The organism is Leisingera sp. UBA4491, from assembly GCF_002388965.1.
GTDB lineage: Bacteria > Pseudomonadota > Alphaproteobacteria > Rhodobacterales > Rhodobacteraceae > Leisingera > Leisingera aquaemixtae.
The window spans coordinates 218,218-274,462 of the sequence record NZ_DGNN01000016.1 but is presented as its reverse complement, the minus strand read 5'-3'; the positions used below and the strand labels follow the sequence as shown (position 1 = coordinate 274,462).

General features: G+C 65.4%; 52 protein-coding genes (2 of these 52 running past the window's edge). 32 read left to right on the top strand and 20 right to left on the bottom strand.

Going from position 1 to position 56,245, the window contains the following annotated elements; all coding sequences use genetic code 11:
• From B2P87_RS09190 to B2P87_RS09165, 6 genes are all read left to right on the top strand, one after another.
• On the top strand, positions 1–1,196 hold the 3' portion of the coding sequence (locus B2P87_RS09190; protein ID WP_141890997.1) for a TRAP transporter large permease. The gene continues 307 nt to the left of window position 1, outside the view; 1,196 of the gene's 1,503 nt are visible here — the last part of the coding sequence; its start codon lies off the left edge, out of view; it ends in the stop codon at positions 1,194–1,196.
• Positions 1,186–1,920 carry a DUF4336 domain-containing protein gene (locus B2P87_RS09185; RefSeq protein WP_244940729.1) on the top strand — a complete coding sequence of 245 codons (735 nt, stop codon included), beginning with the start codon at positions 1,186–1,188 and terminating at the stop codon, positions 1,918–1,920. The genes B2P87_RS09190 and B2P87_RS09185 overlap by 11 nt, the downstream gene beginning before the upstream one ends.
• Before the next feature lie 27 nt (positions 1,921–1,947).
• Positions 1,948–2,982: a TRAP transporter substrate-binding protein gene (locus B2P87_RS09180; RefSeq protein ID WP_141890999.1), complete on the top strand. Its 1,035-nt coding sequence runs from the start codon at positions 1,948–1,950 to the stop codon at positions 2,980–2,982.
• Positions 2,983–3,098: 116 nt separating this feature from the next.
• Positions 3,099–4,451 carry a glutamine synthetase family protein gene (locus tag B2P87_RS09175; protein WP_141891000.1) on the top strand — a complete coding sequence of 451 codons (1,353 nt, stop codon included), beginning with the start codon at positions 3,099–3,101 and terminating at the stop codon, positions 4,449–4,451.
• 94 nt (positions 4,452–4,545) lie between these two features.
• On the top strand, positions 4,546–5,928 hold the full coding sequence (locus tag B2P87_RS09170; RefSeq protein ID WP_141892099.1) for an aldehyde dehydrogenase family protein: 1,383 nt from the start codon (positions 4,546–4,548) through the stop codon (positions 5,926–5,928).
• Between the two features lie 64 nt (positions 5,929–5,992).
• On the top strand, positions 5,993–7,138 hold the full coding sequence (locus B2P87_RS09165; protein WP_141891001.1) for an iron-containing alcohol dehydrogenase: 1,146 nt from the start codon (positions 5,993–5,995) through the stop codon (positions 7,136–7,138).
• 84 nt (positions 7,139–7,222) lie between these two features.
• Here B2P87_RS09165 and B2P87_RS09160 read toward each other — a convergent pair whose 3' ends face one another.
• Together B2P87_RS09160 and B2P87_RS09155 are read right to left on the bottom strand one after the other, a co-directional pair.
• A complete protein-coding gene (locus B2P87_RS09160; protein WP_058285538.1) occupies positions 7,223–7,438 on the bottom strand; it encodes a hypothetical protein in 216 nt (71 codons plus the stop codon).
• A gap of 148 nt (positions 7,439–7,586) precedes the next feature.
• On the bottom strand, positions 7,587–8,591 hold the full coding sequence (locus B2P87_RS09155; protein ID WP_141891002.1) for a LacI family DNA-binding transcriptional regulator: 1,005 nt from the start codon (positions 8,589–8,591) through the stop codon (positions 7,587–7,589).
• A 143-nt stretch (positions 8,592–8,734) separates the two neighbouring features.
• On the opposite strand from B2P87_RS09155, the gene gap reads away from it, so the two are divergent.
• The gene (gene gap, locus B2P87_RS09150; RefSeq protein ID WP_141891003.1) at positions 8,735–9,763 is read left to right on the top strand and encodes a type I glyceraldehyde-3-phosphate dehydrogenase; all 1,029 of its coding nucleotides are present in this window, start codon (positions 8,735–8,737) and stop codon (positions 9,761–9,763) included.
• Between the two features lie 227 nt (positions 9,764–9,990).
• Positions 9,991–11,061: an Mrp/NBP35 family ATP-binding protein gene (locus B2P87_RS09145; protein ID WP_141891004.1), complete on the top strand. Its 1,071-nt coding sequence runs from the start codon at positions 9,991–9,993 to the stop codon at positions 11,059–11,061.
• Positions 11,062–11,285: 224 nt separating this feature from the next.
• Here the strand turns inward: B2P87_RS09145 and B2P87_RS09140 are convergent, their stop codons facing one another.
• The 5 genes from B2P87_RS09140 to phnC form a co-directional block, all read right to left on the bottom strand.
• Entirely contained in the window at positions 11,286–11,900 is a 615-nt protein-coding gene (locus B2P87_RS09140) for a chloramphenicol acetyltransferase (RefSeq protein WP_141891005.1), read from the bottom strand.
• Positions 11,901–11,932: 32 nt separating this feature from the next.
• Positions 11,933–13,297, bottom strand: a complete 1,365-nt coding sequence (phnE, locus tag B2P87_RS09135; RefSeq protein ID WP_141891006.1) for a phosphonate ABC transporter, permease protein PhnE — start codon at positions 13,295–13,297, stop codon at positions 11,933–11,935.
• Entirely contained in the window at positions 13,294–14,163 is an 870-nt protein-coding gene (gene phnE, locus B2P87_RS09130) for a phosphonate ABC transporter, permease protein PhnE (RefSeq protein WP_141891007.1), read from the bottom strand. The genes phnE (B2P87_RS09135) and phnE (B2P87_RS09130) overlap by 4 nt, the downstream gene beginning before the upstream one ends.
• A gap of 114 nt (positions 14,164–14,277) precedes the next feature.
• Positions 14,278–15,180, bottom strand: a complete 903-nt coding sequence (gene phnD, locus B2P87_RS09125; RefSeq protein ID WP_141891008.1) for a phosphonate ABC transporter substrate-binding protein — start codon at positions 15,178–15,180, stop codon at positions 14,278–14,280.
• A 64-nt stretch (positions 15,181–15,244) separates the two neighbouring features.
• Positions 15,245–16,063 (bottom strand): phosphonate ABC transporter ATP-binding protein, encoded by an 819-nt coding sequence (gene phnC / locus B2P87_RS09120; protein ID WP_141891009.1) that lies wholly within the window; start codon positions 16,061–16,063, stop codon positions 15,245–15,247.
• Positions 16,064–16,292: 229 nt separating this feature from the next.
• On the opposite strand from phnC, the gene rpe reads away from it, so the two are divergent.
• A complete protein-coding gene (rpe, locus tag B2P87_RS09115) occupies positions 16,293–16,982 on the top strand; it encodes a ribulose-phosphate 3-epimerase (protein ID WP_141891010.1) in 690 nt (229 codons plus the stop codon).
• Positions 16,983–17,165: 183 nt separating this feature from the next.
• Here rpe and B2P87_RS09110 read toward each other — a convergent pair whose 3' ends face one another.
• From B2P87_RS09110 to B2P87_RS09085, 6 genes are all read right to left on the bottom strand, one after another.
• Entirely contained in the window at positions 17,166–19,256 is a 2,091-nt protein-coding gene (locus B2P87_RS09110; RefSeq protein ID WP_141891011.1) for a 3-hydroxyacyl-CoA dehydrogenase NAD-binding domain-containing protein, read from the bottom strand.
• Positions 19,257–19,494: 238 nt separating this feature from the next.
• Positions 19,495–20,727, bottom strand: coding sequence for a Tm-1-like ATP-binding domain-containing protein (locus B2P87_RS09105; protein WP_141891012.1), 1,233 nt, complete (start codon positions 20,725–20,727; stop codon positions 19,495–19,497).
• Between the two features lie 102 nt (positions 20,728–20,829).
• A complete protein-coding gene (locus B2P87_RS09100; RefSeq protein WP_141892100.1) occupies positions 20,830–22,272 on the bottom strand; it encodes an aldehyde dehydrogenase in 1,443 nt (480 codons plus the stop codon).
• Positions 22,179–23,798 (bottom strand): tripartite tricarboxylate transporter permease, encoded by a 1,620-nt coding sequence (locus B2P87_RS09095; RefSeq protein WP_058285550.1) that lies wholly within the window; start codon positions 23,796–23,798, stop codon positions 22,179–22,181. The genes B2P87_RS09100 and B2P87_RS09095 overlap by 94 nt, the downstream gene beginning before the upstream one ends.
• A gap of 9 nt (positions 23,799–23,807) precedes the next feature.
• Positions 23,808–24,338 carry a tripartite tricarboxylate transporter TctB family protein gene (locus tag B2P87_RS09090; protein WP_141891013.1) on the bottom strand — a complete coding sequence of 177 codons (531 nt, stop codon included), beginning with the start codon at positions 24,336–24,338 and terminating at the stop codon, positions 23,808–23,810.
• Between the two features lie 71 nt (positions 24,339–24,409).
• The gene (locus tag B2P87_RS09085) at positions 24,410–25,357 is read right to left on the bottom strand and encodes a tripartite tricarboxylate transporter substrate binding protein (protein WP_141891014.1); all 948 of its coding nucleotides are present in this window, start codon (positions 25,355–25,357) and stop codon (positions 24,410–24,412) included.
• A 161-nt stretch (positions 25,358–25,518) separates the two neighbouring features.
• Here B2P87_RS09085 and B2P87_RS09080 point away from each other — a divergent pair, with 161 nt between their 5' ends.
• Entirely contained in the window at positions 25,519–26,298 is a 780-nt protein-coding gene (locus tag B2P87_RS09080; RefSeq protein ID WP_141891015.1) for an IclR family transcriptional regulator, read from the top strand.
• 44 nt (positions 26,299–26,342) lie between these two features.
• Positions 26,343–27,698, top strand: a complete 1,356-nt coding sequence (locus tag B2P87_RS09075) for an aspartate aminotransferase family protein (RefSeq protein WP_141891016.1) — start codon at positions 26,343–26,345, stop codon at positions 27,696–27,698.
• A 290-nt stretch (positions 27,699–27,988) separates the two neighbouring features.
• Here B2P87_RS09075 and B2P87_RS09070 read toward each other — a convergent pair whose 3' ends face one another.
• Both B2P87_RS09070 and B2P87_RS09065 read right to left on the bottom strand, forming a co-directional pair.
• Positions 27,989–29,278: a glutamine synthetase family protein gene (locus tag B2P87_RS09070; protein WP_141891017.1), complete on the bottom strand. Its 1,290-nt coding sequence runs from the start codon at positions 29,276–29,278 to the stop codon at positions 27,989–27,991.
• Positions 29,279–29,389: 111 nt separating this feature from the next.
• Positions 29,390–30,649, bottom strand: a complete 1,260-nt coding sequence (locus B2P87_RS09065; protein WP_141891018.1) for a cytochrome P450 — start codon at positions 30,647–30,649, stop codon at positions 29,390–29,392.
• An 81-nt stretch (positions 30,650–30,730) separates the two neighbouring features.
• On the opposite strand from B2P87_RS09065, the gene B2P87_RS09060 reads away from it, so the two are divergent.
• Positions 30,731–31,438 carry a type 1 glutamine amidotransferase gene (locus B2P87_RS09060; protein ID WP_141891019.1) on the top strand — a complete coding sequence of 236 codons (708 nt, stop codon included), beginning with the start codon at positions 30,731–30,733 and terminating at the stop codon, positions 31,436–31,438.
• 67 nt (positions 31,439–31,505) lie between these two features.
• On the opposite strand, the gene B2P87_RS09055 is transcribed toward B2P87_RS09060, so the two are convergent.
• Both B2P87_RS09055 and B2P87_RS09050 read right to left on the bottom strand, forming a co-directional pair.
• Positions 31,506–32,156, bottom strand: coding sequence for a GntR family transcriptional regulator (locus B2P87_RS09055; RefSeq protein WP_141891020.1), 651 nt, complete (start codon positions 32,154–32,156; stop codon positions 31,506–31,508).
• A gap of 131 nt (positions 32,157–32,287) precedes the next feature.
• Entirely contained in the window at positions 32,288–33,913 is a 1,626-nt protein-coding gene (locus B2P87_RS09050) for a sulfatase-like hydrolase/transferase (protein ID WP_141891021.1), read from the bottom strand.
• A 130-nt stretch (positions 33,914–34,043) separates the two neighbouring features.
• Between B2P87_RS09050 and B2P87_RS09045 the strand changes: the two genes are divergently transcribed.
• Positions 34,044–34,592 carry a GNAT family N-acetyltransferase gene (locus B2P87_RS09045; protein ID WP_141891022.1) on the top strand — a complete coding sequence of 183 codons (549 nt, stop codon included), beginning with the start codon at positions 34,044–34,046 and terminating at the stop codon, positions 34,590–34,592.
• Positions 34,593–34,739: 147 nt separating this feature from the next.
• Here B2P87_RS09045 and B2P87_RS09040 read toward each other — a convergent pair whose 3' ends face one another.
• The 3 genes from B2P87_RS09040 to B2P87_RS09030 form a co-directional block, all read right to left on the bottom strand.
• Positions 34,740–36,716 carry an acetyl-CoA carboxylase biotin carboxylase subunit gene (locus B2P87_RS09040; RefSeq protein WP_141891023.1) on the bottom strand — a complete coding sequence of 659 codons (1,977 nt, stop codon included), beginning with the start codon at positions 36,714–36,716 and terminating at the stop codon, positions 34,740–34,742.
• A 9-nt stretch (positions 36,717–36,725) separates the two neighbouring features.
• Positions 36,726–38,342 carry an acyl-CoA carboxylase subunit beta gene (locus B2P87_RS09035; RefSeq protein WP_141891024.1) on the bottom strand — a complete coding sequence of 539 codons (1,617 nt, stop codon included), beginning with the start codon at positions 38,340–38,342 and terminating at the stop codon, positions 36,726–36,728.
• Positions 38,343–38,453: 111 nt separating this feature from the next.
• Positions 38,454–40,241 carry an acyclic terpene utilization AtuA family protein gene (locus B2P87_RS09030; RefSeq protein WP_141891025.1) on the bottom strand — a complete coding sequence of 596 codons (1,788 nt, stop codon included), beginning with the start codon at positions 40,239–40,241 and terminating at the stop codon, positions 38,454–38,456.
• A gap of 274 nt (positions 40,242–40,515) precedes the next feature.
• Here B2P87_RS09030 and pcaF point away from each other — a divergent pair, with 274 nt between their 5' ends.
• The 19 genes from pcaF to B2P87_RS08935 all read left to right on the top strand — a co-directional run.
• Positions 40,516–41,718: a 3-oxoadipyl-CoA thiolase gene (gene pcaF / locus B2P87_RS09025; protein ID WP_141891026.1), complete on the top strand. Its 1,203-nt coding sequence runs from the start codon at positions 40,516–40,518 to the stop codon at positions 41,716–41,718.
• A 23-nt stretch (positions 41,719–41,741) separates the two neighbouring features.
• Positions 41,742–42,719 carry a 1,2-phenylacetyl-CoA epoxidase subunit PaaA gene (gene paaA / locus B2P87_RS09020; RefSeq protein ID WP_058285226.1) on the top strand — a complete coding sequence of 326 codons (978 nt, stop codon included), beginning with the start codon at positions 41,742–41,744 and terminating at the stop codon, positions 42,717–42,719.
• Positions 42,720–42,783: 64 nt separating this feature from the next.
• Positions 42,784–43,068, top strand: coding sequence for a 1,2-phenylacetyl-CoA epoxidase subunit PaaB (paaB, locus tag B2P87_RS09015; protein ID WP_008562338.1), 285 nt, complete (start codon positions 42,784–42,786; stop codon positions 43,066–43,068).
• Positions 43,068–43,829 carry a 1,2-phenylacetyl-CoA epoxidase subunit PaaC gene (gene paaC, locus B2P87_RS09010; protein WP_141891027.1) on the top strand — a complete coding sequence of 254 codons (762 nt, stop codon included), beginning with the start codon at positions 43,068–43,070 and terminating at the stop codon, positions 43,827–43,829. Before paaB ends, paaC begins: the two co-directional genes overlap by 1 nt.
• 126 nt (positions 43,830–43,955) lie before the next feature.
• Complete coding sequence (gene paaD / locus B2P87_RS09005; RefSeq protein ID WP_141891028.1) at positions 43,956–44,429, top strand: 1,2-phenylacetyl-CoA epoxidase subunit PaaD; 474 nt, start codon at positions 43,956–43,958, stop codon at positions 44,427–44,429.
• Positions 44,430–44,439: 10 nt separating this feature from the next.
• Positions 44,440–45,513 (top strand): 1,2-phenylacetyl-CoA epoxidase subunit PaaE, encoded by a 1,074-nt coding sequence (gene paaE, locus B2P87_RS09000; RefSeq protein WP_141891029.1) that lies wholly within the window; start codon positions 44,440–44,442, stop codon positions 45,511–45,513.
• Between the two features lie 48 nt (positions 45,514–45,561).
• A complete protein-coding gene (locus tag B2P87_RS08995) occupies positions 45,562–46,323 on the top strand; it encodes a Phenylacetic acid catabolic protein (protein WP_141891030.1) in 762 nt (253 codons plus the stop codon).
• 201 nt (positions 46,324–46,524) lie between these two features.
• Positions 46,525–47,019, top strand: a complete 495-nt coding sequence (locus tag B2P87_RS08990; protein WP_141891031.1) for a VOC family protein — start codon at positions 46,525–46,527, stop codon at positions 47,017–47,019.
• A 222-nt stretch (positions 47,020–47,241) separates the two neighbouring features.
• Entirely contained in the window at positions 47,242–48,105 is an 864-nt protein-coding gene (locus tag B2P87_RS08985) for a branched-chain amino acid aminotransferase (RefSeq protein WP_141891032.1), read from the top strand.
• Positions 48,106–48,402: 297 nt separating this feature from the next.
• On the top strand, positions 48,403–48,858 hold the full coding sequence (locus B2P87_RS08980) for a universal stress protein (RefSeq protein ID WP_008554060.1): 456 nt from the start codon (positions 48,403–48,405) through the stop codon (positions 48,856–48,858).
• A gap of 22 nt (positions 48,859–48,880) precedes the next feature.
• A complete protein-coding gene (locus tag B2P87_RS08975; protein ID WP_141891033.1) occupies positions 48,881–49,480 on the top strand; it encodes a 2-hydroxychromene-2-carboxylate isomerase in 600 nt (199 codons plus the stop codon).
• 69 nt (positions 49,481–49,549) lie between these two features.
• Positions 49,550–50,116, top strand: coding sequence for a NifU family protein (locus B2P87_RS08970; protein ID WP_141891034.1), 567 nt, complete (start codon positions 49,550–49,552; stop codon positions 50,114–50,116).
• Between the two features lie 21 nt (positions 50,117–50,137).
• Positions 50,138–50,734 carry a tRNA (adenosine(37)-N6)-threonylcarbamoyltransferase complex dimerization subunit type 1 TsaB gene (gene tsaB / locus B2P87_RS08965; RefSeq protein ID WP_141891035.1) on the top strand — a complete coding sequence of 199 codons (597 nt, stop codon included), beginning with the start codon at positions 50,138–50,140 and terminating at the stop codon, positions 50,732–50,734.
• Positions 50,727–51,152 (top strand): GNAT family N-acetyltransferase, encoded by a 426-nt coding sequence (locus B2P87_RS08960; protein WP_244940730.1) that lies wholly within the window; start codon positions 50,727–50,729, stop codon positions 51,150–51,152. Before tsaB ends, B2P87_RS08960 begins: the two co-directional genes overlap by 8 nt.
• A 155-nt stretch (positions 51,153–51,307) precedes the next feature.
• Entirely contained in the window at positions 51,308–52,303 is a 996-nt protein-coding gene (locus tag B2P87_RS08955; RefSeq protein WP_058285258.1) for a BMP family lipoprotein, read from the top strand.
• Between the two features lie 16 nt (positions 52,304–52,319).
• Positions 52,320–52,673: a nuclear transport factor 2 family protein gene (locus B2P87_RS08950; protein WP_141891036.1), complete on the top strand. Its 354-nt coding sequence runs from the start codon at positions 52,320–52,322 to the stop codon at positions 52,671–52,673.
• Complete coding sequence (locus tag B2P87_RS08945) at positions 52,670–54,199, top strand: ABC transporter ATP-binding protein (protein WP_141891037.1); 1,530 nt, start codon at positions 52,670–52,672, stop codon at positions 54,197–54,199. Before B2P87_RS08950 ends, B2P87_RS08945 begins: the two co-directional genes overlap by 4 nt.
• A gap of 137 nt (positions 54,200–54,336) precedes the next feature.
• On the top strand, positions 54,337–55,431 hold the full coding sequence (locus B2P87_RS08940) for an ABC transporter permease (protein WP_141891038.1): 1,095 nt from the start codon (positions 54,337–54,339) through the stop codon (positions 55,429–55,431).
• Positions 55,431–56,245, top strand: partial view of an ABC transporter permease gene (locus tag B2P87_RS08935; RefSeq protein WP_141891039.1) — the 5' portion only. It continues 151 nt past the right edge of the window; 815 of the gene's 966 nt are visible here — the first part of the coding sequence; the start codon lies at positions 55,431–55,433; its stop codon lies beyond the right edge, outside the window. Before B2P87_RS08940 ends, B2P87_RS08935 begins: the two co-directional genes overlap by 1 nt.

The following is a 56,245-nucleotide window of genomic DNA, read 5'->3' as shown; positions in this document are numbered from 1 at the left end:
TCGGCCTGATGGTCCTGATTTCGGCCATGAACGGCCTGTCGGTGGCGGGCATGGCCATTGGCGCGACCATCGCGCTGCCGGAACTCTTGCGCCGCGGCTATGACAAGATCCTGGTGACCGGCACCATCCAGGCGGGCTCCTCGCTTGGCATTCTGGTGCCGCCCTCGGTGGTGCTGGTGCTTTATGCGATGATCGCGCGCCAGCCGGTGGGGCAGCTGTGGCTGGCGGGGGTGGTCCCCGGCCTGCTGATGGCCGCCATGTTCATCATCTACATCTATTTCCGCGCCCGGATGCAGCCGCATCTTGGCCCCGCCATGCATGACGAGGATCTGGCGGAATACGAGCAGGTGACAAATCACCCGCTGCGCCTGAACTACATCGTGCTAGGCGCACTGGTGCTGGTGCCGCTGCTGATGCTGACCGGCGCGATGGAGCCTAAGCCTGCGCTTGGCGTGGCGCTGGCCCTGGGGGTGCTGTCCTTCCTGACCCGCAAGAACGCTTTGTTCTACAAAGACGTGTTCATGAAGGAAAAGTACCGCCTGCTGTTCTCCGGCGTGCTGCCCTTGGCGATCTTTGCCGCGATGATGGTGCCTTTCGTGAACGGCTGGACCTCGCTGGTGGAAAGCTCGGCCATCGGTGCGATGACCGCCTTTATCGCCGCGGTGCTGAAGGGGCGGATGACCAAGGACGTGTTCGAAACCTCAGTGCGCTCGACCCTTGGCATCTCCTGCATGTTCATGTGGATCATCCTGGCGGCGCTGGCCTTCGGCGCGATCTTTGACGGCTTGGGCGCAGTCAAGGCGATCGAGGATCTGTTCACCACCAAGCTGGGCCTTTCCCCTTGGATGATCCTGATCCTGATGCAGCTGAGCTTCATCGTGATGGGCACCTTCCTGGATGACACCGCGATGCTGGTGATCGTGGCACCGCTCTACGTGCCGCTGGTCGGGGCGCTTGGCTTCGACCTGATCTGGTACGGCGTGCTTTACACCATCACCACTCAGATCGCCTATATGACGCCGCCCTTCGGCTACAACCTGTTCCTGATGCGCGCGATGGCGCCGCCGGAAATCGGGCTGAAGGACATCTATGTCTCGATCATCCCCTTTGCCGCGGTGATGGTGCTGGCGCTGGCCCTGATCATGGTCTTCCCGCAAATCGCCCTGTGGCTGCCGGAGTATGTCTATGGAAAGTAAGACCATGCTGCAGGCGCTGGGGCCGGACATCTGGATCGCGGACGGACCGCCGATCGAGTTCTACAAGATCCCCTTTCAAACCCGGATGACCGTCATCCGGCTGGAGAACGGCGATCTGTTCCTGCATTCGCCGATCCGGTACAGCCAGCAGCTTGCGGCGGAGCTTGAAACACTGGGGCGCATCCGCCACCTGGTGTCCCCGAACTGGATTCACTACGCCTATATCGCCGGGTGGGCCGCGGCCTGTCCGGATGCCATCGCCTGGGCCTCGCCCAAGGTGCGCGAGCGGGCCAGAAGCCAGGGCGTGGAGGTTCGGTTCGACCGCGACCTGGAGGACAGCGCGCCCCGGGACTGGGCGGCGGATCTTGAGCAGATGATTGTGCATGGCAGCCGGGCGCATACCGAAGTGGTCTTCTTCCACAAGCGCTCCAAGGTGCTGGTGCTGACCGACCTGATCGAGAACATGCCCGCTAGGACGCTGCCCCTGTGGGTGCGGCCGCTGGCCTGGGCGGCGGGTATCCTGGCCCCGAACGGGAAGATGCCCATAGACATCTGGTTTTCCTTCGCGGGCAACCGGGACAAGCTGCGCAAAGCGCTGACCCGGATGCTGGCGTGGAACCCCGAAACCGTCGTGCTCGCGCATGGCGACATCCTTCGTGAGAATGCACCGCAACGGCTCCGCGAAGGGTTCAGAAACCTGGCCCCCTGCGGGCACGGGCATTGATTTAAGTTCAACAGAGGAGAGGAAGACATGACAACAAGACGTAAGTTTTTGCAGACCGCGGGCGTTGGCGCCATGGCGGCACCGCTGGCCGCCCCGGCGCTGGCCCAGTCCACCATCAAGTGGCGGATGCAGACCTATGCAGGTGCTGCGCTGGCCGAACATGTGGTGAAACCCGCCATCGACATGTTCAACAAGATCGCGGGCGACCGCATGCAGATCGAGCTCTACTATGCCGACCAGCTGGTCCCCACCGGCGAACTGTTCCGCGCCATGCAGCGCGGCACCATCGACGCGGTGCAGTCGGACGATGACTCGATGGCCTCGCCCACCGAAGTCACCGTGTTTGGCGGCTACTTCCCGTTTGCCTCGCGCTACTCGCTGGACGTGCCGGTGCTGTTCAACCAGTACGGCCTGAACGAGATCTGGGACGCGGAATATTCCAAGGTCGGCGTCAAGCATATCTCGGCCGGCGCCTGGGACCCCTGCCACTTTGCCACCAAGGATCCGATCAACTCGCTGGCGGACCTTAAGGGCAAGCGCGTCTTCACCTTCCCGACCGCGGGCCGCTTCCTGAGCCAGTTCGGCGTGGTGCCGGTCACCCTGCCCTGGGAAGACATCGAAGTTGCCATGCAGACCGGTGAGCTGGACGGCGTGGCCTGGTCCGGCATCACCGAGGATTACACCGTCGGCTGGGCCGATGTGACCGACTACTTCCTGACCAACAACATCTCCGGCGCCTGGGCGGGATCGTTCTTTGCCAACATGGGCCGCTGGGAAGAGCTGCCGGAAGATCTGCAAACCCTGTTCCGCGTCTGCTGCGACCAGTCGCATTATTACCGTCAGTGGTGGTACTGGGGCGGTGAAGCGTCCTTGCGCGTGAACGGCGACAAGATGAAGCTGACCACCATTCCGGACAACGAATGGCAGCAGGTCGAAGACGCGGCGGTGAAGTTCTGGGATGAAATCGCAGCCGAGTCCGAAACCAAGGCGAAGGTTGTGGAGATCTTCAAGAAGTATAACGCTGACATGCAGAAGGCCGGCCGCCCCTACCGCTACGGCTGAGGCACCGGTTGAAACACGGGATTTGGCCTGCGCCGCAGCGGGCCAAATTCCTTACTCAAGGAATTTGCCAAAACTTTTGAGGAAAAGTTTTGCGCGCAACAGACAAAGGGCCGCTCATGCTCTCCTTCGACACTCTTAAGGACCAGGTTGCCGATGGCACCGTTGACACCGTTCTGGTCTGCCTTGTGGACATGCAGGGCCGCCTGATGGGCAAGCGCTTCCACGCCAAGCATTTCGTGAATGGCGCCTGGGAGGAAACCCATTGCTGCAACTACCTATTGGCCACCGACCTCGCGATGGCGACGCCGGACGGCTATGCCTCGACCAGCTGGGAGCGCGGTTATGGCGACTATGTGATGAAGCCGGACCTCGCCACCCTGCGCCCGGTGCCGTGGCTGGCAGGAACAGTGATGGTGCTCTGCGATGTGCTGGACCATCATACCCATGAAGACGTCTCCCACTCCCCCCGCGCGATCCTGAAGAAACAGGTGAACCGCCTCAAGGCGATGGGGTATGACGCCATGTGCGCCACCGAGCTGGAATTCTTCCTGTTCGAGAAGAGCTTTGACGAGATCCGCAAATCGGGTTTCCGCGATCTGGCGCCGATTTCGGGCTACAACGAGGATTACAGCATCCTGCAGACCACCCGCGAGGAGCATGTGATGCGCCCGATCCGCAACCACCTGTGGGATGCGGGGCTGCCGATCGAGAACTCCAAGGGCGAGGCGGAGACCGGCCAGGAAGAGCTGAACATCAAATACGCCGCGGCAATGGACACGGCGGAATACCACACCATCGCCAAGCACGCGGTGAAGGAAATTGCCGAGCAGCAGGGGCACGCAGTGACCTTCCTGCCGAAGTGGAGCCACGATAAGGTCGGCTCCTCCAGCCACGTGCACCAGTCGCTGTGGCAGGACGGCAAGCCTGCGTTCTTTGACGAGAGCGACGCGCTGGGCATGTCGGCGCTGATGAAGAATTACATGGCCGGCCTGCTGAAATACGCGCCCGACTACACCGCCTTCATGGCACCCTATATCAACAGCTACAAGCGCTTCATGAAGGGCACCTTTGCGCCGACCCGGATCATCTGGTCGGTGGACAACCGCACCGCGGGCTACCGGCTGTGCGGCGAGGGCAGCAAGGCGATCCGGGTGGAGTGCCGCATCCCGGGCTCCGACATGAACCCCTATCTGGCGATGGCGGGGATGCTGGCGGCAGGCATTGCCGGCATCGAGGAAGGCCTGGAGCTGCAGGCGCCTGCCAAGGGCGATGTCTACCAGGGCGAGACCGGCATGATCCCCTCGACCCTGCGCGACGCGGCGGCGGCGCTGAAAGGTTCGGAGATGCTGCGCAAGGCCCTTGGCGACGATGTGGTGGATCACTACGTCCGCGCGGCGGAGGTGGAGATCGAGGATTTCGACCGGGTGGTCACCGATTACGAGATTGCGCGCGGGTTCGAGCGGGCGTGATCCGGCAACCCCCGGGGGCCTGCCCCCGGACCCCCGGAGTATTTTTTGGAAAGATGAAGAGGGCTTTGCCCTTTCCTGGATGGAGTGAATGGCGATGGGCCAGACCCTGAAGTGTATCTCGCCGGTCGACGGATCGGTCTTTGCGGAGCGCGAAGTGCTGTCGCGCGAGGACGCCTTTGCGGCGGCGGAACGGGCCCGGGCGGCGCAGCCCGCCTGGGCGGCACGGCCGTTGCAGGAGCGCATTGATCTGGTGATGGCGGGCGTGGCCGCTGTTGGCGCGATGAATGACGCGATCGTGCCGGAACTGGCGCATATGATGGGCCGCCCGGTGCGCTATGGCGGCGAGTTCGGCGGCTTCAACGAGCGTGCCAGCCATATGGCGAAAATCGCCGAAGAGTCGCTGGCGGACATCGAGGTCGGCGAGGACGCCACCTTCAAACGCTATATCAAGCGCATCCCTCATGGGGTGGTGTTTGTGGTGGCGCCCTGGAACTACCCCTATATGACCGCGATCAACACTGTTGCGCCTGCGCTGATCGCCGGCAACACCGTGGTGCTGAAGCACGCGACGCAAACGCTGCTTGCGGGCGAGCGGATGGCAAAGGCTTTCCACTCCGCAGGCATCCCCGAAGATGTGTTCCAGAATGTGTTTCTGGACCACGGCACCACGTCTGAACTGATCGCGAACCGCGCCTTCAACTTCGTGAACTTCACCGGATCGGTCGGCGGCGGCCAGGCGATGGAGCGCGCAGCTGCGGGCACCTTTACCGGCGTCGGCACCGAACTGGGCGGCAAGGATCCGGGCTATGTCATGGAGGACGCCGATCTGGACGCGGCGGTGGACACGCTGATTGACGGCGCGATGTTCAACTCCGGCCAGTGCTGCTGCGGCATCGAGCGGATCTATGTGCACGAAAGCCTGTATGACGCCTTCCTGGAAAAGGCGATTGCCATCGTGAAGGGCTACAAGCTGGGCAATCCGCTGGATTCCGAGACCACCATCGGGCCGATGGCCAATGTGCGCTTTGCCGAAGAGGTGCGCAGCCAGATCGCCGAGGCGGTTGCCGCGGGCGCCGTGGCCCATATCGAAACCTTTGCCGAGGACGACGGCGGCGCCTACCTCACGCCGCAGATACTGACGAATGTCACCCACGATATGCGGGTGATGCGCGAGGAAAGCTTTGGCCCGGTCGTGGGCATCATGAAGGTCTCCTCCGACGCGGAAGCCATTGAGCTTATGAACGACAGCGACTTCGGCCTGACCGCCTCGCTCTGGACCAAGGATGTTGAGCGGGCGCAGCGTGTCGGGGATCAAGTCGAGACCGGCACCGTCTTCATGAACCGTGCCGACTACCTGGACCCGGGCCTGTGCTGGACCGGATGCAAGGACACCGGCCGCGGCGGCGGCCTGTCGGTCATCGGCTACCACAATCTGACCCGTCCAAAGTCCTATCACCTGAAAAAGGTGACCGGCTAAGGGCGGCCCCGCCCGCCCCGGCGTCTCCTCCCCGGGGCGGGCCTTTGCATCAAAGGAAAACGATATGTCTCTCGTTGGAAACTGGTCCTACCCGACCGCAATCAAGTTCGGCGCAGGCCGGATCAAGGAACTTGCCGATGCCTGCGCCGCCGCCGGTATCAAGAAGCCGCTCTTGGTGACCGACAAGGGTCTGGCGGATCTGCCCGTCACCCAAGGCACACTCGACATCATGGAGGCCGCTGGCCTGGGCCGCGGCATTTTCTTTGAGGTCGATCCGAACCCGAATGAGAAAAACCTGGACGCAGGCGTCGCCGCCTATAAGGCGGGCGGCCATGACGGGGTGATCGCCTTCGGCGGCGGCTCCGGCCTGGACCTGGGCAAGATGGTGGCCTTCATGGCGGGCCAGACCCGGCCGGTGTGGGACTTCGAGGACATCGGCGACTGGTGGACCCGCGCTGATGCGGACGCCATCGCGCCGATCATCGCGGTGCCGACCACGGCTGGCACCGGCTCCGAAGTGGGCCGCGCCAGCGTGATCACCGACTCTGTCACCCATCAGAAGAAGATCATCTTCCACCCCAAGGTGCTGCCGACGGTGGTGATCTGCGATCCTGAGCTGACCGTGGGCATGCCCAAGTTCATCACCGCGGGCACCGGGCTGGATGCCTTTGCCCATTGCGTCGAGGCCTTCAGCAGCCCGCATTACCACCCGATGTCCCAGGGCATCGCGCTGGAGGGCATGCGGCTGGTCAAGGACTATCTGCCCCGCGCCTATGCGGACGGCAGTGACATCGAGGCCCGCGCCCAGATGATGTCCGCAGCGGCGATGGGCGCGACCGCCTTCCAGAAGGGACTTGGCGCGATCCACGCGATGAGCCATCCGGTCGGCGCCCATTTCAACACCCACCACGGCACCACCAACGCGGTTTGCATGCCTGCGGTGCTGGAATTCAACGCCTCGGCGATTGCGGACCGGTTCACCATGGCCGCGGCCTATTTGGGCATTGCAGGCGGCTTTGACGGCTTCCGCAGCTTTGTGCAGGAGCTGAACGACTCCCTTGGCATTCCGCGAGGGCTGTCCGACCTGGGCGTCACGGAGGATGCCATCCCTGAGCTGGTCAAGGGCGCCCTCATCGACCCCTCCTGCGGCGGCAACCCGATTGAGCTGACCGAGGACAACCTCACACGGCTGTTCAAGGCTGCGATGTAAGCAGGACCCCTTGCCAAGCTGCAGCGCTCTCCGCCCGGCGGGGAGCGCGTTTTCTTTCCGGCACCGCTGCTGTGCGCGGTTGCGTCAGCCGCTGACGTAGACCTTGCCCTTGGGGTAGTAGAAAATTTTCTGATTGTGCAGCCGGCCCAGCAAATCGTGGATACGGCGCAGCGTGTCCTCCTCGCCGCTGCCCGCTGCGGGCAGTGACTCTGACAGCGCGTCCCGGGCGGTCTGCAGGGCGGTTTCGATCAGCTCCATATCCGCAACGGACAGTTCGAACATATCGTTGTACTGGGGCATCTGGGCTCCTTCTCCGGCTGGCGTGACTGAACGGGCTGGCTACAGGCTGCCCCAAGGCGCGCCGCAAAGCCATCGAAAAGCGCCGCAGCCGCTCCGCCCTGCCCCTTCGGCAGATCCGGCTGCACGATTGAGCAGCAGAGGGGGGGGGTCAGAGCGTCTCGCCCAGGCTGATCGCCGGGCACAGCCGGTCAAACACCAGCCCCTCGGTGCCGCCGATCTCGCGCGATTGCAGGATGATGCCGGCCGCGCGCTCGCCAATCTCCCGGCGGCAGGCGTCCGTCGTGGCCAGCTGCTGCGGCAGCCCCTGCAGGATCTGCAGGTTGTTGAACCCCGCAAGCGCAATGTCCCCCGGCACCGTCAGCCCGGCGGCCAGGCAATGCATCAGCCCGCCAACACTCATCACATCGCTGGAAAAATAGATGCAGTCGAGATCCGGGCTGCGGGCCAGCATCTGCGCCGTCAGCTGGCGTCCGGTCTGGATCGCGCTTTCGCCGGAATAATGCTCGATATCGCTCAGCGTCACGCCCTGCGCTGCCAGCCCGTCGGTGAAGCCGTCGAACCGTTTCCGGGCGCGGAAATCCTGCGGCATCTTGGTGCCGATAAAACCGATCCTGCGGTAGCCGCGGGCGAGGATTTGCGCCGCCATGTCGCGTCCCGCCTGCAAATGCGAGATGCCAACGCAGTGGCGCACCGGGTCGCCGTCCACATCCATCACTTCAACCACCGGGCAATCGGCCTGCTGCAGCATCCGGCAGGTGGCCTCCGTGTGCTCCAGCCCCGCCACGATCAGCCCCGAAGGCCGCCAGCTCAGCATTTCGCGGATGACGCTTTCCTCTTCCTCCAGGTCATAGCCGGAGATCCCCACCACCGGTTTCAGCGGGCTGTCCTTCAGCACCGCGGAAATCCCCGACAGCACCTCAGGAAAGACAAAGCTGTTGAGCGAGGGCACCACCACCGCCACCAGATTGACCGATTGCGAAGACAGGGAGCCGGCAATCCGGTTCGGCACATAGCCATGGCTGCGGGCGATCTCCTCGATTTTCGCCTTGGTCTTCGAGGAGACATCCGGGGCCCCGCGCAGCGCGCGGGAGGCGGTCATTTCGCTGACGCCGGCCAGCCGGGCCACGTCTTTCAGAAGCAGTTTTTTGGTCATGCCGCCATGCTCCTGCAGATTGCCTGCCGCCGCAAGGGCAGCTCTGCCGCCGCAGGGGTTGATTTTGGCCTCCGTTATCGGTATCGGTAGCGAAACCGTTATCGCTACCGGCTTTGATCCGGAGCCACAGCCGGAGATCAGAGATGACACTGAAAATTGCAATCAACGGATTCGGGCGGATTGGCCGCGGGGTGCTGCGGGCGCTGCTGGAAAGCGGCGCCAAGGATATCGAGGTGGTGGCCATCAACGACCTGTCGCCGCCGGAAACGCTGGTGCATCTGCTGAAATACGACAGCGTGCACGGGCGGCTGAAGACACCGGTGTTCCTGGCGGACGACCTGATCCGCGTGGGTTCCCACAGCATCCGCCTCACCGCCATCCGCAACCCCGAAGATCTGCCCTGGCAGGATGTGGACATCGCCTATGAATGCACCGGCCTGTTCACCGCCCGCGGCGATGCGGCGCGGCATCTGAAGAACGGCTCCAAGCGGGTGCTGATCTCCGCGCCCGGCAAGGATGCCGACCGCACCGTGGTCTATGGCGTGAACCACATGGATCTGACGGCAGAGGACGTCATCGTCTCCAACGCCTCCTGCACGACAAACTGCCTGGCGCCGCTGGCCAAGGTGCTGGACGAGGCCTTTGGCATCAAGACCGGCTATATGACCACCATCCATGCCTATACCGGCGATCAGCCGACCCATGACACCAGCCATAAGGATCTGTACCGCGCCCGGGCCGCCGCGCTGTCGATGATCCCCACCTCCACCGGTGCCGCGCGGGCGATCTCCGAAGTGCTGCCGCATCTGAAAGGCCGGCTGGAAGGCTCCGCCATCCGGGTGCCCACGGCCAATGTGTCTGTGGTGGATCTGAGCTTTGTGCCGGAGCGCCCGGCCACCGCAGAGGCGGTCAATGCTGCGGTGAAGGCGGCGTCCGGCAACGGGCTGGAGGGTATCCTGTCCTACGAAGAAGACCCGCTGGTCTCCGTCGACTTCAACCACGATCCCCACTCCAGCTGCTTTGCCGCCGCGCAAACCGCGGTCACCGCCGAAGGGCTGGTGCGGGTGGTCAGCTGGTACGACAACGAATGGGGCTTTTCCAACCGGATGGTCGACACCGGCCGCCGCATCGGCGCGGTGATGGGCAGCGCCGGGATCGCACTGGCCAGCTGACGGGGCTCTCCCGCCCGTCGTCCGGCCCCCAAGGGGCCTCTTCCCGTTGGGCCCGGCGCCGCGCTGATGCATTCAGACGCGGGCCTTTTGCGCGCATTTTGCGCAGCCAGCAGCCAAAAGATGACTCCAGGATGCGTTAAAGCAAACTCCGGGCCGGGTACGGGTGGCATGCCGGTGTGAATTGCGCCACAACAGGCGCAACGCATGACCAGCTACAGGAGACCGGCGTGACCGTCACCCGTGAAACCGTCCTTGAGGCGCTCAGAACCATCACCGATCCCGTCAGCGGCAGCGATATCGTCAGTGCCGGAATCGCCCGTGCGGTCACCGTGGACGGCCGCACCGTCCGCTTTGTGCTGGAGATCGATCCCGGCAAGTCTGAGGCCTATGGCCCGGTGCGCGACAGGGCCGATGCCGCAGTCGCCGCGCTGCCGGGGGTGGAGAAAGTCTCTGCCATGCTGACCGCCCACTCGGAAAAGGCGCCGCCGGACCTGAAGCCCAAGCAGGCCGCCCAGCCGCAGCAGCAAGCGCCGCAAAAAGTGCCGGGCGTGGCGCGGGTCCTGGCCGTGGCCTCGGGCAAGGGCGGGGTTGGCAAGTCTACCGTTTCGGCCAATATCGCCTGTGCGCTGGCAATGCAGGGGCGCAGGGTGGGGCTGCTGGACGCCGACGTCTATGGCCCCTCGCAGCCCAAGATGCTGGGCATCAGCGGCCGCCCCGCCAGCCCGGACGGCAAGACCATCCTGCCGCTGCGCAACCACGGCGTCACCATGATGTCGATGGGACTGATGACCGGCGAGGATCAGGCGGTGATCTGGCGCGGGCCGATGCTGATGGGGGCACTGCAGCAGATGCTGTTGCAGGTGCAATGGGGCGATCTCGACGTGCTGATCGTCGATCTGCCGCCCGGTACCGGCGACGTGCAGATGACGCTGGCGCAGAAGACCCGTGTGGATGGCGCCATTGTGGTCTCCACCCCGCAGGACGTGGCGCTGATCGATGCCCGCAAGGGCATCGACATGTTCCGCAAGATGAACGTGCCGGTGCTCGGCATGATCGAGAACATGTCGACCCACATCTGCTCCAATTGCGGCCATGAGGAGCATGTCTTCGGCCATGGCGGCGTGGCGCAGGAAGCGAAGAAACTCGGCGTGCCGCTGCTCGGAGAGGTGCCGCTGCATCTGGACGTGCGCCTGGCAGGCGACAACGGAACGCCGATCGTGGCCGCCAAGCCCGGCAGCGCTCAGGCCAAGGTCTTCCTCGACATCGCCACCCAATTGGTTGACGCAGGCGCGGCCTGAAATCAGCCAGGCCCGGGTCAAGGGCCGCAAAGCGGCGGTGCGCGGCACCGTTCACCCTTGAGGCGGGGATGGCGAACCGCATAATGCACAAGGCGCTTCAGGGCAAACCTGCCCCTGAAGCGCGTCTCAGCAGCTTCTTGCAGCGCCGCGCAGCGGCGCCACGCCCAACTGTGACGGGCATTCTGTGAATGTCCGGGAACAGGCGGGAGCCCCCGCCTGCCGGATCAGGCGTATTTCTCCAGGAATTCCTCAGCCCGCAACTGGCGGAAATCCGGCAGCGCGGCATGCAAGGCATCGTGCTCCCAGTGCCACCAAGCCAGCTTGATCATCTGCCCGGCCACGGCTTCCGGATAGCGGCGGCGGATCACCCGCGCGGTGTTGCCGCCGACAATCGTATAGGGCGCCACATCCTTGGTCACAATCGCGCCCGAGGCCACAACCGCGCCATCGCCGACAGTCACCTCCGGCTTGATCATTGCGCCGTGGCCGATCCAGGTGTCATGGCCGATCCGGGCCGTCCGCCCGGCGCGGCGGGCGAACCAGTCGGCGTCATCTTCCGCATCCTCCCAATAGCTTGCGGAGCGGTAGAGGAAATGGTGCTGCGACGCCTTTTCCATAGGGTGATCCGTGGCGCCGATGCGGACACAGCTTGCGATATTGGCGAACTTGCCGATCACCGCATTGGCGATGTCGCAGGCGCGGTCGCAATAGCTGTAGTCTCCGACCGCCGAATTTGCGACCCGGCTGCCGGCGCCGATCTCCACAAAAGCGCCGAAGGTGCTGCCGGTGATCTGGCAGCCCTGGTGAATAAGCGGCGCTTCTGCTTTCAAACGGGCCATGCTCTATCCTTTCCCATCTCCCCGCCCGCAGCTCAGGGCAGCAGGAAGGCTGTGCCCGCGCGCCCCTTGCGCCGGGTTTTGCCGCCCTCGCCCTTGATCAGGCGGCGGCGCAGCCAGCCGGAGAACCAGTCCATCAGCATCACCATCAGGATGATCAGGGTGATGTAATAGGCCACTTCCTCCCAGTCCTTCTGGGTGATGATCGCCTGCGTCAGCAGCAACCCGATGCCGCCGCCGGTGATCGCGCCGATGATGGTGGCGGAGCGGGTGTTCGATTCCAGGAAGTACAACAGCTGGCTCAGCAAAACCGGCGTGATCTGCGGGATCACCCCGAAGCGGTAGCGCTGCACCGGTCCCGCACCGGTGGAGGCGACGCCCTCGATCTGCTTCTGGTCGACGTTTTCCAGCGCCTCGGAGAAGATCTTGCCGAAGGTGCCGGTGTCCGTCACCAGGATCGCCAGCGCGCCGGTCAGCGGCCCGGGGCCAAAGGCGCGGGCCAGCACCACGGTCCAGATCAGCGAGTCGACGCCGCGGACAAAGTCAAACAGGCGGCGCATGGCAAAGCGGATGCTGCGCAGGGGCATGAAGTTGCGGGTCGCGGCAAAGGCCAGCGGCAGCGCGATGATGCCCGCGCCGATGGTGCCAAGGAAGGCCATCAGCAAGGTCTCGGCAATCGCCCAGGCCACATCCTGATGGCGCCACATCTTGTTGGTCCAGAACTCCTGGAAGATCGCGCCGCCCTCGCCGGCGGCGGCCCGCTGCAGCAGCTCCGCGGCCCCCATGCCGTAGTACGGGCTGTCGAGGGTGAAGAAGAACAGCTCCCACCCTGCGAAGTAGCGGAACACCTCGGCCCGGTTGCGGGTCACGGTCAGGCGGCCAGCGTCTGTGGTGACGGCCAGACGGTTCTTGGAGACACTGATCCACTCCGGCACATCGCCTGCCGGCAGCTCCGTCTGCACCCCTGCTCTGCGGCTCGGGGTGGCGCGCACGGCGCCATAGCCAGGGATCAAGTATTCGATGGTTTCCGGCCCGAAGGTAACAACATGGCCATCCTCCAGATCAATCACCGTGGTCTCGCCCAGAGCCACCCAGTCCGGCGCCATGCCGTCGGGATAGGCTCCCTTCCGCTCGCCCTCGATCGCCACGGAAACCGCGCCGCTGCGGTTGTCGCGGGTGACATGTGTCTTGTAGCTGTAGCTGTCGCTGACCAAGGTCCGCGCGTTGTCCAGGCTGGCCCGCTCCCACAGGCCCGGCATGTCGAAGGCCACAAACACATAGGCCAGATAGGCCAGCACCGCGGCGGGAAGAGCGAAGTTCACAAGCCGCTTCTTCAGGAACAGCCGCGAGATGTCCGACTTCAGGTCTGCCGGCGTCAGGGTGGTGTCAAAAGTGGTCATGCCTTCGCTCCATGGGTCAGGCGGTCACGCAGCAGGCCGGACAGCTGGTCAACGGCCACGATGGTGACAAACAGGAGAAGGAAAATCGCAGCGGCCTCGTCGTAGCGCCCCTGCCCCCAGGACATGGCGTTCTTCAGCTCATAACCGATGCCGCCCGCGCCGACGAAGCCGAGGATGGCGGAGGCGCGGATGTTGATCTCAAACCGCAACAGCGCGTAGCTGACGTAATTCGGGCCGACCTGCGGGATTACCCCCAGCGTCATCCGCTGCGCCCACGTGGCCCCGACAGAGGTGAGACCCTCAACCGGTTTCAGGGAGGCGTTTTCGTTCACTTCGGAGAACAGCTTGCCCAGCGCACCGGCGGTGTGGATGGCGATGGCGAGCATCGCAGCCACTGGCCCGCCGCCAAGCACGAAGATCAGAACCAGCGCGATGACGATTTCGGGGATAGCGCGGCAAATGTCGCTAATGCGGCGGAACAGCGGGATCAGCGCAGGCCACGGCGCCATGCCGCGGGTCGCCAGCAGCGACAGCAGCGTGCCGAACACGGTGCCCACAAGGGTCGAGGCGGCTGCGATGTTCAGCGTCTCCACCAGCGCCGGAAAAAAATGCACCAGATGCCCGGGCAGCTGCGCGGCTTTCTCGGCGGCTTCCGCCAGCACTTCGGCAGGGTAGTCAAAAACGCGGGTGAAGCCATCCGCAAAGGAGCCTGCATTGCGCGCATCCGCAGTGCGGAACCCCGCTGCCATCAGCGCGACAAAAACCGCCAGAAGGATGCCGCCATAGAGCCGCTTGCGCTGGGTGTGGGCGGTGTAGTGCTGCCGGATATCCTCGATGCCCGGCCGGGCGGCTGTCAGTTCTGCCATTTGGGGATCCTGGTCTTGATGGGACGGCCGTTGCAGAAGCCATCGGGAAATTGCGGGGACCCAAGACAGGCCCGGACCCCCGCAGAGCGCAGTTCAATAAGTGCTGGGCTGAAATTACTCGGACTTCAGCTTCCGGGCTTCGATGATCACCTCATAGGCGTCATGGGTGATCGGGTCGAAGCTCTTGGCCTCCCCCGCAGCGACACCGTAGAAGCAGTCACGGTCGATTTCGCTGAGGTTGTCCATCAGAGCGGTCATCTTGGCTTTAACCTCTGCCGGCAGGGCCTTGCGCAGAACAACCGGGCCTTCCGGGATCGGGGCGGATTTCCAGATCTCGACCATGTCGTTCATGTCGACCAGGCCTGCATCCACGGCACGGCGCAGGGCGCCGGACTGGTAGCCGTCTTCCCATTCACCCAAGCCGTCGGCCCAGGTCACACCGCCGTCCACATCCCCGTTGGCAACCGCAACGATGGTCTGTTCATGGCCGCCGGTGAACTTCACTTCGCCAAAATAGTCGCCCGAGTCCATGCTGGCATTGATCTTGTTCGGGATCTCGATGGACGGGATCAGGTAGCCCGAGGTGGAGTTCGGATCACCAAAGCCGAAAGTCTTGCCCTTCAGGTCTTCCAGCGAGGTGACGCCGCTGTCCTTGCGGGCAAAGCCGACCGAGTAGTAGCCATAGCCGCCGTCGCTGTTCACCTTGACTAGAACCGGCTCAACCGCTTCCGGGTCGGACAGGTAGGTCTTGGCATATCCCGACGCGCCCAGCCAGGCCATGTCGATGGTGCCGCCCAGAAGGCCCTGGATCACGCCGTTGTAGTCCGCAGGCGCAAACAGCTTGGTTTCGACACCCAGCTCTTTCTCGGCATATTCCCGCAGGCATTCGTTGTTGTTCAGACGGTCCTGCGCGTTCTCGCCGCCCAGGATGCCGATGCGGAATTCCTTGATCTCTTCAGCCGCAACGGGGGCGGTCAGCGCGGTGGTTGCCAGAACGGCAGCAATCAGTTTCTTCATCTTATGTCTCTCCGGTTGGGTCCCGGCAGAGCAGCCCGCCGGGTCGATGAATTCAGGTCCAGGGTTATTCGGCGGGAATGGCGGCGCGCAGGGCGTCCGTCTTTTCCAGCGTTTCAATCTCGGTTGAGGTGGCGGCCTCGGAGAATGCCTCTCCGGCGCCGTAAATCTCGCGGGCCACACCTGTGGTCAGCTGCTCCGGCAGTCCGTCAAACACGATGCGCCCGTCGCGCATGCCGACAACCCGGTCGCAATACCGGCGCGCAGTGTCCAGCGTGTGCAGGTTGGCAATGACGGTGCGGCCGTCTTCCTCATGGATGCGGCGCAGCGCCTCCATCACGGTCTGGGCATTCATCGGATCGAGCGAGGCAATCGGCTCATCCGCTAGAATGATTTTCGGATCCTGCATCAGCGCCCGGGCGATCGCCACCCGTTGCTGCTGCCCCCCCGACAGCGCCTCGGCCCGCTTGGCGGCATGTTCGGCGATGCCCAGCCGGTCCAGGATATCAATTGCCTGGTGGATGTCATCCATCGGGTAGAGGTTGAACAGCGTCGCCATCGCGTTGCGGCGGTTCAGCGTGCCGTGCAGCACGTTGGAGACCACATCCATCCGCGGCACTAGGTTGAACTGCTGAAAGATCATCGCGCAGTCGGACTGCCAGGCGCGCTTGTCTTTGCCCTTCAGCCCGGTGATCTCGCGGCCCTCGAACAGGATGCGGCCAGCGCTTGCGTCCTCCAGCCGGTTCAGCATCCGCAGCAGAGTGGATTTGCCCGCGCCGGAGCGGCCGATGATGCCGATCATGCAGGGCTTGTCGATGTCCAGCGTGGCGGCATCCACCGCAATCTTGCCGCCGAATTTCTTTGTCAGCTTGTCAATGCGCAGCACGGGGCGCTCCCTTCTCGTTCCGGGACTGCCTAGAGCCTGCGCTCAAAGCTCTTGTGTCACTGCCGTGAAAGTTTTGTAACGCCGTCCATTGCAACCCGCAGACGTGCAACCCGCGGGCGGTGCGTGCAGGGAAACCACCCGGCAGCGCATTCTGCCCCTGTCAACAACGGGCCGGAGGGTCTATATGGCCTGCGACTCCTCATTCCCCTTTGCAAAAGGAAGCTGCCAGATGTCCTTTGACCGCAAGATCAAGATCGCGCCCTCCATCCTCTCCGCCGATTTCGCCAACTTCGGCCAGGAGATCCGGGCCATCGAAGCCCAGGGCGCCGATTGGGTGCATGTGGATGTGATGGACGGGCATTTCGTGCCGAACCTCACCTTCGGCCCGCAGGCGGTGAAGGCGTTCCGCCCGCATGTGAAGACGGTGATGGACGTGCACCTGATGATCGCGCCGGTCGATCCCTATATCGACGCCTACGCCGATGCCGGCGCCGACGTGCTGACCGCGCATTTCGAAGCAGGCCCGCACATCCACCGCACCCTGCAGGCCATCCGCGGGGCGGGCATGAAGGCCGGTGTGGCGCTGAACCCCGGCACCCCGGCCGAGGCGGTGGAGCACCTCCTGGACCTGACGGACCTGGTCTGCGTGATGACCGTGAACCCGGGCTTTGGCGGCCAGAAGTTCATCGACATGACCACCAAGATCCGCCGCCTGCGGTCGATGATCGGCGACCGCCCCGTGCATATCGAGATCGACGGCGGCGTCGACCCCGTCACCGCGCCGCTGGTGGCCGAGGCCGGCGCTGACGTGCTGGTCGCAGGCTCCGCCGTGTTCAAGGGCGGATCGGTCGACACCCCGGAGGTCTACGGCGAAAACATCCGCAAGATCCGTTCCGCCACAGAAGGCACCTGGGCCTAAGGCTTGCGGAACTCCCGCCAATCGCCGGGCGCATCCAAGATGCGCTGCTCTTGTTGGGCCAGGCGCCGCGCAACCCGCGCGGCGCTTTTTCGTGATACGGCCAGCGTTTGCGCGCCCCGCCCGGCAAAGCCGGGCCGCGCCCTGACGGCCCTCGACGGGCCGGAAGGGCGCCCGCCCGCCTGCTCAGCTGCCTTTGTTCAGGGAGTCGAAGGTTCTGCCTTCTGCCACCAGCTGCTCCAGCAGCGGCGCGGGCTGCCAGAAGAAACCGTCCTCTGCCGCATAAGCCCGGATATCGGCCAGGATCCCATCCAGCCCCTGCAGATCCGCCCATTTCAGCGGCCCGCCCCAGAACCGCGGGAAGCCGTAGCCGAACAGCATCACCATATCCACATCCAGCGGGCGGCGCGCAATGCCCTCGCCCACCACCTTGGCGGCCTCGTTGACCATGGCGCACATGTAGCGGCGCAGGACCTCTGCGTCCGAGAACTCCCGCGGGGAGACGCCTTGCTGCTCCTGATCCTTGGCAATCAGCGCTGCCACCTCAGGATTCGGCACACCGCCGCGCCGGCCTTCCTCATAAACGTAAAAGCCTTTGCCGGTCTTCTGGCCGAAATCGCCGCCCTCACACAGCATCTCGTAGAACCGCGGCACCCGCTCGCGCGGATCGCGGGTGGGCGCGCGGCGCTTGCGGGCGGCCCAGTTGATGTCCAGCCCCGCCAGATCGCCCATCGCAAACGGCCCCATCGGGAAACCGAAACCGGTCACCACCTTGTCCACCTGATAAGGCGAGGCCCCGTCCAGCACCACATATTCCGCCGCCTTGCGGTAGGCGTTCATGATCCGGTTGCCGATGAACCCGTCGCAAATGCCGGAGCGCACCGTGACCTTCTTCAGCCGCTTGCCAAGCGCAAACCCGGTGGCCAGAACCTCCGGCGCGGTTTTCTCCGCCACCACAACTTCCAAGAGCTTCATCACATGCGCGGGCGAGAAGAAATGCAGCCCGATCACATCCTGCGGCCGGGACGTCGCCGCGGCGATCTCATCCACGTCCAGATAGGAGGTATTGGTCGCCAGCACCGCGCCCGGCTTGCAATGGGCGTCGAGCTTGCCAAAGACCTCGCGCTTGACGCCCATGTCCTCGAACACCGCTTCGACAACCAGGTCCACCGCGGACAGCGCAGCATAGTCCGTCGCCACCGTCAGCGCGTCGCCGGTCAGTTGATCGTACTGTTCCTGGCTGATCTTGCCGCGTTTCAGGGCGCCTTTCAGGTTGCCCTCGATCCGGCCGCGCGCCGCGGCTGCGGCCTCGTCCGTCATTTCGATCAGCACCACCGGCAGCCCCGCCAGCAGCGCCGCTGTGGCAATACCTGCCCCCATGGTGCCGCCGCCGATCACCCCCATCGAGGCAACGTCACGCGGCGCGACGCCGTCCAGCTCCGGCAGCTTGCTGACCGCGCGTTCCGAGAAGAAGGCGTGGATCAGCCCTTGCCGCTGATCGGAGTCCATCAGCTCCATGAACAGCTCACGCTCGCGCTTCAGCCCGGCCTCGAAGCTTTCGGCTTCAGCCGCCGCCTGAACCGCGCGCACTGCCACCGCAGGCGACAGCTGGCCGCGGCCTTTCTTCAGCGTGGCCTCATAGACCGCATCGAAATCCACCGCTTCCGGCGCGGGCATTTCTCCGACAGCCCGGCGCGGTGCCCCCTGCGCCAGCAGCTCCTGCGCATAGGCAAGGCCGATCTCGCGCGGCGCGCCGTCTTCGATCCGGTCGATAATGCCTTTCTCCAGCGCCTCCGCTGCGCTGATGTGGCGGCCGGTGGTGATCATCTCCAGCGCCGCTTCGGTGCCGGCCACCCGCGGCAGCCGCTGGGTGCCGCCGGCACCGGGCAGAATGCCCAGGTTCACTTCCGGCAGCCCCATCTTGGCCGAAGGCACCGCAATCCGGTAATGCGAGGCCAAGGCCACCTCCAGCCCGCCGCCCAGCGCAGTGCCATGCATGGCAGAAACCACGATCAGCGGCGTGGCCTCGATCCGGCTGCACAGCCCGGGCAGCCAGGGCTCCTGCGGCGGCTTGCCGAATTCCCGGATGTCGGCCCCGGCAAAATAGGTCTTGCCCTCGCCATAGATCAAAACCGCCTTGGCACCGTCCTGTTCGGCGCGTTCGATCCCGGCCAGCAGCCCCTTGCGCACATCCACACCCAGCGCGTTCACCGGCGGGTTCTGCGCCTTCAGAACGGCAATATCGCCCACGCGCTCATATGCAATGGCTTCACTCATCCGGTCTTCCTCTCTCCTGCGGGGTCCATGATGCAGCCCCGCGCCCCAACTGATTAGGCACGGCGCCGGTCTCCGCGCCAAGCCCCAAAAACCGCCGCGCTCCGGCAGACCCCGCGTCACACGTCACCGGGCCGCAGCGGCTGTTCTGCCGGGATTACGTAACAGAATGCAGGAGAAAATCAAACTTCTTGAAACACCTTATCCCGCCCCTGCGCCTCCGGACAAGGCAGCTGGCGGTTCAGCCGCTTTGCACGATGCCGCTGGCGATCCAGGAATCGAGGATCTCCAATGCCTTGGCCGCAAACGCTGCGTCGTTGATATGGCAGTCCAGCTCGTGCAGGCTGGCATTTCCGGGACAGCGGCGGCGCATTTCATCGCAGAACGCCGCCAGCCCCGCCGCATCGTGCAAGGGCGCGCCTGGCCGGTCCCACTCGTTGCAGCCGCCCGCCGGCAGCAGCACGGCCACCGGCGCCCGGGCGGCGGCCAGCTTGCCGCAGAGCGCCTGCGCCACCTGGCGCCGCTCATCCGCCTCCAGCAAGGCGGAGGTGAGCAGACGGTTATGGGCATGGGTCTCCCGCCCCTGAAGCTGTGCGGGCGTTTCCTGCCAGCCGACGAAATCCACCAGGTCATAGCAGCCCGGCGCGACCAGCTGCGGTATGCCTGCACGGCCTGCATTGGTCATCCGGTCCGCGCCAGCCGACAACCCGCCGAACAGGTGGTTCGAGACCTCCTGCGGCGCGAAATCCATCACTGCGGCAAAGGCACCCTCAGCCGCCAGGCTCTCAAACGCCCGCCCGCCCATGCCGGTGGCATGGAATACGGCGACCTCAAAACCGCGCGCCTCCAGCGCCGGTTTCAGCGTCACCATATACCGCAGCACGGTCTTGCCGAACGAGGTCATGCCGATCAGCGGCCGCTCCCGCCTGGGCGGCTCCACTGCCCGCGCCGCGCCCAGCACCGCGCCCGCGGCCTGGCTGAGCGACGCCTTGCAGATCGAATTCAGCCCGTAAAGCCCGCCCGCCCACAGGATCATCTGCACATCCGCCGGGATCCGCTCCGGCGGCATCAGCGGCGAGAAGGCAACGGTGGAGACGATGTATTTCGGCACCCCAACGGGCAGCGCCGCACACATGTCGAGCGCCAGATCGGTGCCCATGGTGCCGCCCAGCACGATCACCCCGTCGATGCGCCCCGCCCCGTAGAGCTCCTGCGCCTTGGCCGCCGCGCCACTGCCCATGATCTGCATGGCAGTGTTTTCGTCACCCGCGCCGATTGCCTCCAGGATCGAGCTGCCGCCCGCCTCGGCCACCTCGTGCTTGCTGACGTCCGTTGGCTGGCTGGGGTCGCCCAGCACGCTCACATCCATCGTCAGCACCGTGCCGCCCTGGCCGCGGATCACCTCCGCCAGATAGCTCAGCTCCTCGTCCTTGGTGTCATATGTCCCGGCAACCAGTATCGTTTTGGCCTTCATATACCGTCCTCCCCTCGGCCTGCGCTCTGCAGCCAGGCCGCCTTTCATCTTTCCCCAATACTCCCGCCGGAGGCTACAGGTTTTGCCCCTGCAAAACCTGCATCACAGCTGGATCCAGGCGGTCTTCAGATCAGTGTATTTGTCCAGCGCATGCAGCGACTTGTCATGTCCGTTGCCGGACTGCCCAACGCCGCCCAAAGGCACCGTGTTGTCCGAGCCGCCATAGGTGTTCACATGCACCAACCCGGCGCGGATGCCTGCGACCATCCGGTGCGCACGGCTGAGGTTTTCGGTCCAGACCGCAGCCGCCAGCCCGAACTCGGTGCCATTGGCCAGGCTCAGCGCCTCCTCCTCGGTTTCGAATTTCGTGACCGCCAGCACCGGCCCGAACACCTCGCGCTGAAACAGCGCGTGATCGCGCGCGACGCGGGTGACGATGGCCGGCGCCATATAGGTGCCGCCAGTCTCCTCCAGTATGCGCGCCCCGCCGGTTACAACCTGCCCGCCCTCGGCCCGCGCCATATCCATGAAGGACAAGTTGCGGCGTAGCTGTTCCTCGGAGTTCACCGCGCCAATGTGAGTGCCCAAGTCCAGCGGATCGCCTACCCGCAGCGCCTCCGCCTCGGCCTTGAGCCTTTCGACGAACTCATCGTGGATCGACGCCTCGACCAGCAAACGCGACCCCGCAATGCAGACCTGCCCGGAATTGCGGAAGATGCCCGCTGCGGAGGTTTTCGCGGCCTTCGCCATGTCCGGTGCATCCGCAAAGACGATGTTGGGGGACTTGCCGCCCAGCTCCAGATAGCAGCGCTTGAGGTTCGAGCGCGCCGAAGCCTCCAAAAGCTTCCGGCCGGTCGCACCGGAGCCGGTGAAGGCCAGCACGTCCACGCCGTTTGAGGCCGCCAGCGCCGCGCCGGTTTCAGCACCGGAGCCGGTCACCACGTTCAGAACTCCGTCCGGCAGGCCGCATTCGGAGCAGATCTCTGCCAAGCGGAGCAAGGACAACGAGGCCGTCTCAGCCGGTTTCAGCACCACCGAATTGCCCATTGCCAGTGCGGGCGCCAGTTTCCAGGCGCCGATCATCAGCGGGAAGTTCCAGGGCACGATGGCCCCCACAACGCCCACCGGCATCCGGTGCACCAGGCCCAGCACGTCCGGCGCGGTCGGCGCGACTTCTCCCGCCACCTTGTCCAAGGCCTCTGCATAATAGCGGAAGGTGCCCGCCGCCGATCCCGGCTCGGCCTTCAGCGCCATGCTGAATTCGGTGCCGTTGTCGCGCACGCCCAGCACAGCCAGCTCGACCGCCTCCGCCTCGACCCGGTCCGCGATCCGGTGCAGCACCTGCTTGCGTGCGGCGGGGCTCTGTCCCGCCCAGCGGCGGTCCTCGAAAGCCCGCCGCGCCGAAGCGACAGCGTTTTCGACATCGGTTGCAGAGGCGCCCGCCAGCGTCGTCAGAACAGATCCGTCAACCGGCGAAGCAACTTCGAGTGTCTGGCCCGAACCTTCTTGCCATGATCCTTCAAGAAAGAGTTTCTGCGGCGCCACATCAAGCTGCCGAAGCTTGTCGATGCGCGATTGGTCTGCCATTCGGCCTCCTTCAGTTCCTTCCGGTCCTTCAGCACCCGCAGGATGTGGACCGCCAGAACGATGATGATGATGCAAAACAGGATGAACGCCACCGGGCGGTCAATGAAATCAAGGGGTTCCTTCACCCGCGCCATGCCCGCGCGCAGCTTCACCTCCATGATGCCGCCCAGGACCATGCCCAGGATGATCGGCACCGAGGGCAGCGACAGCCGCTTGAGGATGTATCCGAGGATGCCGAATCCCGCCGCCATCACGCAATCGGTGGCGGAGTTACGCAGGGAATAGACCCCGACAAAGCTGAGCGTCAGGATGCAGACGCCCAGGAACCGGTTGGGGATGCGCACCACTTGGATGAGCGAGCGGGTGGCAAACAGGAGGAACAGCAGCACCAGCACGTTCAGGATCAGCAGCGCGAGATACAGCGCCACCACGAAATCCATCTGGTTCTGAAACAGCCCCGGTCCCGGCACCACGTTGTGAACGTAAAACACCGACAGCATCATCGCCGTCAGCGCCTCGCCCGGGATGCCCAGCGCCAGGAGCGGCACCATGGCTGCCGCCGGCACCGCGTTGTTGGCGGTCTCCGCGGCGATCAGCCCCTCAGAGGAGCCATTGCCGAAATCCTGCGGCCGTTTCGAGGTCTTTTGCGCATAGGTGTAGGACATGAACTGCGCGGTGAACTCGCCCACTCCGGGGATCATCCCCATCAAGACGCCAAAGGTGGCAGAAACCCCGGCCACACGCGGATGGCGTGCCAGTTCGCGCAGGCCCTGGAACATGCCGCCGCGCAGGCGGGTCATGCGCACCTTCTCATCCTCGTCCGTCAGGAGCACAAAGGCCTGCGAGATTGCAAACAGCCCCAGCACGACGACGATCAAGTTGATCCCGCCGCCCAGGAAATCCTGCCCGAAGGTGTAGCGCTGGGTGTATTTCACCGGCTCCAGACCGATGGTCTGCAGGAAGATCCCGAAACAGGCCAGCGTGCCCGCAATCAGCGCCTGGCCGCGGTGCGCGACCACCACCAGGATCAGGCCCAGAAGCGCGGCCAAAAATATCTCGCGCGAGCCGAACATCGGCGCGATCTTGGCCAGCACCGGGGCAAACAGGATCAGGCAGATGACCGAGAAGATGCCGCCAAAGAAGCTGGCGGAATAAGCCAGGCTTAAAGCCCGGCGCGGCTCGCCCCGCGCGGTCATCGGATAGCCGTCATAGGTGGTCAGCGCATTGACCGCGGTGCCGGGCGTATTGATCAGGATAGCCGGGATTGCCCCCCCGTACATGGAGGAGCCGTATATCCCCAGCAGCACCGTCAGCCCGACAATCGGGTCCATCGAGAAGGTTGCGGGCAGCAGGATCGCAATGGCCACTGCCGGGCCGACGCCGGGAATGGCCCCGATCAGCACCCCGCCCACCGACCCCGCCAGCAGCGCCAGCGCCACGTCCCAGCGCATCAGGATGTCTATTGCAGAGAGGATCAGGTCCATGACGGGCACTCAGAGATAGAGAATGAAGAAGCTGCGCAACGCGCCCGGCAGATACTCATAGATGAGCGCACCGGGGATCTTGACTGACAGGAAGGCCTTGAACAGCACCACCACGGCCACGGCAAAACCGGCGCTGATCCACAGCATGAAAGGGCTGCGGTAGCCCATCCGCCAACTGAGAAGCGGCACGAACGCCAGCGTCACGGGCAGATAGCCAATGACGGGCACCAGCAGGACATAGCCCATGAACCAGCCGGCGAATTCCAGCACCCGCCCCCAGCGCTTGACCTCCCACAGGTCATAACGGCTGACCCGCCGCCAGGGCAGTTTATAGAGGTGCAGCCCGCCCAGCAGCACCATGCCGCCAATGGCCACAGCAGGCCAGAACCGGGGCTGGGCAAACAGCTTGGTCTTCTGGACCCAGGCGGTCTGCTCCGTGATCAGCACCAGCAGCAGCAGCGCCCCCCCTACCATGACGAGGGCAAAGACCAGCTGACCGCGCCGCGGCCCGGCAAAACGGCGTTCACGTTCCGAAGGCATCTGAGAAGCTCTTTGTCCGCGCGTTTAAAAGGCACCGGGACCGTGCATGGCCCCGATGCAGTGGGGGAGGATTACTCGGACAGCAGCCCGCTGATACGGGCCATGGTGTCGATATCGCTGGCAACCCGCGCCGCGCTGTCTTCGGCGTTCTGCCAATAGACCAGCGCGCCGGTTTCCTTGGCCACGTTCTGGGCGCGCTCGCTCATCACTGCCTTTTCGGCCACAGCAACGATCTTGTCGCGCACGTCCTGCGGCGTGTCCTTGGCCACAAACAGGCCGTTCCACAGGGCAATGTTCAGGCTTTCGTCCAGTTCGCCGATGGTCGGCGCATCAGGCGCCAGCGGAATACGCTCGTCGGTGATCGAGACCAGAACCTTGACCTGATCCAGACAGGGCAGCACCAGCTGCAGCGTGGTATTGATCACATCCGCATCGCCCGAGGCCAGCGTGTTGCAGTCCAGCGCGTCAAAGGCCGCATCCGAGCCCCATTCGAAACCGGCGTTCTTGGCATAGGCCTTTGTCACCTGGGTCGGGGTCAGCACGTCTCCGAAATGGCCCAGCGCCACGTCGTTTTCCTTGGCATAGGCCGCCAGCTCCTCCATCGTACTGTAAGGCGCATCAGCGGAGGCCGCGATCACAAAGGGATAGGTCAGGAAGATCCCCAGCGGATCGAACTTGGCCGGTGTCAGCGGCGGAATGTCGATCTGATGCCCCATCACCGGCACGCCGATCACAAAGGACCCGATGGTGTAGCCATCAGCCGGTGCGTTGGCGACCTCGATCGCGCCCGGGAACGGCCCGCCGCCGCCGCCCGGCTTGTTCACCACCGCCGCCGCGACGCCGTATTCGTTCTGGAAATCCTCGGCGATCATCCGCGTCAGCACATCCTCCAGATCACCCGGCGGCCACGGCACGATGAAATTCACCGGCTTCTCCGGATACTCGGCCTGCGCCGCAACCGCGCTGAGCCCCAGCGCCGCCGCTGCAGCCGCCCCTTGCATGAGGGTTTTGAGTTTCATGGCTTTCCTCCCAGTTCTGCCACTTGGTTCATTATTTGAACCGTTGGTTTGAATTTAGATTGACAGCCCGCCCCGTTATCTGTCAACAAAATTGCATCGCGGGTGCGTCTTTTTGAGCGGACACCGCCCGGCTGAACCAGACAGGGAGCATCGGCAAGAGCATGGGAACTGTAACCAAAGCCTTGTCATTACTGACGTTTTTCAACCACGGGCGGACTGAAATCGGCCTTAGCGACCTCACGCGCTTGTCCGGCATGAACAAGGCCACGGTCTACCGGCTGATGAGCGAACTGCAGGAATCAGGCTTTGTCGAGCAGGCCGGAAGCGACCGGTCTTACCGTCTCGGCCCGCAGGTTCTGCGCCTTGCTGCGCTGCGCGAGGCGGCTGTTCCGATCCTTTCCGTCTCGCGCCGCGTGCTGCGGGATCTGAGCGATGAGACAGGTGAGACCACCCATTTGTCGCTGCTGCAGGGCAGTCAGCTCAACTCGCTGTCGCACGCTTATTCGCCGCGCAATGCCACCAAGGTGATGATGGAGGACGCCGAGGTGCTGACCTTCCACGGCACCAGTTCCGGCATGGCCGTTCTGGCCTACGCGGACCCGGACTTTGCCGAACATGTGCTGTCCCAGCCGCTGGCGGCCCGCACCCCCGAGACCATCACCGATCCGCAGGAAATCCGCACACAGCTGGCGGAAATCCGCAGCAGCGGCATTGCCCAGTCCATCGGCGGCTTTGAGGCGGATGTGCACTCCCACGCGGTCCCGGTCTTTGGTCCGGACCGCAAGGTGATCGGCGCGCTGGCCGTTGCCGCGCCGGTGTCCCGCATGAGCGCGGACCAGAAACAGCTGATCCCGGCGGCCCTGCGCCGCGCGGGCGCCACCCTCACCCATCGCATCGGCGGCTCTGCCCCCGCGGACTATCCGCAGGACGAAACCGCCTGACCCTCGTCACCGGCCTCATACGGGCCGCATCCAGGAGCTGCCCCATGAAAGACTCCAACTTTCTGAAAGAACACAACGCCAAATCCCTCTGGCACCCGATGGCGCATCCCGGCGACAGCCTGGCCAACCCGCCTGCCATCATCACCTCCGCTCAGGGCGTGAAGATCACCGACATCGACGGGCACGAAGTGGTCGACGCGGTCGGCGGCCTGTGGAACGTGAACCTCGGGTTCTCCTGCCAGCCGGTCAAGGATGCCATCGCCGCGCAGCTCGACGTGCTGCCCTACTACTCCACCTTCCGCGGCACCACCAACGACCAGGTGATCCAGCTGGCCGAGGAGCTGCGCAAATTCTTCGCGCCTGACGGGCTCACCCGCGCCTTCTTCACCTCCGGCGGCTCGGACTCGGTGGAAACCGCCCTGCGGCTCGCCCGCCAGTACCACAAGATCCGCGGCGAGGAGGGCCGCATCAAGTTCCTGAGCCTCAAGAAGGGCTACCACGGCACCCACATGGGCGGCGCCTCGGTGAACGGCAACGCCAATTTCCGCACCCAGTACGAGCCGCTCCTGCCCGGCTGCCACCACATCCCGGCGCCCTACACCTACCGCAACCCCTTCAACGAGACCGATCCGGAACGCCTCGCCCGGCTCTGCCTCCAGGCGCTGGAGGACGAGATCGCTTTCCAGGGCGCAGGCACAATTGCGGCCTTCATCATGGAGCCTATCCTGGGCGCAGGCGGCGTGATCCCGCCGCACAAAAGCTTCATGCCCGGCGTGCGCGAGATCTGCACCAAACACGGCATCCTGCTGATTGCGGACGAGGTGATCACCGCCTTCGGCCGCACCGGATCCTGGAGCGGCTCGCGCCACTGGGGCGTGCAGCCCGACATGATGGCGACCGCCAAGGCCATCACCAACGGCTACTTCCCCTTTGGCGCGGTGATGATCGCGGACCACATGACTGAAGTCTTCGAAAAGGACACCACCGGCAAGGCCGCGATCGGCCACGGCTACACCTACTCGGGCCACCCGGTCGGCGCAGCGGCGGCGCTCGCATGCCTTGCCGAAACCCTGCGCCTGAACGTGCCGGAAAACGCCGCCGCCCGCGGCACCCAGATCCACCAGGGCCTGCTGGCGCTGCAACAGAAATACGCGCTTATCGGCGACGTGCGCGGCGGCCACGGCCTGATGTGCGCGCTGGAACTGGTTGCCGACCGCACCACCAAAGCCGCAGTGGACAAGAAGACCATCGGCAGGCTGCAGGAGGTGGCCTACGAGGCCGGCGCCATGGTCCGGGTCTCCGGCCCCAACATCATCCTGTCGCCGCCGCTGATCCTGAGTGAAGCGGAGGCGGCCACCATCCTCTCTGCCCTCGACGCAGGCTTTACGGCGGTTAGCTGACGCCTGCGCCAGGCGCACCCGCGCCCGGGCCGCCAGGTCCGGGCGCTGCCAGATGCCATGGCGGGCCCGAAGCGGAGGNNCGGAGGCTTCGGGCCCGCGCCTTCGGCGGCGCCGCTGGCGCGGCGCGGCAGCGTGATACGGCACCCGGCCCAGCTGCCGCAGCGGCCTATGACCCGCCATTGACCAAGGCGCGTGCATCAGGCCATGGCCGCGCACTGCGCTTGCAGCGGCAGCCTTACGCCCCGGAAGCTTGCAGAGGTGAGGAGTGTGCCGGTACCGGCGGCAGCTGGTCAGATGAAATGCACGTAGAAATCGCGCATCGCGTCGCCTTCCAGATCGCGGGTCTTGCGCACTTCCTTGCGCTTCATGAAGACGTGGCTGGCGACCAGCTGCGCCCCGACGGCCTCCGCCAGCGCGGTGTCCCGCTCCAGGTCGTCCATCGCCCCTTTCAGATCCACCGCCGTGCCCTCACGCGCATCGGTGCGGTCAAAGCCATCACCGGTTTCCATCGGCGGCAGCTGGTAGCTGTTCTCAACCCCCAGCCGCGCCGCCTGCAGCACCGCCGCCACCGCTGTGTAGGGATTGGCCGAGGCATCCGCCGTCCGGTGCTCCAGCCGCGCCTTGGCGCCGCCTTCGGAACTGATCCGCGTGGTCACGTTGCGGTGGTCGCCGCCCCAGTTGCGCCAGTAGCCCGACAGCGTCCCCGGCTGCAGCCGCATATAGCTGTTGGCGGTGGGCGCAATCAGCCCCGCCAGCCCCTTGTGGTGATGCAGCAGCCCCGCCAAGCAGCCGCGCGCCAGATCGTTCATATGCTCCGGCCCGCCCCGCGGCCCCGCGGACAGCGCATTGCCGCCCGCTTCGTCCAGAAAGGAGAAGTTGAGGTGCATCCCGGACCCTCCGGCCTCTGCCACCGGTTTCGGCATGAAGGTAAGGACGATGCCGTACTCCAGCGCCACCTCCCGCGCCATCAGGCGGAACAGCACGATGTCATCCACCGCCTTCACCGCGTCATCAAAGGTCAGCGTGTATTCGAACTGCGGGCTGTCGAATTCAGCTGTGATCATGTCGAGCGAGAAGCCCATGTCGTCCGCCATCGCCCAGATCCGGTCATTAAACCGCAACGGGTCGGCAAAGGGGCCGGTGCCGTAGACCACACCGCCGGGCGCGTCATAGGGCATCAGCCGCCCGCGGTCGTCGGCCTGCAGGGCATAGGCCTCCAGCTCGATCCCGACCTTGGGCGTCAGCCCGTGTTTCTGCCAATCCGCAACCGCCCGCTTCAGCGCCCGGCGCGGGCACAGCGCCAGCGGCTCGCCCTCATCGTCATAGAGATCGCCCAGCACCACCCTGGTCGAGGCATGCCAGCTGTCGCGGATGTCATCATGCAGCCATCTCAGCTCCATGTCCGGCAGGCCCTGCTTCACCATCGCACCCGGCGCATCCAGCAGATCCTTGTCGTAGTGGGTGCCGAAGACCGACCGGCAGAACCGTGTCGAGTCATCCCCGATCTTGGAATTCGGCAGGTATTTCCCCCGCATGATGCTGAGGTGGTCGCAGAACATCGCACGCAAGCGGGTCTTCATGGCTCAAGGTCCTTTCCCTGCTGGACAGTCTTCGGCAGCGTCTTCCCGTACCGTTTTACTTAACATATTTAGCGGTTTCCTCAGAGTCTTTCCTGCCGGGAGGCCTGGCCGCTACGCCGCCTCCACCCTGACCGGCAGCGCCTTGATGCCGCCCACGAAATTCGAGCGCAGGAACTTATGCGGACCTGCCGCCTCGATATGGCGGATGCGTTTGGCCAGCTCCTGGAACAGCACCGTGACCTCCAGCCGTGCCAGCCACATGCCGAGGCACACATGCGGGCCGAACTGCCCGAACGACAGATGCCGGTTCGGGCTGCGGTGCAGATTCACGTGAAATGGATCGTCGAACTGCGTCTCATCCCGGTTGGCGGAGACAAACCAGTACAGCACCTTGTCACCCGCGCGGATGGTCTTGCCGTGCATTTCATGATCCCGCGTTGCGGTGCGCCGGAAATAGAGCGCAGGCGTCGCCCAGCGGATGATCTCATCCGCCGCGGTATCCCAGACCGCCCCGCCCGCCTGCATCTGCGCCAGCAGCTCCGGCTGATGGCACATCGCCTGTATGCCCGCAGCAATCGAATAGCGCGTGGTGTCATTGCCCGCCGCCACCAGCAGGCAAAAGAAGTTGCGGAACTCGGTCTCTGTAATGACCGAGCCGTCCTTGGCCGGCTCCAGGATCAGGTTCAGCACGCCCGAGGTATCGCCCTTACGTGCCTTCTCCTCCATCAGCTCTTTGGCATAGACATAGAGCTCCGCCCCGGCAGGCGAATTGAACGGCATCATCCGGAACTCATCCGTCTGCATCTTGTCGAGCACGTGGGAGGTGAAGTCCGGATCGGTATTGGCAATCAGCGCATCGCCTTTTTCCACCAGCCAGGGCAGGTCCGCCTCCGGCAAGCCAACCACCCGGCCCAGCATCCGCATCGGCAACTGGCGGGCGATTTCCTTGGTGGCGTCGAACTCTCCCTTGGCCAGCGCCTGATCCAGAATATCCGCACACAGGTCCCGGATATCCTGCTCATACTGCGCCATGGTGGTCTTGGAGAACGCCTTCAGCAGTTTCATCCGCACCTTGGAATGCTCCGGCGGATCGGTCTCCTGAAAAGTGCGCCGCGCCAGGTATTCCTCGTAGGACTGATCCTCCATCCGGATCCCGCGCGCGGAGGAGAACACCTCGGTGTTCTTGTTCATCACCGTGATGTCCTCATAGCGGGTCAGCGACCAGAAGTTCTTGCCGCCTTCGTATTCAGTCCAGTGCAGCGGATCCTCCCGCCGCAGCCGGGCAAAAGTGTTATGCGGCGCACCGTTTGCAAAGGCGTCATGGCTGCTCAGATCCGCATGGCCGTCGTCTGTCGGGGTCCAAACTGTCATGGCGGGCTTTCCTGTCCTGCTGGCTTAATGTATATTATTTCGGACCATAAATATGTAAAACGAAATCTTGCGAGCTGCCTCATGCACTTGGCCATCCTGATGACCAATACCGACGAAAGCGCATTCGCCCAAAGGCACCCCAAGGATGGCGAGAAATTCACCCGCCTGATCCAGATGGCGCGGCCGGACTGGCGCACCACGGTGTTTGCGGTGAAGGACGGGGAGTTCCCGCAGGATCTGTTTGACTTCGATGGCGCGATGATCACCGGCAGCCCGGCGTCGGCCCGCTCTGGCGCGGCTTGGATTGCACAGCTGCTGGAGCTGATCCGCGGCGCCCATGCCCGGCATTTCCCGCTGTTCGGCGCCTGTTTCGGCCATCAGGCCATCGCTCTCGCCCTCGGCGGCAGCCTGGACCGCAACCCGGCCGGCTGGGTTCACGGGCTGACCCGCAACCAGCTGCTCTACCGCCCGGATTGGGCTGCGGGCCTGCCGGACGAAATCAAACTCTACGGCTCCCACAGCGAATGCGTCAGCACGCTGCCGGAGAGCGCAACAGCGCTCAGCGAAAGCAATGGCCTGAACACAGGCTTCACCCTGGGCCGGCACATCTTCACCACCCAGCACCACCCGGAGATGACCCGCGATTTCATCATCGCGCTGAGCGAAGAAATGCGGGACGAACTTGGCCCTGCTGTCCATGCCCGCGCCCTGAACAGCCTGGCAGAACGTTCCGATCAGCACGCCTTCGCGGAATGCCTCGCGCGCTTCTTCGAGCGGTCTGCCCGCTGAGTTTTCATCTTTCTGAAAAATACTCGCGCCGCAGGCACGGGGCCGCCAGGCGCCGTTCAGCGCGCTTTCAGCCCAGCGCCGCCAGCAGATCCATCACAGTGACCTGGTCGAACTGCACATGCGCAATCATCGCCGCCTCCGCGCCCTCCCGGTCGTGGGCCAGGATCAGCCCGGCAATCTGCCGGTGCTCCCTGGCAGACTGCGCAATCACCCCGGGATAGCGGTAGCGCGCCCGGTAATAGGCCATCAGCTTGCGCGCGTTGGTCTTGATCATCTCGACCAGAAACGGATTGCCGGAGCCTTCCGCCACGGATGCATGGAACCGCAGGTTCAGCTGGTAATACCCGGCCGGATCGCGGTCCCCCTTCTCTGCCGCGTGTTTCTCGCAGGCGGCCACCGCCGCCTCCAGATCCCTGGCCTGCGCCGAAGACAGCCGCCGCGCCGCCAGCGCCGCCGCTTGCCCCTCCAGCCGGGCATGCACCTCCAGAATGGCCAGAAACTCCTCCAGCGTCGGCTTGAACAGCACCGCCCCCTTGCGCGGCAGCCGCCTGATCAGGCCGATCGCTTCCAGTTGGATAAAGGCCTCCCGCACCGGGGTGCGCGACACCCCGTGGCGTTCGACCAGCTCGCTTTCCTCCAGCGGCGCGCCGGGCACCAGACGCCCGGTCTCGATATCCCTCAGGATTGCGTTCAGAACCTGTTCCGTCTGCCCTGCCATTGTGCCGCCTTTGATGCGTTTCCGGCCAATTTATGCGCCCCTTTGCCGCTTGGCAACGCGGGCTGGGGGGCGCTGCCCCCGCCCTGCGGGCTCCCCAGGAGTATTTGCGCAGAGGTGAATATCCAGGGCGGCTATCGCGGCACCGGTCCGCGGTACTTCGCCGTCAGCTCGGGCGCGGCTTCATCCGCCTCGTAAACCCCCAGCAGGATCCCCTTGCGCCCGGAGGTGCCGCGGCGCGCGGTGATCTGCGCATCGGACAGGGTGATCCGCTGCGACATCCTCAGCCCCCATTCCAGCAGGCGGCTGTACATCAGGTCTATGATTTCCTGATGTCCGCCGCCCTTAGCCAGGTCCGCCAGTTCATCCGGGTCGTTTTCCATATCAAACAGCATCGGCCGCAGCCCGCCCTCGGCGTGCATGAATTTCCAGCGCTTGTCCGCCACCATGAACAAGCGCGCGTCCTTGGGCTCAAGCCCCAGCTTGGCGCAGAGCGGCATGGTAGAATAGTCGAATTCGGCAATCGCATAGTCCCGCCACTTGGGGGTTTCGCCGCGCAGCAACGGCATCAGCGAGCGCCCCTCCAGGATATGCGGCGCCGGGTCGCCGCCCGCCGCCTCCAGGAAGGTGGGCAGCAGGTCGATCGCCTTCACCAGCTCATCGCAGGTGGTGCCGCGGGTGGCATCAGCCTCTGCGCGCGGGTCATAGATGATCAGCGGCACCTTGATCGACGGCTCGTGGAACAGGTTCTTCTCCCCCAGCCAGTGATCGCCCAGGTAATCCCCGTGGTCCGAGGTCAGCACGATCATCGTGTCCTGCATCCGGCCGGTTTCCTCCAGCCAGGCAAACAGCCGCCCCATCTGGTCATCCGCCTGTTTGATCAGACCCATATAGGCGGGTATCACCTTCTCGCGCACCTCATCGCGGCTGAAGGTCTTGCCGATCTGGTTGTTCATCATGCCGTCAAAGACGGGGTGCGCATCCTCGCGTTCCGCTTCCGAACGCACCGCCGGCAGAACATGCTCCGGCCCGTACATATCGTGATAGGGTGCCGGCACGATATAGGGCCAATGCGGCTTGATATAGCTCAGATGCGCGCACCAGGGGCCTTCGGCCTGCGCGATGAACTCCATCGCCTGTGTCGTCAGCCAAGGGGTTTCGCTGTCTTCCTCGGCAATGTTGGCAGGCCTGTCCGCATTGACCATGAACCAGCCCGAGGCAATGTCCTGCCCCTGCACTGCGGCATTGGCAAAGTCGCTCCAGGGGTTTTCACCTGGGTAGCCCTTGCCCTTCAGGTATTCGTTATAGGGGCTGCGCTTGCTGTCATAGAACCCGTCCGGCCCCTCCGCCCACAGCCCGTCATCGCGCACCCAGGGATCAAAGCCGCATTCCGACTGGCGCACGCCGATCACGCTGTCCGGCGCCAGGCCCAGCCGCCGCATCCCCTCGGCATCCGCCACCATATGCGTCTTGCCGATCAGGTGGCAGCCCATGCCCGCCTTGCGCAGATGGTCGCCCATGGTCCATTCGCCCACCCGCAAAGGGTAGCTGTTGAACTGCACCCCGTGGCTGGAAGGGTAGCGCCCGGTATAGCTCGACATCCGCGAGGAGCCGCAGGTTGGCGACTGCACATAGGCGCGGGTGAAGCGCACGCCCTTGGCGGCCAGCCCGTCCATATGCGGCGTCTGCAGATGCGGATGGCCCGCGCAGCTCAGGTAATCAAACCGCAGCTGGTCGAACATGATGTAGAGGATGTTCATCGGCGCCTCCCGCACAGTGCTGCCACATTGATAAACAGGTGAAGCAACCTTGACGAGGGTGTTTCCTTGACTGCCCGGCCAATGCAGCCGAACAGTGGAGCACATTGTGAGACTGTTTCAGAAAGCCATCATGACCCCGGCACTGCACCCTGTTTCCCTGAGGCCCGCGACCCAGGACGACTGTTCCAGCCTGGCCGCCCTGTCGATAGAGGTCTGGCTGGGCACCTATTTGCGCAACGGCATCAACCGCATTTTCTCGGATTACGTCCTTTCCACGTACACGCCGGACCATTTTGCCCACGCCTTGCATAACCCTGCCGAACGCTTGATCGTTTCGCAGAACCAGGACGGTATCGACGGTTACATCCGTATCCGCCACGGCAGGCCGAGACCGGCAGGCGGCCCCTCCCGCACAGAGATTTCGACGCTCTATATCCAGCCCCGGCATCAGGGCAGGCACATCGGGCGGTTGCTTCTGGAAGCCGGGTTAAAGACCTGCCGGTCAGAAGGCTGGGACGCGCCGTGGCTTGCAGCCAACGCGCAGAACACGCGCGCCATTGCCTTTTATCTCCGGCACGGCTTTGAACCGGCAGGGCTGACCTGCTTCCAGGTTCAGGACAGCCAGTACCCGAACGATGTTCTGCAATATCGCGGCAGCTGGCCCCCGGCAGAAACCTGAACCCGGCAGCTCCCGCCCGTCGTCAGTCTTTCTGGCGAAAGACCTCCTACCGTTGGGCCCGGCGCCGCGCGCCGCGCGGCGCCGGGCCCAACGGGAGCGGGGCATTTTCAATGCACCGGCGACGGGCGGGAGCATCCGGTTGCGGGATCACGTGCGGTCGTCTTCCTGCGGCGTGATCTCCAGCAGCACCTGTCCCGCCTGCACCTGGGCCCCGGCACGCACCGCCACCGCCGCAACGGCACCCGGCGCGGCCGCCCGGATCTCGTGCTGCATCTTCATGGCCTCCATCACCGCTAGACGGCTGCCCGCGGCGACCCGGTCCCCTTCTGCCACGCAGATATCCCGGACAACCCCATGCATCGGCGCAACTACCTGCCCGGCTTGCCCGGCAGACGCCGTGCCGGCGGACGCCCGCTGCCGGGTGAAGGTGACGATCCGCGCAGCAGTTGCCACCTGCAGCTTTTCCCCCTCCAGCCGCCAGGACCTGAGGTCCGCCCGCCTGCCGTCCACCCGCAGAGCTTCGCCCTCTCCCGTCACCCGGTGCTGCCAGCCGGGGCCGGCGACGCGCAGCCGGCCCGGCTCATCGCTCACCTGCACGCTTTGGGTCTCGCCTTTGCAGCTCAGCCGCACAAGGGAGTGCAGGCTGCCCCGGTTTGACCACCCCAGCAGTTCCGCGGCCACGCCGCCCGCCGCGGCGGCGCAGCGCTGCTGTTCTGCCCGGTGGATCAGGGCTGCACCCAGCGCCCAGATACTGGCGGGCACTGGCGCCGCCAGCCCGTCCGGGAAATTGCTGGCGATGAATGCGGTGGTGATATCCCCTTGGACAAACTGCGGATGCGCCAGCACCTGCAGCAGAAAATCCCGGTTGCACACCGGCCCGAACAGCACGCAGTCCTGCAGCGCCGCCATCAGACGCTGCCGCGCATCCGCCCGGGTGCGGCCGTGCGCGATCAGCTTGGCCAGCAGCGGATCGTAGAAGGCCGGCACCTGCTGCCCCGAAACGATCCCGCTATCGGCGCGGACACCGTCACCGCAGGGCGGCTGCCAACGGTCAACCCGCCCGGCCTGCGGCAGAAAACCCTGCGCCGCATCCTCCGCGTAAAGCCGCACTTCGATCGCGTGGCCCTCCAGCCGCACATCGTTCTGCGCCAGCCCCAAGGGGTCGCCCCGCGCCACCCGGATCTGCAGCTCCACCAAGTCCAGCCCGGTGATCATCTCCGTCACCGGATGCTCCACCTGCAGCCGGGTGTTCATCTCCAGGAAATAAAACGCCCCGTCCCGGTCCAGCAGGAACTCGACCGTGCCCGCCCCCTGGTAACCGATGGCCTGCGCCGCCTTGACCGCCGCCGCCCCCATCCGGGCGCGCAAGGCTGCATCCACGGCCGGGCTTGGCGCCTCTTCCACCACTTTCTGATGGCGGCGCTGGATCGAGCAATCGCGCTCGCCCAAGTGAACGACAGCGCCATGGGCATCGCCAAAGACCTGCACCTCCACATGGCGCGGCTGCAGCAGCGCCCGTTCCAGGATCACATCCCCGCAGCCGAAGGCCGCCAGCGCCTCGCTGCGGGCCAGGTCCAGTGCAGCGCTGAAATCCGCCGCCTGCCGCACCAGCCGCATCCCCTTGCCGCCGCCGCCCGCGGCGGCCTTGATCATCACGGGAAAGCCGATCCGCGCGGCTTCTGCCGCCAGTACATCCGCCGCCTGATCCGCGCCCTCATAGCCGGGAATGCACGGAACGCCCGCCGCCATCATCCTGCGCTTGGCGGCGGCCTTGTTGCCCATCAGGGCAATCGCCTCCGGTGCAGGGCCGATGAAGACCAGCCCGGCAGCCGCACAGGCGCGGGCAAACTCCGCGTTTTCCGACAGGAAGCCATAGCCCGGATGCACTGCGCCCGCGCCCGCCTCCCGGGCGGCCGCGAGGAGTTTGCCGGTGGCAAGGTAGCTCTCTGCCGCGGGGCCTTCGCCGATGCGGATGGAGATATCGGCAAAATCCGCATGCGGGCTGCCGGCATCCGCATCGGTGTAAACCGCAACGCTTTTCAGCCCCATCGCCCGCACAGTGCGCATCACCCGCAGCGCGATCTCGCCGCGGTTGGCCACCAGGATCGTGTTAAAACTGCTCATCCCGCCCCCTCAGATCCGCGCCACGCCAAAGCTGTTGGGGTTCAGCTGCCGCACCCGCGCCTCCTGGCAGGTGTGCAGGCAGAAACCGAGCACCGCCCGCGTGTCGCGCGGGTCGATCATCCCCATGTCCAGCACCCGCCCCGAGGTGTAGAAGGCATCCGACTGCCGGTCGAAATGCGCAGTGATCTTTGCGCGCTGCGCCGCCAGCCGCGCCTCGTCCGGTTCCACGCCCTTGCGTTCGGCTGTGCGCCGGGCGACCTGCTCCATCGTCAGCGCCGCCTGCGCGCCGCCCATCACCCCGGTCATCGCATTGGGCCAGGTGAACAGGAAATCGGCCCCGAAGGCATAGCCGCACATGCCATAGTTCCCGGCCCCGAAGCTGGCCCCGGTATAGAGGGCAATCTTGGGCACCCGCAGATTGGTCACCGCCTGGATCATCTTGGCGCCGTGCTTGATCATGCCCGCGCGCTCTGAGGCGGTGCCGACCATGTAACCGGTGGTGTTGTTCAAGAAGACAACCGGGGTGCCGGCCTGGTCCATCGCCTGCAGGAAATGCGTGGCCTTGGCCGCCCCGTCCGGGTCCAGCGGGCCGTTGTTGCCGATCAGGCCAACCGGCTGCCCCATGATCCGCGCCTGCAGGCAGAGCGTCGCCGGACCGAAATCCGGCTTGAATTCGCGCAAGTCCGAGCCATCCGCGATACGCGCCGCCACCTCGCGCATGTCGCAGGGGGTGCGGTAGTCGACCGGCACCACGCCCGCAATCTGATCAGGCGGCAGCAGAGGTTCGGCGCAGACCGGCAGCGCAGGCCCGCAAGCCTTCCAGCCCAGCCCGGACACCACTTCGCGGGCGATTTCGATGCCATGGGCGTCATTCGCGGCCAGATACTCCACCAGCCCGGTGGTTGCGGCGTGCATCTCTGCGCCGCCAAGATCCGCGTCCTGCGCCGCCTCGCCGGTCGCCGCCTGTACCAGCGCCGCGCCCGCCAGCATCGCCATGCCGTTGCCCCGGACCCCGATCACATAATCCGACAGCCCCGGCTGATAGGCCCCGCCCGCGGTCGAGGCGCCATGCAGCACCGTGATCACCGGGATGCCCGCCGCCGATAGCCGCGCCAGCCCCGCAAACATGCCGCCGCCATGCGCCCACAGCTCCACCGTGTAGCGCATCAGATCGGCACCGGCGCTTTCCACCAGGTGGATGAAGGGCAGCTTCTGCCGCTCGGCAATGGCAATCGCGCCCAGCGCCTTGTCCACCGATTTCTGCGTCATCGCCCCCGCGTTGATCCCGGCATCATCGGCAAAGACCATCGCCCGCACGCCCTCGACATACCCGATCCCGAGGATGATCGAGGCGCCGGGGATCGAGGTGTCCGGGTCCGGATCATCCACCAGGTAGGAGGCCATGTTGAAAAGCTCCAGGAACGGCAGCCCAGGGTCCAGCAGTGCCGAGACCCGCTCTCGCGGGGACAGCTGCCCGCGCTTGTCAAAGACCGGGCGGCGTTCTTCGGATTTCGCTGCCGCGCGGGCTTCCAAATCGCGCATTCGCTTGACCAGCGCCAGCATGTCTTCGCGGTTCCGGGCGAAGGTTTCGCTGTCCGGGCTGATTTTGGTCTGGAACTCACTCATGAACTGCTTTCCCAATTTGCGTTCCGCCCGGCGGCACGCCGGGCAGCGCCCGACCCTCCCCACGGGAGGGCGCTTCGCACCCACCCAGGGCCGGGCGCAGCCCTGCGCACATCATGCCGCTGCCTCCAGCAAGTCCGCATCCACCCGCACCGGGGCCGCCAGCAGCAATTGCGCATAGCCCTTGGCCTGAGGGTCGTTGCGCAGCGAGGACGTGCCGCCGCCGCCCAGCGCGCCGTGCAGCAGGATGTTCACCGCGTGGCTGCCGGGCAGATAGAACCGCTCCATCCGCCCGTCCCAGAAATGCCCGAACACCCGGCGCAGATGGGCTTGGTCCAGCGCCTCCCAGATCCAGGGCAGCACCTCCGGCCTGCGGGCGATGACGCCGATGTTGGCGATATCGCCCTTGTCGCCGCTGCGCGCCCAGGCGAGTCGGATCAAGGGCACCTCCGCCAAGCGCTTTGCGTGCGGCACCGGCGGCGGCGCGGGCGGCTCCACCGCCTGCAGCGGGAGCGCCGGAGCCGCAGGCACCGCGCAGGTGCCCGCCGCATCCCGCACGGTCGCGGGCACATGTGCCTTGGGCAGCAGGCAGGAAAACAGCGCCAGCACCGGCGAGGGCTTGGGCCGCGCGCCCGCAAACCCGCTAAGCCCAGGCGGCGCCGACAGGCCCAGACCCACCGCCTCTTTCAGGAACACCCCCACTCCACGGGCCTCGGGATGGCGCACCGCGATCTTGGCGGCCACCTCCCGCGCGGCGCCGCTCTGCCGCAGCCCGCCGAACTGGCTTTCGCTGCCGATCAGCTCGATGCTCACATCGCTGAAATCCGGCAGCTTCATACCCCGCAGAGCCTCCCGCGACCGGGCCAGCGCCGCCGTGGCAAAAGCCCGCGCCTTGGCCTCGGCATCGAGGCCATAGAAGGTGAAATAGTGGCCGCTGCGGAAACCGTCCTGCCAGGTGATGCAGGTCTTATACGCATCCGGCACCCCGCGCCCCCTGGCGCCGGCCACCCGCACCCGGTCCGGCCCGGTCTCCGTCGCCGTGACGGCAGAGAAATCGCAGACCACATCCGGCAGCACGTAGGCCTGCGGATCGCCGGTCTCATACAGCAGCTGCTCCGCCACCGTCGCGCGGGAGACCAAGCCGCCGGTGCCCGCGGGCTTGGTCACCTCAAAAGAGCCGTCCTCGCGGATCTCCGCAATCGGGTAGCCGATCGCGGCCAGGCCCTCCGCAGCCTTCTGCCAGTCGGTGAAGTTGCCGCCGGTCGCCTGCGGCCCGCACTCCAGGATATGGCCCGCCAGGCTGCCGCCCGCCAGCCGGTCCAGGTCCGCCGCCGCCCAGCCGAAGCGGTGGATGCAGGCCGCCAGCGTGACCGCGCTGTCCACGCAGCGCCCGGTCACCACAATGTCCGCCCCGCGGTCCAGGGCTGCGGCAATCGGAAAGGCGCCGAGATAGGCGTTGATGCTGGCGATCTCCTCCAGCGGCGGAAACGGCGCGCCGGTGAACATATCCTCGGGAGCGGCCGCCGCCAGCTCCGCCGCGCGTCCAAGCAGGTCGTCGCCTTCAACCACGGCCACCTTCAGATCCAGCCCCTGCGCAGCGATCTCCTGCCGCAGGGCCGCGGCGCAGGCCTGCGGGTTGACCCCGCCCGCGTTGGAGATAACCCGCACCCCCTGCCGGGCGATCTCCGCCAGGTTCGGTGCCATCGCCGCGGTCACGAAATCTGTTGCATAGCCCGCCTGCGGATCCCTTGCCCGCGCCCGCGCCAGCACCGCCATAGTGATCTCGGCCAGGTAGTCATAGACGAGAACATCCAAGCCCCCCGCCGCCAGCAGCTGCGGCGTGGCCAGGGCGGCCTCCCCCCAAAACCCGGCAGCGCCGCCGATGCGCAGTCCTTGTGGCATTGCTCCTCCCCTTGGCCGCCATCCGGTGCACAGCATACACGGATTTGCCCGCAAACGGCGGCCCCCTGCTGCCAGCCTGACCGCCAAGGCCTTGGCCTTGCAACTGTAACCCCGCGTTCACTGCGGCAGCGGGGGCGCTCCGCCCCAACACGTTACAGAATTTTCAAAGGTGAAAGTTTCAGGTTACATTTCACTTGCCGCGAATCATCTTCCGGCGTAATACCGACCCAACGGTCGGCTTATCCCGCCGCCGCCACAGGAGACGCGAACACCCATGGATGCTTTCATCTGCGATGCCACCCGCACCCCGATCGGCCGCTACGGCGGCGCGCTGAGCCAGGTGCGTACCGATGATCTTGCCGCCCTGCCGATTGCCGCGCTCGCCGCGCGCAACCCGGACGTGGACTGGGGCTCCCTTGACGATGTGATCTTTGGCGATGCCAACCAGGCCGGTGAAAGCAACCGCAACGTGGCCCGCATGGCGGCGCTGCTGGCGGGCCTGCCCACCTCTGTGCCCGGCACCACCATCAACCGTCTCTGCGCTTCCGGCATGGATGCGGTCGGCATGGCGTCCCGCGGGATCAAGGCGGGCGACTATGACATGGCCATCGCCGGCGGCGTCGAAAGCATGAGCCGCGCGCCTTTCGTGATGCCCAAGGCAACTTCTGCCTTCACCCGCGCCAATGCGGTTTACGACACCACCATCGGCTGGCGCTTCGTGAACAAGAAAATGCACGAGATGTATGGCACCGACTCGATGCCGCAGACCGCTGACAACGTGGCCGACGACTACGGCGTCTCCCGCGAGGATCAGGACGCATTCGCCGCCCGCAGCCAGGCCCGCTGGGCCGCCGCGCATGAGGCCGGCATCTTCAAGGACGAAATCACCCCGGTCACCATCCCGCAGCGCAAGGGCGATGATCTGGTGGTGGACACCGATGAACACCCCCGCCCCGGCACCTCGGCAGAGAAGCTGGCGGGCCTCAAGGGCGTCAACGGCCCGGACAAGACCGTGACCGCAGGCAATGCGTCCGGCGTCAACGACGGTGCCGCAGCGATCCTGATGGCGAATGAAGCGGCTGCGGCGAAGAACGGTCTGAAACCGATGGCCCGCATCGTCGGCATGGCCGCCGCAGGCGTCGAGCCGCGCATCATGGGCATCGGTCCGGTGCCCGCCACCCGCAAGGTTCTGGCCCGCACCGGCCTGACCATCGAACAGATGGACGTGATCGAACTGAACGAGGCATTCGCATCGCAGGGCCTTGCCACCCTGCGCGAGCTTGGCCTTCCGGACGATGCGCCCCATGTTAATCCCAACGGCGGTGCGATTGCACTGGGCCACCCGCTCGGCATGTCCGGCGCGCGGCTGGTGCTGACCGCCGCCTACCAACTGCAGCGCACCGGCGGGCGGTATGCGCTCTGCACCATGTGCGTCGGCGTTGGACAGGGCACCGCCCTGATCCTCGAACGCGTGTAACGAACTCTAGGGAGGTCCCAGACATGTATGCTCAGATGATCAAATCCGAAGCGACCCAGGACGATCCGGAAAAGCTGGCGGCCTTCCAGGCCCGCATCGACGCGGGCGAGAAGATCGAGCCCAAGGACTGGATGCCCGAGGGTTACCGCAAGACGCTGATCCGCCAGATCGGCCAGCACGCCCATTCCGAAATCGTCGGCCAGCTGCCCGAGGGCAACTGGATCACCCGCGCGCCGACGCTGGAGCGCAAGGCGATCCTGCTCGCCAAGGTGCAGGATGAGGCCGGTCATGGCCTGTACCTGTACTGCGCGGCGGAGACGCTGGGCGTCTCCCGCGACGAGATCACCGAGATGCTGCTGGACGGCCGCATGAAGTATTCGTCGATCTTCAACTACCCGACGCTGAACTGGGCCGACATCGGCGCGGTCGGCTGGCTGGTTGATGGTGCTGCGATCATGAACCAGGTGCCGCTGCAGCGGACCTCCTTCGGCCCCTACTCCCGCGCGATGATCCGCATCTGCAAGGAAGAAAGCTTCCACCAGCGCCAGGGTTACGACGCCATCCGCAAGATGGCAGAAGGAACCCCGGAGCAGAAGAAGATGGCTCAGGATGCGCTGAACCGCCTCTGGTACCCGTCGCTGATGATGTTCGGCCCGTCCGACAAGGACTCGGTCCACTCTGCCCAGTCGATGAAGTGGAAGATCAAGATGAACACCAACGACGAGTTGCGCCAGAAGTTCGTCGACCAGACCGTGCCGCAGGCCGAATACCTCGGCCTCACCGTGCCGGACGAGAACCTGAAGTGGAACGAAGAGCGCGGCCATTACGATTACACCGACCCGGACTGGAGCGAGTTCTTTGACGTGATCCAGGGCAATGGCCCCTGCAACGTTGACCGCCTCGCCGACCGCAACAAGGCCTGGGACGACGGCGCCTGGGTCCGCGACGGCCTGCTTGCCCACGCCAAGAAAAAAGCCGCGCGCCAGCACGCCGCCGAGTAACCCCAAGCATTCCGGCGCTCCGCCCAGACGCGCAAGCGCCCCCTCAGCCAGGAGGATTTGAGACATGAAAAACGAATGGCCCCTCTGGGAAATCTTCATCCGCGGCCAGCACGGCATGAGCCACCGCCACGTCGGCTCCCTGCATGCACCGGACGCCGAAATGGCGATCAAGAACGCCCGCGACGTCTACACCCGCCGCAACGAAGGCGTGTCGATCTGGGTGGTCGAGGCGAACCACATTTCCGCCTCCTCGCCCAGCGACAAGGGCCCGCTCTACGAGCCGTCCGAGTCGAAGGTCTACCGCCACCCGACCTTCTTCGACATCCCCGAAGAAGTGGGGGCGATGTAATGACCCGCGACGACGCATTTGCCCAGTTTCTGCTGCGGATGGGGGACAACACCCTGATCCTCGGCCACCGGGTCAGCGAATGGTGCGGCCACGCGCCGGTGCTGGAAGAGGACATCGCGCTGGCCAACACCGCGCTGGACCTGATCGGCCAGACCCAGATGTGGCTCGGCCTTGCCGGTGAAGTGCAGGGCGAAGGCAAATCCGCCGACGACCTCGCCTTCCTGCGCGACGCCTGGGACTTCCGCAACGTGCTGCTGTGCGAGGTGCCCAACGGCGACTTCGGCCGCACCCTGATGCGCCAGTTCCTGTTCGACGCCTGGCATTCGATCCAACTGGGCCGGCTGATGAAATCCTCGGACGAGCGGGTCGCCGCGATTGCCGAGAAGGCTTCGAAAGAGGTGGCCTATCACCTGGAGCGTTCCGCCGACACCGTGGTGGGCCTGGGCGACGGCACCGAGGAAAGCCACCGCCGGATGCAGGAGGCACTGGACTATCTGTGGCCCTACGTGGGCGAGATGTTCCAGTCCGACGAGGCCGACGCGGAGATGGTGAAAGCGGGCATCGCGCCCGATCCGGCGTGCTTGCGCGAAGAGTACGACGCGCTGATCTCCCGCATCCTGAGCGACGCGACGCTGACCATTCCGGACAGCAGCTTTGCCCATAAGGGCGGGCGCACCGGTGCGATGCATACCGAGCATCTGGGCCACCTTTTGACCCAGATGCAATGGCTGCAGCGCGCCTATCCCGGCGCCAAATGGTAAGGCCGCGGCCGGAGAACTGAAGGCAACGCCCGTCACGAGCGGCGGGCGTTGGACCCCCGCACCGCGGGGGCGCAATGGGCGTTGCCCGGCGCACTGCCGGGCGATACAGCCAATGAGGGTAACCGCATGAGCCAAGTGACAACTCAGCCAAGCACTGACCAGATCTGGGAGTGGCTCGACGCCGTGCCGGATCCGGAAATCCCGGTGATCTCGGTCGTCGACCTCGGCATCGTCCGCGGTGTGGAATGGCAGGGCGAAACCCTGGTTGTTTCCGTCACCCCCACCTACTCGGGTTGCCCGGCGACCTCGATCATCAGCCTCGACATCGAGACTGCGCTGCGCAGCAAGGGGATCGAATACCTGAAGATCGAAACCCAGATATCCCCCGCCTGGACCACCGACTGGCTGTCGGAAAAGGGGCGCGCCAAGCTGGAGGAATACGGCATCGCCCCGCCCCAGCCCGCGGGCGGCCCGGAAAAATGCCCGCGTTGCGGCAGCAAGAACCTCACCAAGGTCAGCCAGTTCGGCTCGACCCCCTGCAAGGCCCACTGGCGCTGCCAGGACTGCCTCGAACCTTTTGATTATTTCAAGTGCATCTGAGGAGACCCTGATGGCGCGCTTTCACGACCTTGAAGTCACCGATGTCCGCAAGACCATCCGCGATGCGGTGGTTGTTACCCTGAAGCCCGTGAACGGCGCGGCTGAGGCGTTTGATTTCACCCAGGGCCAGTACCTGACCTTCCGCCGCGATTTCGACGGCGAGGAACTGCGCCGCAGCTACTCGATCTGCGCCGGCAAGGACGAAGGCATCCTGCAGGTCGGCATCAAGCGCGTCGACGGCGGCGCGTTTTCAACCTGGGCCAACACTGAGCTGAAGGCCGGCGATACCCTGCAGGCGATGGCACCGATGGGGACCTTCTTCACCCCGCTCGATGGTACCGCCGAAAAGCATTACCTGGGCTTTGCCGGCGGCTCCGGCATTACCCCGGTACTGTCGATCCTCAAAACCACGCTGGCGGCGGAGCCCAAATCCTCCTTCACGCTGGTCTACGCCAACAAGGGCGTGAACACGATCATGTTCCGCGAGGAGCTGGAGGATCTGAAGAACCTCTACATGGGCCGCTTCAACGTGATCCACGTGCTGGAATCGGACGCCCAGGAAATCGACCTGTTCACCGGCCTGGTGACAGAGGAGAAATGCGCCCAGCTGTTCGAGCACTGGATCGACATCGAAAACGTGGACACCGCCTTCATCTGCGGACCCGAGCCGATGATGCTGGGCATCGCCGCCGCCCTGCGCAGCGCAGGCCTTGACGACAGCCAGATCAAGTTCGAACTGTTCGCCTCGGCCCAGCCGGGCCGGGCCAAGCGCAAGGCCGCCGCAACCGACGCCGCCAGCAGCGCCAACCAGACCAAGGCCGCGATCACCCTGGACGGCGCCACCCAGACCATCGAGATGGGCAAGGACATGACCCTCTTGGATGCCGCGCTGGAAAACGCCATGGACGCGCCCTATGCCTGCAAGGCCGGGGTCTGCTCCACCTGCCGCTGCAAGGTGCTGGAAGGCGAGGTCGAGATGGTCGCCAACCACGCGCTGGAGGATTACGAGGTCGAAAAGGGCTATGTGCTGTCCTGCCAGGCCTATCCGGTGACCGATAACGTCGTCGTGGACTACGATCAGTAAGGCAATTTCAAAACCCGGGTCGCCCGGAGATTTCAGGGAGGGCGTTTTATGTCCGAAGAGATGAGCATCACAAGCTATCTGGCCCAGGGCGGGGTTCTGACCAACCCGTCCAACGTGCCGCCGCGCTACCGCGCCGAGCTGATGAAGCTGATGGCGACCTTCGTCGACAGCGAACTGGCCGGCGCCGCGGGCTTTGCCGATATCATCAACGAAGGCCCCGGCATCAAGGCCCGCATCGCCGCGGCGCGGATCGTGCTGGAAAAAACCGACCACGCCGAGAAGGTGCTGCGGATCATGGGCGACTTCGGGGCCGACACCGAGCGCTATGCCGACCATCACCCCTGGACCGCGCGGCTGGAGCGGGAGGCCGACATCGGCCAGAGCCGCACCAAGCACGACATGCGCCTGGCGGTGTTCAACTACCCGCTGGAAGGCTGGGCGGATGCGGTGGTGATGAACTTCCTGATGGGCCGCGCGGTGGTGCTGCAGCTGGAGGAGCTGAGCCATGTGTCCTACCAGCCGCTGGCCGAAGCCTTCCGTGCCATCCTGCCGGTGGAGACCCGCCACGCGGAGCTGGCCGAAGAAGGCCTGATGGTGCTGGTCGAGGCCCAGGGCCCCGATGGGCTGCAGGAGCTGGTCGACTACTGGTGGCCGCGGGTCGCGGCCAGTTTCGGCCAGGAGGACTCGGAGAAATTCGAAGGGCTGAAGGCCATGGGCCTGCGCCGCACCCCGAATGCGGATCTGAAGGCCCGCTGGCAGCAGGACGCCAATGACATTCTGGACAAGGCCGGCCTGAAACCGGCCGCCTGATCCTTACCCGCAATACTCCCGCCCGGGCTGCAGCGCATCACAGATGCGCAGGCCCGGTTGGGCCCGGCGCGCCTTGCGGCGCGCTAGCTGCGCTGCGCCGCCGCGGCTGTGCAAATCCACAGGCACATGGTGCGGCGCTGCGGAATGGCAGCCGGGCCGCACAGCGGCCATATCTGCAGCACCAGACAGATGGAGGCTGCAATGAGCACAGGCACACCACCCCTTCCCGCAGGCACCCGCATCGGCCATGTCCACTTGAAGGTTTCGGGCCTGGAGCGGGCGATCGGCTTTTACAGCGGCGTCCTGGGGTTTGAAGTGACCCAGCGGCTGGGCAGCTCCGCCGCCTTCCTGTCGGCGGGTGGCTATCACCACCACATCGGCCTCAACACCTGGCAGTCGCGCGGCGGTCCTGCCCCGGCGACCAATGCGACCGGCCTCTACCACACCGCCATCCTGCTGCCGGACCGCAAGAGCCTGGCCGCAGTTCTGCACCGGGTGCTGGAGGCCGGCATCGCGCTGGAGGGCGCCGCGGATCACGGTGTTTCCGAAGCGATTTACCTGCGCGACCCGGACGGCAACGGGGTGGAGCTCTACCGCGACCGGGCGGAGGCGGAGTGGCCGCGTGCGGCGGACGGAAGCCTGGCGATGGGCACAGAGGCCCTGGACCTGCAGGCATTGCTCGCGGAGGTTGAGTAGGTCAGCCCTGCTGCCCGAATGTTTCGCGCGCGAAACAATTGGTCAGACATGCTGACCCAAAAGACGCAGCGTCAGAACTGTTGCAAGACACGGGCAACACCCTGTAAAAATTAATAAAACAGGCCTGATCGCCTCCTTTGCCGGGACATTTGCGGGTGATGTTAGGTCTGGACCTCTGACCTTTCTCTGCCTACCCTAGCGGCAAGCAGAGGGGGGGAAAACATGGCTGTAAGCGGCACAATCCGGACCTATTTCAACGGCAGCTGGCACGACGGCGACCTGCCGGTGATGCGGGCGGCGGACCATGCGATGTGGCTGGGCTCTTCGGTGTTCGACGGCGCGCGCTTCTTTGACGGGGTGACGCCGGACCTCGATCTGCACTGCGCCCGCACCAATGCCTCGGCAGAGGCGCTGCTGATGACACCGACCCATTCGGCCGAGCAGATGGCGGCGCTGATCCGCGAGGGGCTGGAGGGGTTTGCCCCCGGCTCCGCCGTTTATATCCGGCCGATGTACTGGGCGGCGGATGGCGACGCGACGCTGATTGCGCCGGACCCGGACAGCACGCGCTTTGCGGTCAGCCTGGAGGAAATCCCGATGGCGGCGCCTGAGGCCTCCGCCACGCTGACCCGCACCCGCTTCCGCCGTCCGGTGCTGGAAAACGCGGTGGTGAATGCCAAGGCCGGCTGCCTGTACCCCAACAACGCCCGGATGCTGCGCGAGGCGCGCAGCAAGGGGTTCACCAATGCGCTGGTGCTGGATGCCATGGGCAACGTAGCGGAAACCGCCACCACCAATGTCTTCATGGTGCGCGATGGCGAGGTCTTCACCCCGATCCCCAACGGCACCTTCCTGGCCGGCATCACCCGCGCCCGCCACATCAGCAACATGCGCGCCGATGGCATTACGGTGCATGAGTGCGTGCTGGGCTATCAGGACTTTGAGGAGGCCGACGAGGTCTTCCTGTCGGGCAACATGAGCAAGGTGACACCTGTCATCGCCTTTGACAGCCGCCAGTATCAAACCGGCCCCGTCGCCAAGCGGGTGCGTGAGATGTACTGGGACTGGGCCCGCAGCCAGAGCTGACGCACGGCGCTGCGCCGCTTGCGGAGGCTCCCGCCCGCTCCGGGCCTTTTTTGCAAAAGACCGCTGCACGGTTGGGCCAGGCACCGTGCCTGCGCACGGTGCCGCGCCGCGCCCTGCGCGGCGCCGGGCCCAAGGCCGCCAAGGGGCTTCCGGCGCAGCCGGGAGATCCTGCGGGCGCGGGAGCGCTCGCTGCCCCAATCTAGCGCCAGTTTCTTGAAACGGCTCAACGGGTTTGGCTCTATTGCCTGATGCGCCCGCTTGCGTCATGATCCGCGGTGGAACAACGAGAGAGCGAAAATGCGCAAATTCCTTGTGGTACTGGACGACAGCCGCGAATGCCTGAACGCCATGCGGTTCGCCGCCATGCGCGCGGCGCATACCGGCGCCGGCGTCACCATCCTGTCGGTGATCCCGCCGGATGAGTTCAACCACTGGATCGGCGTCGGCGAAGTGATGCGGGAAGAAGCCCGCGAACGGATCCATGCGCATTTCGAGGTCTTTGCCAAATGGATGCGCGACCGCCAGAACGTCGATCCGGAACTGGTGATCCGCGAAGGCGAGCCGGTGCCGGAGATCCTCGACTTTATCGAGGGCGATCCGGAAATCGGCGTGCTGGTGCTGGGCGCGGGCACCGGCCGCAAGGGGCCGGGCCCGCTGGTCACCCAGCTGACCAAGAACTCCGGCACCCTGCCGGTGCCGATCACCATCGTGCCCGGCGATCTCAGCAAAGAGAAGCTGGAAGCGATCACCTGACCAGGGCAGCGGGGGGCAGGCGATGCGCGGCAGGCTAACCTTCTGGTTCGAGTTCGCCTCCACCTATTCCTATCTCAGCGTGATGCGGATCGGCGCGCTGGCCGCTGCCCGCTCTGTTGCCGTCACCTGGAGGCCGTTCCTGCTGGGGCCGGTGTTTGCCGCGCAGGGCTGGGACACCTCCCCGTTCAACATCTACCCTGCCAAAAGCCGGTATATGTGGCGCGATATGGAGCGGATCTGCACCGCCCGCGGGCTGCCCTTCCGGCGCCCGGATCCGTTCCCGCAAAACGGACTGAAGGCGGCCCGGCTGGCACTGGCCGCCGCGGAGATGGACAGCATCGAAGCGTTCACAAAGGCAGTGTTTCAAGCGCAGTTCGGTAATGGCGCGGATATCTCCAGCGACGCTGTCCTGCAGGGCTGCTTGCGCCAGGCGGGCCTTGACGATGCGCTGATGCCGCGCGCCCAGGCGCCTGCCGTCAAATCGGCGCTGCGGGCGCAGACCGAAGACGCGATTGCCGCTGGCATTTTCGGCGCCCCCAGCTTTATCAGCGGTCCGGAACTGTTCTGGGGCGATGACCGGCTGGAGCAAGCCCTGGCGCACGCTGCGGGCCGAGAGATTTAGAATAGTTCCAAATCTTGACTTGGCGCGCCGCAAGGCGCATATCGGGGGCACGCTTAACGGAGACCCGACATGTTCATTCAGACTGAATCCACGCCCAACCCGGCGACGCTGAAATTCCTGCCGGGCCAGACCGTTCTGGAGGCGGGCACCGCCGACTTCCCCAGCGCAGACGCCGCGGGCAAATCGCCGCTGGCCTCCCGCATCTTTGCGGTCGACGGCGTGACCGGCGTGTTCTTCGGCAATGATTTCGTGACCGTGACCAAGGCGGACGGGGTCGACTGGGACCACATCAAGCCCGCCATTCTGGGCGCGGTGATGGAACACTACCAGTCCGGCCAGCCGGTGATGGCGGACGGCTCTGCCGATCCGGCCTCGGGCCACGCGGAGCACACCGGCGAGGACGCCGAGATCGTCAACCAGATCAAGGAGCTGCTGGACAGCCGGGTGCGCCCGGCGGTGGCTCAGGACGGAGGCGACATTACCTTCCACGGTTTTGACCGCGGCGTTGTCTACCTGCACATGCAAGGCGCCTGCGCGGGCTGCCCGTCTTCGACCCTGACGCTGAAGATGGGCATCGAGAACCTGCTGCGCCATTATATCCCGGAAGTCACCGAGGTGCGCCCGGTTGCCGTCTGACCGGCTGCGAAAGGACATCTGATGGCGTCCGAACCACTGGTTCTGGGATTTGACACATCGGCCGCGCATTGCGCGGCCGCTTTGCTGCGCGGCGATGCGGTGCTGGCCTCCCGGCTGGAAGAAATGGCCCGCGGCCAGGCCGAGCGGCTGATGCCGCTGCTGGAAGAGGTGCTGGCCGAGGGCGGCGCCGGCTGGCAGGATCTTGACGCCATCGGCGTCGGCGTCGGCCCCGGCAACTTCACCGGCATCCGGATTGCGGTCTCTGCTGCGCGCGGCCTGGCGCTGGGTCTGGAGATACCGGCCGTCGGCGTTGACGGGTTTGAAGCCCGCGCCGCCGAAGGCACCCTGCCCGCCGTGCCTGCGCCGCGCGATCAGGTCTATGCCGCCCTGCCCGGGGAAGCGCCGCGTCTGATGCCGCGCCAGGAGGCCGAAGACGCCGCCCGCGGCGCCGGGCTGGCGTTTGCGCCCGAGGCAAGCCCGGCGGGCATTGCCGAAGCCATTGCGCGGATTGCGGCCGGGCGGTTCGAGACCGTGACCGGGGCGCCTGCCCCCTTGTATCTGCGCTCTGCCGATGCCGCGCCGTCCAGCGATGTGCCGCCGGCGCTGATTGATGGCTGACCCGCTGACACCGGAGGCGATGGCCGCCACCCATGCCGCGGCCTTTACCCAGTCCCGGCCCTGGTCGGCGGCGGAGTTCGCCGCCCTGCTGGACAGCCCGCTGGTTTTTGCCGCAGGCGGCGCCCGCTGTTTTGCGCTGGTGCGGGTGATCGCGGATGAGGCGGAGCTGCTGACCATTGCGACCGGCCCCGGCCATCAGCGCCAGGGGCTGGCCCGCGCCTGCATGGCCGACTGGGAATCAGTGGCCCGCGCGCGGGGCGCGGCAGAGCTGTTCCTGGAAGTCGCCGCCGATAACGCCCCCGCACAGGCGCTGTACCATGCCTGCGGATTCGCGGAATGCGGGCGCCGGGCCGGATATTACCGCCGCGAAGGGGCAAAACCGGCGGATGCGATCCTGATGAGAAAAGGTTTACGCTAGGCCAGTTGCGCGGATTTCGCACCATTTGGTCAAAAAGCGGTTGACCCTCTCCCTGCCCTGCAGGCTAAATTGCCGCACCCTCTTTGGCCTGAACGTGGCCGGGCAGCGGAAAAGCCCCGCTGCATCCAACAATAATGACAGTGGGAGTTAACCTGATGACCCTGATGAAATCGCTGATGGGCGCAGCCGCGTCGCTGGCCCTGACAGCAGGTGCCGCGCTGGCCGAACCTGCGCTGATCTTCGACTTGGGCGGCAAGTTCGACAAGAGCTTCAACGAAGCCGCGCACAACGGCGCCCAGCGCTGGGTCGAAGAGACCGGCGGCACCTACCGCGAGATCGAGCTGCAGTCCGAAGCCCAGCGCGAGCAGGCCCTGCGCCGCTTTGCCGAGGCCGGCGCCAACCCGATCGTGATGGTCGGCTTTGCCTTTGCCGACGCTTTGGGCCAGGTGGCCGCCGATTACCCGGACACCAAATTCACCATCATCGACATGGTGGTTGAGGGCGACAACGTGCGCTCGGTCGTCTTCAACGAGCATGAAGGCTCCTATCTGGTCGGCATGATGGCGGCGATGGCGTCCAAGTCGAACACCGTCGGCTTTATCGGCGGCATGGACATTCCGCTGATCCGCAAGTTCGCCTGCGGCTATGCCGAGGGCGTGAAGGCCGCCAACCCGGACGCCAAGGTGATTTCCAACATGACCGGCACCACGCCGGCAGCCTGGAACGACCCGGTGAAAGGGTCGGAGCTGACCAAGGCGCAGATCAGCCAGGGCGCTGACGTGGTCTATGCCGCGGCCGGCGGCACCGGCGTGGGCGTGCTGCAGACCGCGGCCGACGAAGGCATCCTGTCGATCGGCGTGGACAGCAACCAGAACCACCTGCACCCGGGCAAAGTGCTGACCTCGATGACCAAGAACGTCGGCAACGCCGTGTTTGAGGCCTTCTCGGACGGTGCCGAGATGGAAACCGGCTTCTCTGTGATGGGCCTGGCCAATGGCGGCGTCGGCTATGCCATGGATGAGCACAACGCCGAGCTGGTCACCGGCGAGATGCAGGCCGCGGTGGACGACGCTGCTGCCAAGATTGCCTCGGGTGAGATCAAGGTGCATGACTACATGTCCGATGACAGCTGCCCGGCGCTGAGCTTCTAAGAGAAAGCCCCAGGCCATGACGGAGTCTATTCATATTCTGTTTGCGGCCTGGGGCGACCCAACCCCCGAAGGCCGTGTTGCAAAAACCGACGCGGCGATCGGGCCCGAATTCTATTATTCCGATCCCAGCATCCCCGCCCCCATCGAGGGCCGCGGCGCCTATCTGGACCATATCGCGCAGTTCAGCGCGAAGATGCCGGGCGCCGAGGCCAAAGTGGTGGCCGTCTCGGAACACCACGGCCATGCGCGCGCCACAGTGGATTTCCTGAAGGACGGCACCCGCATGGCGCGCGGCCAGTATTTTGCCGATCTGCAAGACGGCAAAGTGGTGCGGCTGATCGGATTTACAGGCATGGGAGAGCCCGCTTGACTGCCCCCGCCATCGAACTCAAAGGCATCTCCAAGGCCTTTGGCCCTGTCCAGGCAAACAAGGACATTTCGATCCGCGTCGCCCCCGGCACCATTCACGGTATCATCGGTGAAAACGGTGCGGGCAAGTCGACGCTGATGTCGATCCTCTATGGCTTTTACAAGGCCGACAAAGGGGAGGTTTTCATCAACGGCAAGAAGACCGAGATCCCCGACAGCCAGGCGGCAATTGCCGCGGGCATCGGCATGGTATTCCAGCATTTCAAACTGGTGGAAAACTTCACCGTGCTGGAAAACATCGTGCTGGGGGCCGAGGACAGCGGCATGCTGATGCCCTCGCTGCGCCGCGCCCGCAAGGAGCTGAAGGCGCTGGAGGAGGAGTACGAGCTGTACGTGGACCCCGATGCGCGCATCGACGAAATCGGCGTCGGCGCGCAGCAGCGGGTGGAGATCCTCAAGGCGCTCTACCGCAAGGCAGAGATCCTGATCCTGGACGAGCCGACGGGCGTGCTGACGCCGTCTGAGGCCGACCAGCTGTTCCGCATCCTCGACCGGCTGCGCGCCGAGGGGAAGACCATCATCCTGATCACCCACAAACTGCGGGAGGTGATGGAGTACACCGATACGGTGTCGGTGATGCGGCGCGGCCAGATGACCGCCACCGTCAAGACGTCTGAGACCAGCCCCGAGCACCTGGCCGAGCTGATGGTGGGCCGCAAGGTGCTGCTGCGCGTCGACAAGGTGCCCGCACAGCCCGGCGCCCCGATCCTGGAGATCGAGAACCTGCGGGTGGTGGATGAGGCCGGCGTCGAGCGCCTGAAAGGCATCAACCTGACCGTGCGCGCGGGCGAGATCGTCGGCATTGCCGGGGTGGCCGGCAACGGCCAGTCGGAACTGCTGGAAGTTCTGGGCGGCATGCGTCCGGGCACCGGCAGCATCAAGCTGCATGGCACGCCGCTGCCGCTCAGCGGCCCGGGATCGGATGCCAAGGCACGCCGCGGCGCCGGTATCGGCCATGTGCCGGAGGACCGCCAGCGCGAGGGCCTGATCATGGATTTCCACGCCTGGGAAAACGTGGCCTTCGGCTATCACCGCGATGCGGCCTATCAGAACGGTGTGCTGATGAACAACGCCGCCCTGCAAGCCGACACCGAGGCCAAGATGGAAAAATTCGACGTGCGCCCGCCGGACCCCTGGCTGGCGGCCAAGAACTTCTCCGGCGGCAACCAGCAGAAGATCGTGGTGGCGCGCGAGATCGAGCGCAACCCGGACCTGTTGCTGGTCGGCCAGCCGACCCGCGGCGTCGACATCGGCGCCATCGAATTCATTCACCAGCAAATCGTCGCGCTGCGCGACCAGGGCAAGGCGATCCTGCTGGTCTCGGTCGAGCTGGAAGAGATCCTGTCGCTCTCCGACCGGGTTGCGGTGATGTTTGACGGCATGATCATGGGCGAACGCCCGGCGGATCAGACCGATGAGAAAGAACTCGGCCTCCTGATGGCCGGTGTCGCGGGGGAGGCCGCGTGATGCAATACAAGATGACTCGCAACAAGGGCCTGCGCCTGTCCGCGGGCGGAAGCGAAGCGCCCGCCCATGGGGGCGGACGGGCGCTGGCCGGACCGCTGCGCGTTCCGGCCGTGAAAGCCAAACCGGGGGCCGCGTAAATGGACAAGATGCCGAAATGGGCCGACGTGGTCCTGATCCCGCTGATCAGCCTGATCCTGGCCGCGCTCCTGTCAGCCCTGGTGATCCTCGGGATCGGCGAAGACCCGGTGGCCGCGGTCAAGCTGATGGTCAATGGCGCCCTGGGCTCCACCTATGGCTGGGGCTATACACTCTATTACGCCACCAACTTCATGTTCACCGGCCTCGCGGTGGCGGTGGCCGCCCATGCGGGGCTGTTCAACATCGGCGGCGAGGGCCAGGCGATGCTGGGGGGCCTGGGCGTGGCGCTGGTCTGCCTGCTGATCCCCTGGCCGCACTGGACGCTGGCGCTGGCCTTTGCCGCCCTGGGCGCAGGGATCTTTGGCGCCGCCTGGGCCGCCATTCCGGCCTATCTGCAGGCCAAGCGCGGCAGCCATATCGTGATCACCACCATCATGTTCAACTTCATCGCCGCGGCGGTGCTGAACTATGTGCTGGTCAACGTGCTGCGCCCCGAAGGCTCGATGGATCCGGCCACCGAACGCTTCCCGCAGGCTGTCCACCTGCCCTCCCTGCATGAGCTGCTGGCGCCGATCGGCATCAACTTCTCCAAATCGGCCCCGGCCAACGTCAGCCTGCTGGTCGCCATGGGCGCCTGCCTGTTCGTCTGGCTGCTGATCTGGCGGACGCCGCTGGGCTATGAGATCCGCTCCCTCGGAAAATCCGAGCCGGGCGCACGCTATGCCGGCATCTCCTCGGTGCGCACGATCATGATCGCGATGCTGATCTCCGGCGCGCTGGCGGGCATGATGGCTGTGAACAACGTGATGGGCGAAGCGGAGCGGCTGGTGCTGAACGCCACCGAAGGCGCCGGTTTCATCGGCATCGCGGTGGCGCTGATGGGGCGCAACCACCCGTTCGGCGTGTTCCTGGCGGCCATCCTGTTCGGCTTCCTGTATCAAGGCGGCGCGGAACTGGCGCTTTGGACCTCGATCCCGCGAGAGCTGATCGTGGTGATCCAGGCGCTGGTGATCCTGTTCACGGGTGCGCTGGACAACATGGTGCGGATGCCGCTTGAGAAGATCTTTCTGGCGGTGCGGAGAGGGCAGAACTGATGGAATTCCTGACGATCATCCAGATTTTGGATTCCACCGTCCGCCTGGCAACACCGCTGCTGCTGGCCTGCCTGGCCGGCCTCTACTCCGAGCGCGCGGGCATCTTCGATATCGGCCTGGAAGGCAAGATGCTGATGGCTGCCTTCTTCTCTGCCGCCGTGGCGGCGGTGACCGGCAATGTCTGGCTGGGGCTGCTGGCGGGCATCGCCTCTTCACTGGTGCTGGCCGGACTGCACGGAGTGGCCTCGATCACCTTCCGCGGCAACCAGCTGATCTCCGGCGTGGCGATCAACTTCCTGGCTGCGGGCATGACGGTGCTGATTGCCCAGGACTGGTTCCAGCAGGGCGGCCGCACGCCGTCGCTGTTCAGCGGCGGCCGGTTCACCCCGATCACCCTGCCCTTTGCCGACAGCCTGTCGGGCGTGCCGGTGCTGGGGCCGATCTACTCCGAGCTGTTGTCGGGCCATTCGGTGCTGGTCTACATCGCCTTCCTGGCGGTGCCGGCCACCTGGTGGATCCTGTTCCGCACCCGGTTCGGCCTGCGCCTGCGCGCGGTGGGCGAGAACCCGGCGGCAGTGGACACCGCGGGCGTCTCGGTTGTCGGCCTGCGGTACGGCGCGGTGATGATCTGCGGCCTGCTGTGCGGCATTGCCGGCGCCTATCTGGCCACTGCGCTGCAGGCGGGCTTCGTCAAGGACATGACCGCAGGACGCGGCTTCATCGCGCTGGCGGCGCTGATCTTTGCCAAGTGGCGGCCCTGGCACGCAATGGGCGCCTGCCTGCTGTTCGGGCTGCTGCAGGCCATCGCCCTGCG

Bases quoted from the DNA above. Each gene is read 5' to 3' on its own strand.
- B2P87_RS09185 (WP_244940729.1), top strand. From the start codon at position 1,186: ATGGAAAGTAAGACCATGCTGCAGGCGCTGGGGCCGGACATCTGGATC.
- B2P87_RS09180 (WP_141890999.1), top strand. From the start codon at position 1,948: ATGACAACAAGACGTAAGTTTTTGCAGACCGCGGGCGTTGGCGCCATG.
- B2P87_RS09175 (WP_141891000.1), top strand. From the start codon at position 3,099: ATGCTCTCCTTCGACACTCTTAAGGACCAGGTTGCCGATGGCACCGTT.
- B2P87_RS09170 (WP_141892099.1), top strand. From the start codon at position 4,546: ATGGGCCAGACCCTGAAGTGTATCTCGCCGGTCGACGGATCGGTCTTT.
- B2P87_RS09165 (WP_141891001.1), top strand. From the start codon at position 5,993: ATGTCTCTCGTTGGAAACTGGTCCTACCCGACCGCAATCAAGTTCGGC.
- B2P87_RS09160 (WP_058285538.1), bottom strand. From the start codon at position 7,438: ATGCCCCAGTACAACGATATGTTCGAACTGTCCGTTGCGGATATGGAG.
- B2P87_RS09155 (WP_141891002.1), bottom strand. From the start codon at position 8,591: ATGACCAAAAAACTGCTTCTGAAAGACGTGGCCCGGCTGGCCGGCGTC.
- gap (WP_141891003.1), top strand. From the start codon at position 8,735: ATGACACTGAAAATTGCAATCAACGGATTCGGGCGGATTGGCCGCGGG.
- B2P87_RS09140 (WP_141891005.1), bottom strand. From the start codon at position 11,900: ATGGCCCGTTTGAAAGCAGAAGCGCCGCTTATTCACCAGGGCTGCCAG.
- phnE (WP_141891006.1), bottom strand. From the start codon at position 13,297: ATGACCACTTTTGACACCACCCTGACGCCGGCAGACCTGAAGTCGGAC.
- phnE (WP_141891007.1), bottom strand. From the start codon at position 14,163: ATGGCAGAACTGACAGCCGCCCGGCCGGGCATCGAGGATATCCGGCAG.
- phnD (WP_141891008.1), bottom strand. From the start codon at position 15,180: ATGAAGAAACTGATTGCTGCCGTTCTGGCAACCACCGCGCTGACCGCC.
- rpe (WP_141891010.1), top strand. From the start codon at position 16,293: ATGTCCTTTGACCGCAAGATCAAGATCGCGCCCTCCATCCTCTCCGCC.
- B2P87_RS09110 (WP_141891011.1), bottom strand. From the start codon at position 19,256: ATGAGTGAAGCCATTGCATATGAGCGCGTGGGCGATATTGCCGTTCTG.
- B2P87_RS09105 (WP_141891012.1), bottom strand. From the start codon at position 20,727: ATGAAGGCCAAAACGATACTGGTTGCCGGGACATATGACACCAAGGAC.
- B2P87_RS09095 (WP_058285550.1), bottom strand. From the start codon at position 23,798: ATGGACCTGATCCTCTCTGCAATAGACATCCTGATGCGCTGGGACGTG.
- B2P87_RS09090 (WP_141891013.1), bottom strand. From the start codon at position 24,338: ATGCCTTCGGAACGTGAACGCCGTTTTGCCGGGCCGCGGCGCGGTCAG.
- B2P87_RS09085 (WP_141891014.1), bottom strand. From the start codon at position 25,357: ATGAAACTCAAAACCCTCATGCAAGGGGCGGCTGCAGCGGCGGCGCTG.
- B2P87_RS09080 (WP_141891015.1), top strand. From the start codon at position 25,519: ATGGGAACTGTAACCAAAGCCTTGTCATTACTGACGTTTTTCAACCAC.
- B2P87_RS09075 (WP_141891016.1), top strand. From the start codon at position 26,343: ATGAAAGACTCCAACTTTCTGAAAGAACACAACGCCAAATCCCTCTGG.
- B2P87_RS09070 (WP_141891017.1), bottom strand. From the start codon at position 29,278: ATGAAGACCCGCTTGCGTGCGATGTTCTGCGACCACCTCAGCATCATG.
- B2P87_RS09065 (WP_141891018.1), bottom strand. From the start codon at position 30,649: ATGACAGTTTGGACCCCGACAGACGACGGCCATGCGGATCTGAGCAGC.
- B2P87_RS09060 (WP_141891019.1), top strand. From the start codon at position 30,731: ATGCACTTGGCCATCCTGATGACCAATACCGACGAAAGCGCATTCGCC.
- B2P87_RS09055 (WP_141891020.1), bottom strand. From the start codon at position 32,156: ATGGCAGGGCAGACGGAACAGGTTCTGAACGCAATCCTGAGGGATATC.
- B2P87_RS09050 (WP_141891021.1), bottom strand. From the start codon at position 33,913: ATGAACATCCTCTACATCATGTTCGACCAGCTGCGGTTTGATTACCTG.
- B2P87_RS09045 (WP_141891022.1), top strand. From the start codon at position 34,044: ATGACCCCGGCACTGCACCCTGTTTCCCTGAGGCCCGCGACCCAGGAC.
- B2P87_RS09040 (WP_141891023.1), bottom strand. From the start codon at position 36,716: ATGAGCAGTTTTAACACGATCCTGGTGGCCAACCGCGGCGAGATCGCG.
- B2P87_RS09035 (WP_141891024.1), bottom strand. From the start codon at position 38,342: ATGAGTGAGTTCCAGACCAAAATCAGCCCGGACAGCGAAACCTTCGCC.
- B2P87_RS09030 (WP_141891025.1), bottom strand. From the start codon at position 40,241: ATGCCACAAGGACTGCGCATCGGCGGCGCTGCCGGGTTTTGGGGGGAG.
- pcaF (WP_141891026.1), top strand. From the start codon at position 40,516: ATGGATGCTTTCATCTGCGATGCCACCCGCACCCCGATCGGCCGCTAC.
- paaA (WP_058285226.1), top strand. From the start codon at position 41,742: ATGTATGCTCAGATGATCAAATCCGAAGCGACCCAGGACGATCCGGAA.
- paaB (WP_008562338.1), top strand. From the start codon at position 42,784: ATGAAAAACGAATGGCCCCTCTGGGAAATCTTCATCCGCGGCCAGCAC.
- paaC (WP_141891027.1), top strand. From the start codon at position 43,068: ATGACCCGCGACGACGCATTTGCCCAGTTTCTGCTGCGGATGGGGGAC.
- paaD (WP_141891028.1), top strand. From the start codon at position 43,956: ATGAGCCAAGTGACAACTCAGCCAAGCACTGACCAGATCTGGGAGTGG.
- paaE (WP_141891029.1), top strand. From the start codon at position 44,440: ATGGCGCGCTTTCACGACCTTGAAGTCACCGATGTCCGCAAGACCATC.
- B2P87_RS08995 (WP_141891030.1), top strand. From the start codon at position 45,562: ATGTCCGAAGAGATGAGCATCACAAGCTATCTGGCCCAGGGCGGGGTT.
- B2P87_RS08990 (WP_141891031.1), top strand. From the start codon at position 46,525: ATGAGCACAGGCACACCACCCCTTCCCGCAGGCACCCGCATCGGCCAT.
- B2P87_RS08985 (WP_141891032.1), top strand. From the start codon at position 47,242: ATGGCTGTAAGCGGCACAATCCGGACCTATTTCAACGGCAGCTGGCAC.
- B2P87_RS08980 (WP_008554060.1), top strand. From the start codon at position 48,403: ATGCGCAAATTCCTTGTGGTACTGGACGACAGCCGCGAATGCCTGAAC.
- B2P87_RS08975 (WP_141891033.1), top strand. From the start codon at position 48,881: ATGCGCGGCAGGCTAACCTTCTGGTTCGAGTTCGCCTCCACCTATTCC.
- B2P87_RS08970 (WP_141891034.1), top strand. From the start codon at position 49,550: ATGTTCATTCAGACTGAATCCACGCCCAACCCGGCGACGCTGAAATTC.
- tsaB (WP_141891035.1), top strand. From the start codon at position 50,138: ATGGCGTCCGAACCACTGGTTCTGGGATTTGACACATCGGCCGCGCAT.
- B2P87_RS08960 (WP_244940730.1), top strand. From the start codon at position 50,727: ATGGCTGACCCGCTGACACCGGAGGCGATGGCCGCCACCCATGCCGCG.
- B2P87_RS08955 (WP_058285258.1), top strand. From the start codon at position 51,308: ATGACCCTGATGAAATCGCTGATGGGCGCAGCCGCGTCGCTGGCCCTG.
- B2P87_RS08950 (WP_141891036.1), top strand. From the start codon at position 52,320: ATGACGGAGTCTATTCATATTCTGTTTGCGGCCTGGGGCGACCCAACC.
- B2P87_RS08940 (WP_141891038.1), top strand. From the start codon at position 54,337: ATGGACAAGATGCCGAAATGGGCCGACGTGGTCCTGATCCCGCTGATC.